The sequence below is a fragment of the Enterococcus sp. AZ050 genome (assembly GCF_051715085.1).
Lineage (GTDB): Bacteria > Bacillota > Bacilli > Lactobacillales > Enterococcaceae > Enterococcus > Enterococcus faecalis.
The window spans coordinates 1,865,343-1,923,013 of record NZ_JBIOTC010000001.1 but is presented as its reverse complement, the minus strand read 5'-3'; the positions used below and the strand labels follow the sequence as shown (position 1 = coordinate 1,923,013).

At 37.9% G+C, this 57,671-nt stretch carries 51 protein-coding genes and 1 pseudogene (2 of these 52 cut by a window edge); 10 read left to right on the top strand and 42 right to left on the bottom strand.

The window, feature by feature from the left end; translation table 11 throughout:
* Positions 1 to 307 carry the 3' portion of a PLP-dependent aminotransferase family protein gene (locus IGJ04_RS09245; RefSeq protein WP_438840142.1) on the top strand. The gene continues 1,106 nt to the left of window position 1, outside the view, so the window shows 307 of its 1,413 coding nt (coding positions 1,107-1,413); the start codon falls outside the window, past its left edge; it ends in the stop codon at positions 305 to 307.
* Positions 304 to 747, top strand: a complete 444-nt coding sequence (locus IGJ04_RS09240) for a MepB family protein (protein WP_033921982.1) — start codon at positions 304 to 306, stop codon at positions 745 to 747. Before IGJ04_RS09245 ends, IGJ04_RS09240 begins: the two co-directional genes overlap by 4 nt.
* A 49-nt stretch (positions 748 to 796) precedes the next feature.
* On the opposite strand, the gene IGJ04_RS09235 is transcribed toward IGJ04_RS09240, so the two are convergent.
* The 3 genes from IGJ04_RS09235 to IGJ04_RS09225 all read right to left on the bottom strand — a co-directional run bounded on the left by IGJ04_RS09235 (position 797) and on the right by IGJ04_RS09225 (position 6,227).
* On the bottom strand, positions 797 to 2,065 hold the full coding sequence (locus IGJ04_RS09235; RefSeq protein WP_010713631.1) for a RidA family protein: 1,269 nt from the start codon (positions 2,063 to 2,065) through the stop codon (positions 797 to 799).
* Positions 2,066 to 2,492: 427 nt separating this feature from the next.
* The gene (locus tag IGJ04_RS09230) at positions 2,493 to 5,000 is read right to left on the bottom strand and encodes an EndoS/ChiA family endoglycosidase (protein ID WP_438840141.1); all 2,508 of its coding nucleotides are present in this window, start codon (positions 4,998 to 5,000) and stop codon (positions 2,493 to 2,495) included.
* A 210-nt stretch (positions 5,001 to 5,210) separates the two neighbouring features.
* Positions 5,211 to 6,227, bottom strand: coding sequence for an NADP-dependent oxidoreductase (locus IGJ04_RS09225; protein WP_010827081.1), 1,017 nt, complete (start codon positions 6,225 to 6,227; stop codon positions 5,211 to 5,213).
* Between the two features lie 180 nt (positions 6,228 to 6,407).
* Here IGJ04_RS09225 and IGJ04_RS09220 point away from each other — a divergent pair, with 180 nt between their 5' ends.
* Both IGJ04_RS09220 and IGJ04_RS09215 read left to right on the top strand, forming a co-directional pair.
* Entirely contained in the window at positions 6,408 to 6,743 is a 336-nt protein-coding gene (locus IGJ04_RS09220; protein ID WP_002356136.1) for an ArsR/SmtB family transcription factor, read from the top strand.
* Positions 6,740 to 7,420 (top strand): type 1 glutamine amidotransferase domain-containing protein, encoded by a 681-nt coding sequence (locus tag IGJ04_RS09215; protein ID WP_002359260.1) that lies wholly within the window; start codon positions 6,740 to 6,742, stop codon positions 7,418 to 7,420. The genes IGJ04_RS09220 and IGJ04_RS09215 overlap by 4 nt, the downstream gene beginning before the upstream one ends.
* 90 nt (positions 7,421 to 7,510) lie before the next feature.
* Here the strand turns inward: IGJ04_RS09215 and IGJ04_RS09210 are convergent, their stop codons facing one another.
* From IGJ04_RS09210 to IGJ04_RS09185, 6 genes are all read right to left on the bottom strand, one after another.
* The gene (locus IGJ04_RS09210; RefSeq protein ID WP_002383451.1) at positions 7,511 to 8,962 is read right to left on the bottom strand and encodes a YfcC family protein; all 1,452 of its coding nucleotides are present in this window, start codon (positions 8,960 to 8,962) and stop codon (positions 7,511 to 7,513) included.
* Between the two features lie 47 nt (positions 8,963 to 9,009).
* Positions 9,010 to 9,702, bottom strand: a complete 693-nt coding sequence (locus tag IGJ04_RS09205) for a Crp/Fnr family transcriptional regulator (protein ID WP_002363490.1) — start codon at positions 9,700 to 9,702, stop codon at positions 9,010 to 9,012.
* A 24-nt stretch (positions 9,703 to 9,726) separates the two neighbouring features.
* On the bottom strand, positions 9,727 to 10,659 hold the full coding sequence (gene arcC / locus IGJ04_RS09200; RefSeq protein ID WP_438840140.1) for a carbamate kinase: 933 nt from the start codon (positions 10,657 to 10,659) through the stop codon (positions 9,727 to 9,729).
* A gap of 105 nt (positions 10,660 to 10,764) precedes the next feature.
* A complete protein-coding gene (gene argF, locus IGJ04_RS09195) occupies positions 10,765 to 11,787 on the bottom strand; it encodes an ornithine carbamoyltransferase (protein WP_160747730.1) in 1,023 nt (340 codons plus the stop codon).
* 25 nt (positions 11,788 to 11,812) lie between these two features.
* Positions 11,813 to 13,039: an arginine deiminase gene (arcA, locus tag IGJ04_RS09190; protein ID WP_002356129.1), complete on the bottom strand. Its 1,227-nt coding sequence runs from the start codon at positions 13,037 to 13,039 to the stop codon at positions 11,813 to 11,815.
* A 296-nt stretch (positions 13,040 to 13,335) separates the two neighbouring features.
* Entirely contained in the window at positions 13,336 to 13,848 is a 513-nt protein-coding gene (locus IGJ04_RS09185) for an arginine repressor (RefSeq protein WP_016630584.1), read from the bottom strand.
* A gap of 219 nt (positions 13,849 to 14,067) precedes the next feature.
* Between IGJ04_RS09185 and IGJ04_RS09180 the strand changes: the two genes are divergently transcribed.
* Positions 14,068 to 14,547: an arginine repressor gene (locus tag IGJ04_RS09180; protein ID WP_002356125.1), complete on the top strand. Its 480-nt coding sequence runs from the start codon at positions 14,068 to 14,070 to the stop codon at positions 14,545 to 14,547.
* A gap of 156 nt (positions 14,548 to 14,703) precedes the next feature.
* Here the strand turns inward: IGJ04_RS09180 and IGJ04_RS09175 are convergent, their stop codons facing one another.
* The 3 genes from IGJ04_RS09175 to IGJ04_RS09165 form a co-directional block, all read right to left on the bottom strand.
* Positions 14,704 to 15,780 (bottom strand): hypothetical protein, encoded by a 1,077-nt coding sequence (locus IGJ04_RS09175; RefSeq protein WP_010707956.1) that lies wholly within the window; start codon positions 15,778 to 15,780, stop codon positions 14,704 to 14,706.
* Position 15,781: 1 nt separating this feature from the next.
* A complete protein-coding gene (locus IGJ04_RS09170) occupies positions 15,782 to 16,291 on the bottom strand; it encodes an RNA polymerase sigma factor (RefSeq protein WP_010707955.1) in 510 nt (169 codons plus the stop codon).
* 137 nt (positions 16,292 to 16,428) lie between these two features.
* Complete coding sequence (locus IGJ04_RS09165) at positions 16,429 to 17,070, bottom strand: hypothetical protein (RefSeq protein ID WP_010707954.1); 642 nt, start codon at positions 17,068 to 17,070, stop codon at positions 16,429 to 16,431.
* Between the two features lie 225 nt (positions 17,071 to 17,295).
* Between IGJ04_RS09165 and IGJ04_RS09160 the strand changes: the two genes are divergently transcribed.
* Positions 17,296 to 18,210: an alpha/beta hydrolase gene (locus IGJ04_RS09160; protein ID WP_010707953.1), complete on the top strand. Its 915-nt coding sequence runs from the start codon at positions 17,296 to 17,298 to the stop codon at positions 18,208 to 18,210.
* A gap of 36 nt (positions 18,211 to 18,246) precedes the next feature.
* Here IGJ04_RS09160 and serS read toward each other — a convergent pair whose 3' ends face one another.
* Genes serS through IGJ04_RS09140 form a run of 4 tightly spaced genes read right to left on the bottom strand, consistent with a single transcriptional unit; the run spans position 18,247 to position 22,241 of the window.
* Complete coding sequence (gene serS / locus IGJ04_RS09155; RefSeq protein ID WP_438840139.1) at positions 18,247 to 19,518, bottom strand: serine--tRNA ligase; 1,272 nt, start codon at positions 19,516 to 19,518, stop codon at positions 18,247 to 18,249.
* Between the two features lie 26 nt (positions 19,519 to 19,544).
* Complete coding sequence (sdaAA, locus tag IGJ04_RS09150; RefSeq protein WP_002356122.1) at positions 19,545 to 20,438, bottom strand: L-serine ammonia-lyase, iron-sulfur-dependent, subunit alpha; 894 nt, start codon at positions 20,436 to 20,438, stop codon at positions 19,545 to 19,547.
* A gap of 14 nt (positions 20,439 to 20,452) precedes the next feature.
* Positions 20,453 to 21,148 (bottom strand): L-serine ammonia-lyase, iron-sulfur-dependent subunit beta, encoded by a 696-nt coding sequence (sdaAB, locus tag IGJ04_RS09145; RefSeq protein ID WP_002392236.1) that lies wholly within the window; start codon positions 21,146 to 21,148, stop codon positions 20,453 to 20,455.
* Positions 21,135 to 22,241, bottom strand: coding sequence for a PTS sugar transporter subunit IIC (locus tag IGJ04_RS09140; protein WP_438840138.1), 1,107 nt, complete (start codon positions 22,239 to 22,241; stop codon positions 21,135 to 21,137). Before IGJ04_RS09140 ends, sdaAB begins: the two co-directional genes overlap by 14 nt.
* A gap of 316 nt (positions 22,242 to 22,557) precedes the next feature.
* Here IGJ04_RS09140 and IGJ04_RS09135 point away from each other — a divergent pair, with 316 nt between their 5' ends.
* Positions 22,558 to 23,178, top strand: coding sequence for a helix-turn-helix transcriptional regulator (locus tag IGJ04_RS09135; protein ID WP_002383467.1), 621 nt, complete (start codon positions 22,558 to 22,560; stop codon positions 23,176 to 23,178).
* A 58-nt stretch (positions 23,179 to 23,236) separates the two neighbouring features.
* Here the strand turns inward: IGJ04_RS09135 and IGJ04_RS09130 are convergent, their stop codons facing one another.
* The 7 genes and pseudogenes from IGJ04_RS09130 to fss1 form a co-directional block, all read right to left on the bottom strand.
* Complete coding sequence (locus IGJ04_RS09130) at positions 23,237 to 24,022, bottom strand: hypothetical protein (protein ID WP_173962076.1); 786 nt, start codon at positions 24,020 to 24,022, stop codon at positions 23,237 to 23,239.
* 153 nt (positions 24,023 to 24,175) lie between these two features.
* Positions 24,176 to 24,937, bottom strand: a complete 762-nt coding sequence (locus tag IGJ04_RS09125; protein WP_002389593.1) for a formate/nitrite transporter family protein — start codon at positions 24,935 to 24,937, stop codon at positions 24,176 to 24,178.
* A gap of 176 nt (positions 24,938 to 25,113) precedes the next feature.
* Positions 25,114 to 28,005 (bottom strand): glycosyl hydrolase family 28-related protein, encoded by a 2,892-nt coding sequence (locus IGJ04_RS09120; RefSeq protein ID WP_438840137.1) that lies wholly within the window; start codon positions 28,003 to 28,005, stop codon positions 25,114 to 25,116.
* Positions 28,002 to 28,241, bottom strand: coding sequence for a hypothetical protein (locus IGJ04_RS09115; protein WP_002356115.1), 240 nt, complete (start codon positions 28,239 to 28,241; stop codon positions 28,002 to 28,004). The genes IGJ04_RS09120 and IGJ04_RS09115 overlap by 4 nt, the downstream gene beginning before the upstream one ends.
* A gap of 343 nt (positions 28,242 to 28,584) precedes the next feature.
* Positions 28,585 to 30,090 (bottom strand): helix-turn-helix domain-containing protein, encoded by a 1,506-nt coding sequence (locus tag IGJ04_RS09110; RefSeq protein WP_010707948.1) that lies wholly within the window; start codon positions 30,088 to 30,090, stop codon positions 28,585 to 28,587.
* A gap of 81 nt (positions 30,091 to 30,171) precedes the next feature.
* Positions 30,172 to 31,086 (bottom strand): diacylglycerol/lipid kinase family protein, encoded by a 915-nt coding sequence (locus IGJ04_RS09105; RefSeq protein WP_010707947.1) that lies wholly within the window; start codon positions 31,084 to 31,086, stop codon positions 30,172 to 30,174.
* 273 nt (positions 31,087 to 31,359) lie between these two features.
* A pseudogene (fss1, locus tag IGJ04_RS09100) lies at positions 31,360 to 37,459 on the bottom strand (fibrinogen-binding MSCRAMM adhesin Fss1).
* A 709-nt stretch (positions 37,460 to 38,168) separates the two neighbouring features.
* On the opposite strand from fss1, the gene IGJ04_RS09095 reads away from it, so the two are divergent.
* A complete protein-coding gene (locus tag IGJ04_RS09095; protein ID WP_010775476.1) occupies positions 38,169 to 39,656 on the top strand; it encodes a helix-turn-helix domain-containing protein in 1,488 nt (495 codons plus the stop codon).
* Positions 39,650 to 41,134 carry a helix-turn-helix domain-containing protein gene (locus tag IGJ04_RS09090; protein ID WP_002373754.1) on the top strand — a complete coding sequence of 495 codons (1,485 nt, stop codon included), beginning with the start codon at positions 39,650 to 39,652 and terminating at the stop codon, positions 41,132 to 41,134. Before IGJ04_RS09095 ends, IGJ04_RS09090 begins: the two co-directional genes overlap by 7 nt.
* Positions 41,135 to 41,489: 355 nt before the next feature.
* Here the strand turns inward: IGJ04_RS09090 and IGJ04_RS09085 are convergent, their stop codons facing one another.
* The 13 genes from IGJ04_RS09085 to IGJ04_RS09025 form a co-directional block, all read right to left on the bottom strand.
* Positions 41,490 to 41,669 (bottom strand): hypothetical protein, encoded by a 180-nt coding sequence (locus IGJ04_RS09085; protein ID WP_002381345.1) that lies wholly within the window; start codon positions 41,667 to 41,669, stop codon positions 41,490 to 41,492.
* Positions 41,670 to 41,689: 20 nt separating this feature from the next.
* Positions 41,690 to 42,925, bottom strand: a complete 1,236-nt coding sequence (locus IGJ04_RS09080) for an MFS transporter (protein ID WP_002356101.1) — start codon at positions 42,923 to 42,925, stop codon at positions 41,690 to 41,692.
* 296 nt (positions 42,926 to 43,221) lie between these two features.
* Positions 43,222 to 43,488 (bottom strand): hypothetical protein, encoded by a 267-nt coding sequence (locus IGJ04_RS09075; protein ID WP_025189271.1) that lies wholly within the window; start codon positions 43,486 to 43,488, stop codon positions 43,222 to 43,224.
* A 9-nt stretch (positions 43,489 to 43,497) separates the two neighbouring features.
* Positions 43,498 to 43,803 (bottom strand): hypothetical protein, encoded by a 306-nt coding sequence (locus IGJ04_RS09070; RefSeq protein WP_002356099.1) that lies wholly within the window; start codon positions 43,801 to 43,803, stop codon positions 43,498 to 43,500.
* Entirely contained in the window at positions 43,800 to 45,191 is a 1,392-nt protein-coding gene (locus IGJ04_RS09065; protein ID WP_438840136.1) for a triacylglycerol lipase, read from the bottom strand. Before IGJ04_RS09065 ends, IGJ04_RS09070 begins: the two co-directional genes overlap by 4 nt.
* Positions 45,191 to 45,706 carry a hypothetical protein gene (locus IGJ04_RS09060; RefSeq protein WP_438840135.1) on the bottom strand — a complete coding sequence of 172 codons (516 nt, stop codon included), beginning with the start codon at positions 45,704 to 45,706 and terminating at the stop codon, positions 45,191 to 45,193. Before IGJ04_RS09060 ends, IGJ04_RS09065 begins: the two co-directional genes overlap by 1 nt.
* Positions 45,707 to 45,745: 39 nt before the next feature.
* Positions 45,746 to 46,261: a hypothetical protein gene (locus IGJ04_RS09055; RefSeq protein ID WP_438840134.1), complete on the bottom strand. Its 516-nt coding sequence runs from the start codon at positions 46,259 to 46,261 to the stop codon at positions 45,746 to 45,748.
* Positions 46,262 to 46,425: 164 nt separating this feature from the next.
* Entirely contained in the window at positions 46,426 to 46,668 is a 243-nt protein-coding gene (locus IGJ04_RS09050; protein ID WP_002356092.1) for a GlsB/YeaQ/YmgE family stress response membrane protein, read from the bottom strand.
* A gap of 23 nt (positions 46,669 to 46,691) precedes the next feature.
* Positions 46,692 to 47,252, bottom strand: a complete 561-nt coding sequence (locus IGJ04_RS09045; protein WP_002356090.1) for an Asp23/Gls24 family envelope stress response protein — start codon at positions 47,250 to 47,252, stop codon at positions 46,692 to 46,694.
* A 58-nt stretch (positions 47,253 to 47,310) separates the two neighbouring features.
* A complete protein-coding gene (locus tag IGJ04_RS09040; RefSeq protein ID WP_002383483.1) occupies positions 47,311 to 47,823 on the bottom strand; it encodes an Asp23/Gls24 family envelope stress response protein in 513 nt (170 codons plus the stop codon).
* A 12-nt stretch (positions 47,824 to 47,835) separates the two neighbouring features.
* Positions 47,836 to 48,027 carry a DUF2273 domain-containing protein gene (locus IGJ04_RS09035; RefSeq protein WP_002356087.1) on the bottom strand — a complete coding sequence of 64 codons (192 nt, stop codon included), beginning with the start codon at positions 48,025 to 48,027 and terminating at the stop codon, positions 47,836 to 47,838.
* Positions 48,028 to 48,039: 12 nt separating this feature from the next.
* Positions 48,040 to 48,612, bottom strand: coding sequence for an alkaline shock response membrane anchor protein AmaP (gene amaP / locus IGJ04_RS09030; protein ID WP_438840133.1), 573 nt, complete (start codon positions 48,610 to 48,612; stop codon positions 48,040 to 48,042).
* 12 nt (positions 48,613 to 48,624) lie between these two features.
* A complete protein-coding gene (locus tag IGJ04_RS09025; protein ID WP_010775474.1) occupies positions 48,625 to 49,518 on the bottom strand; it encodes an SDR family oxidoreductase in 894 nt (297 codons plus the stop codon).
* Positions 49,519 to 49,791: 273 nt separating this feature from the next.
* Between IGJ04_RS09025 and IGJ04_RS09020 the strand changes: the two genes are divergently transcribed.
* Complete coding sequence (locus IGJ04_RS09020) at positions 49,792 to 50,445, top strand: Crp/Fnr family transcriptional regulator (protein ID WP_438840132.1); 654 nt, start codon at positions 49,792 to 49,794, stop codon at positions 50,443 to 50,445.
* Between the two features lie 40 nt (positions 50,446 to 50,485).
* On the opposite strand, the gene IGJ04_RS09015 is transcribed toward IGJ04_RS09020, so the two are convergent.
* The 6 genes from IGJ04_RS09015 to IGJ04_RS08990 all read right to left on the bottom strand — a co-directional run.
* On the bottom strand, positions 50,486 to 51,403 hold the full coding sequence (locus IGJ04_RS09015) for a helix-turn-helix domain-containing protein (protein WP_002403937.1): 918 nt from the start codon (positions 51,401 to 51,403) through the stop codon (positions 50,486 to 50,488).
* A gap of 547 nt (positions 51,404 to 51,950) precedes the next feature.
* Entirely contained in the window at positions 51,951 to 54,290 is a 2,340-nt protein-coding gene (gene ygjK, locus IGJ04_RS09010) for an alpha-glucosidase (RefSeq protein WP_438840131.1), read from the bottom strand.
* Between the two features lie 178 nt (positions 54,291 to 54,468).
* Positions 54,469 to 55,167, bottom strand: coding sequence for an N-acetylmannosamine-6-phosphate 2-epimerase (locus IGJ04_RS09005; RefSeq protein ID WP_002370615.1), 699 nt, complete (start codon positions 55,165 to 55,167; stop codon positions 54,469 to 54,471).
* 141 nt (positions 55,168 to 55,308) lie between these two features.
* Positions 55,309 to 56,325, bottom strand: a complete 1,017-nt coding sequence (gene ruvB, locus IGJ04_RS09000) for a Holliday junction branch migration DNA helicase RuvB (protein WP_002383488.1) — start codon at positions 56,323 to 56,325, stop codon at positions 55,309 to 55,311.
* Positions 56,326 to 56,337: 12 nt separating this feature from the next.
* Positions 56,338 to 56,952 (bottom strand): Holliday junction branch migration protein RuvA, encoded by a 615-nt coding sequence (gene ruvA, locus IGJ04_RS08995; protein WP_002359241.1) that lies wholly within the window; start codon positions 56,950 to 56,952, stop codon positions 56,338 to 56,340.
* A gap of 246 nt (positions 56,953 to 57,198) precedes the next feature.
* Positions 57,199 to 57,671, bottom strand: partial view of an Abi family protein gene (locus IGJ04_RS08990; RefSeq protein ID WP_002407578.1) — the end only. 502 nt of this gene lie beyond the right edge of the window; only the last 473 of its 975 coding nucleotides appear in the window; the start codon falls outside the window, past its right edge; its stop codon occupies positions 57,199 to 57,201.

Here is a 57,671-nt window from a genome sequence, read left to right as displayed (position 1 = left end):
GGCTTTAACAAAACAAGCCAATGACTTATTTGATACCATTTTTGGGTTAGCTAGACCTAGCAATCCTTTGCCGTACTACCGAACTATTCCCCTTTCTACCGAAAAAACGGCGCCGCAAATTGAACAAGAATTTCTCCAAAATTGGGTACGTCTTTTTCACTCGAGCCGCTTTACTGTGCAAAATCAGCCAGATGCTTTTTTACGAATTTCCTTGGCCTCCAATCAGCTTGAGGTATTGGCGAAAGGATTAACCATTATCCAAGAACTCTTACCGACGTTAAACGAAAAGAAAGGACATTCCCTATGAATTCATTGCCAATACTTGAAAAAGCAGTGGGCGCGATCACCCTGCTTTCCGAAGAAAAACAAAATGCCGAATATGAAGGCTTTTTATGCCAAGTTAATGAATCGCAACAACTTATCCGCAGTCGCTTAGCCAAAAAAACGCCGAAAAAAGAAGGCTATTTTGCAGCCTTCTGGGAAAAAAATCAACAAAATCAGAACGAAGCCTTTGATGCTACGGAAGCCCCTGAAATGTTAGCAATTGTCATTTCTGATCAAGAAAAGCAAGGTCTCTTTCTTCTGCCGAAAGAATGTTTAATCCAACAAAAAATTCTCAAAACGCACCAACAAAAAGGCAAAATGGCGTCCCGTTTTTATCCTTCTTGGTGCCAAAATCTTAATCAAACCGCCAAAAAAACACAAAAATGGCAACTAGCTTACTTTACTGATTTATCTAAATACTAAAAACGTCAGCTGGCTTCTGAAGCCAGCTGACGTTTGTTTATTTTACTGTTTAGCCAATTGGTGGCGTACCTTCTGCGTTCCCAGCAATCGCTTCGATTTGAATCTGGGCACCTTTTGGTAAATCCGTCACACCAATCACTCTTCTGGCAGGCGTGCCTTCAGGGAAGTACGTTTGGTAGACGTCATCCACTGCCGCCAGCTCTTCAATCTCTTTCACAAAAATGTTCACTTTCACCAGATCAGCTAAGCTGTGATCCACACTTTCAATAATCGCTTTAATATTTTCTAAACATTGCGTCGTTTGTTCCTTGATTCCGCCAGCGACTAACGCATTTGTTTTAGGGTCCAATGGTAGCTGAGCTGATAGATGGTTGTAATGAGAAAAAGCAACAGTTTGTGTCGAAAATGGACACTTCGGTGCGTGCTCTGTATTATTTGCTTCAATAATTAATCCATGTCGATCTTCAATCGCTTGTGGTGGCGTACCATCCCCATGAGAAACCACCGCTTCTACTTGCACCGCCGCGCCCATTGGTAAATCAGCAACAGCAATCACTGTTCGTGCTGGCATGTAATTGACCGTGCGCGCAATTCCTGAATCTGGGAAAAAAGCAGCATATACTTGATTGACAGCTTCCAGCTTAGATAAATCTTTTAAATAAATGTTGATCTTCACAATATCATCAAAAGGCACATCAATACTGGTTAAAATGGCTTTTATGTTTTTCAAACATTGTTTTGTTTGCGTTTTAACACAGCCAGCCACAACTCTGCCCGTTTGAGGATCTATAGGCAATTGTGCAGACAGATTGTTATAGTGAGAAAACGCGACCGTTTGACTGGCTAGAGCATCAATTGGTGCCTGAACAGTCTGATTTGTTAATTTAATTAAATCCCCAGCTTGAGGCGCATTAGGGATAGTTCCTTCCCCATTTGAAACAAGTGCCTCCATTTGAACGGAAGCGCCTAACGGCAAATCTGTGACGGCGACCACTGTTTTAGCTGGATAATAATGGGTAAAAAAGGCCGCATAGACCTCCTCAACTGCGGCAGCATCCCGCATATCTTTGACAAAAATGGTCATTCTGACAATGTCACTCATCACATGGTTGATACTTTCAACAACCGCTTGGATATTTTTCAAACATTGTGTCGCTTGGGCCCGAATGCCACCTTCTACCAATTGTCCAGAGGTTGGCTCAATAGGTAACTGTGCCGACAAATGATTATAGTGGGAAAATGCGACTGTTTGGGCTGCGAGAGGATGCTTTGGTGCACGCTCTGTATTTCTTGCTAAGACGATATTTTCATTACTCATAACTCTACTCCCTTTTTTAGCATTCCAACAAAATGATTCCGCTTACATTTTCAAGCATTAAACTTCCAACAAGATCCTTTTTATTTTCCTGCTTTTCTATTAATGGTGATAGCTTTCCACCACCACTTCTTTCAGTCTACAATAAGAACAGGAACATTTCAATAAGGCATTCCTAAATTGATTGTTGGCCCTCAAACAAATCTTCTTCCGTTAAAGAAGGCTGAGGTCGGGAAAGAACCGTTTAGCTCCGAGAAATAAGAAGAAATTTCCGAAAATTGCTCTTTAATTTTTGGAGAATTTCGGCTTATTTCCGAAGGAGTTGGTTCTGTTCCCGCCGTTTATCAGGTTTTGATCCTGGGACAAAAATCCAAAGTGATTTTTGTCCCAGGATCAGTCTTTATAGATAACTCGTTAGCTATAACTAGTTTTATTTAACCACCATATACTCACGATAATTTTCCGAGAACGTATCCATTAGCGTATAAATTCGTTCAAAATCATAGTCACGACGAGGGTCATCATACCAAACACATTGAATACTTCCAATAATTGGAAGATTTGGGCTACCTGCTGGCACATCTGTAAATGCTTTTTTCGACATATTTGCTAAAGCATCATCATATTGATAAATGCCAGAATCAACATTGCCAGCTACCCAATACCACGCATCATTGGTATTAAAAATTTTGTGTCCTTTTTGAACAAAGTACTCAGGTTTGGCTACGTCATATCCGCTCCAACCGGCTGTCCAATAAGAAATAATAATCTCTGGGTCAAATGTACCGAAAGAATCGTCGCTGTTGTAATAAATGCCATCATTGAAGCTCATTGGCTGCATGCCCGCATCTTTAATTATTTTAGCTAAATCATTCGCATAAGCGACAAAATCCTTGTAGCACCCAGAAGATTGCAGTTTCGCCCAACCGCCTGTATCGACATCATTTGCATACTCATCGCCACCAAAATTGAAAATTTCACTATGCGCGGAAAAATAAGCCACGTACTTACTGATAATCGCCTTTGTGAAATTCACTGCCTTTTGGTTCCCTAAATCTACTGTTCGTTTTGAGCCATCAAAAGCGGGATTTTTAATCGCTAGTTTTTCCATGGCCACTAACAACGCATCCATATGTCCTGGACTGTTAATCACGGGAATGATGTTGATGTTGCGCGCTTTCGCAAAAGCCAACAACCGATCCATTTCTTTTTGTGTTAACGCGTTGCCATTAGGATCATTGTAATACGCGTTGTTGCCTCGTTGGATTGCTTTTGAAACCCGGTTGTGGTTGTATTTTTTACCATTCACATTGACCGACATATCATCCAAGATAAACCGTAAGCCATCATTTCCTAAAATTAATTGGACATCTGTGTACCCATTTTGACTGGCTTTGGCCACTAATTCTTCCAGTTGCTCCACGGAAAAATATTTTCTTCCCGCATCAATGGAAAAGACACTTTTTAAAGGTTGTGTTTGTTTCTCTTTTAAATTATCCAAAGCTGTTTGGACCTCCGTTTGCCAAGTAGTCACTTGTGCGGCTGTATACGTTTTTCCCGCAAGTTCTGTTGCGACTGTCTCTTTTGTTGTTTGTAGTGCTTGAATCGTTTCTGGTGTATAGCTTTCTGCCTTTTCAATGGCTGTAACTGCTTGATCCAACGCACGATATAAAGTGGTTAAGTCAATGGCTAACAGGCCTTTTTCTAATTCAGCATCATAGGTATTTGAAATCCCTTGGCCATAATCACCACCTAAAATAGCTTTATTCACATCATAAAGCGTCGTTGCTTGTGTCACTGCTTCTGCGGCTTTATTTTGTGCTTCAAGGTCTGTGTTGGCGTAGCTAATTCGTTTTAAATAGTGTTGCGCAGCCGCTTTCATCTCTGCAAGAGAAACGCCTTTACTCTCTGCAATGGCCGTTTTTGTCCAAAGCAAATTAGAAGGTTTTATCTGATTTAAATCGTCTTCATTATAGGTGCGACCATCGCGATCTAAGGCATAGAGGAACATGCCCCCTAAATTATTTTCATAAGAATAACGAGCTACTTTATACATGTTACTTTCCATATACGGCTCTTTTGTGTCATACCAGCGGTTGCGATCTTGCTCTTCTGGGAAAGTTAATCCTGGAACAAATCGTTCCCCATTGAGAACCGGACTCAAATTATTTAATGCTCGTTGCGTGCGTTGGTCATCGCTACCATACTGTTGATACGCGAGAAAATCGAAACAGTCACTGACATCTTGTAAAGGTGGTAAATATTCTGCATTGGTATCATACAAAAATGGACGATCCGTTCCCGACTTCGGTCCAATGTATTTTGATAATGCACGAATGACACCATTAGATAGAACAATATCTTTTTCACTTGGACGAGTTTCCATGTCAATATCTAACCCATCAATTCCTAAATCATCGACAAATTTGGTTAACAACTCTTTCGCATAAGCATCAAATTCTGCTTCTGTAGGCGTTGTTCCTGCGTAAGGAACTTTTAATAGCTCGCTGTAATCAATCCCTCGAACTAAACGAACACCTCGTGCATGCAGTGCTGGCGCATACTCATTTTTTAACGTATCATAAAATGGCTGTGCAAGTGCTTCTTGTCCTTTTGGCACATAACTAAAGACATTCACAATGTCAATACCATAAGGAATATCGTGCATCGTTAGCCAATTTTCATCTGGCAATGTTGTATTAACTCCTTGCATCGTTTTGTCACGCCAAGCCCGATAATAAACCATAAAATGTTTCTCTTGGGTCGGCTCATTGGCTTGGCTGATCATTGGTTGATGAAACAGACTAAATAAGATAAACGCCAAGCCAACCAATAACGAAAGACCCAGCCAACTGACAATTGTTTCTCTGTTTTCTCCTTTTCTTGTCGATAAATTGTTCCCCACTTTGAACACCATTCCTTTCTGCACTCCGTTCATTTTTGTGTATCCACCTAAAAAGAAAGCGCATACATAACCATCAATAGAATAACAAAAAATAACGAATTTGCAAAATAGAAACTGGAAAAATGAGGATTTTCTATAAAAATCTTTTCCCGCCTAAAATCACTTTCGTTAGGCGGCGTTTAAATGGTAAACTTTGAGACTTGCAAGAAAAATGGGCCTATTTTTCTTGCAAGTTTCCTTTACTTAGTCGTGATCAACATCGGCGATTTTCACAACAATTTTCCCTTGTGCTCGTCCTGTCAGTGAATAATCCACCGCTTCTTGAATTTGGCTAAAAGGAACGACTCGGTCAATAATCGGCTGCAATTTTCCCTGTTCAATGAACTCAGTGAGTAAAGCTAATTGCTCGCCATCTGGACGCATAAACAAAAAATGATAACTAACATCTGTGTCTTGCTCCAAGCGATGAATCTTGCGGGTAGCTATTTTAAAGGCCCATTGTTTCCAAAGCGGCAAGCCATATTCTTTAGCAAAACGTTCGTTGGGAATGCCTGACAATGTGACGACTTTTCCCTGAGGTTTAACCACTGAGAAAGCTTTTTCTAAGATTGTGCCCCCCATTGTATCAAATACATAATCGTAGTCGGATAAAACTTCTTCAAAATTTTGTGTCCGATAGTCAATCACTTCATCTGCTCCCAACGCTTGAACCCATTCTTTATTTTTACTACTCGTGGTGGTGGCAACGTAAGCGCCCGCTAGTTTTGCTAATTGAATTGCAATGGTTCCAATCCCTCCTGAACCTGCTTGAATCAGGACTTTCTGGCCTGGCTGCACATTCATAATATCATGTAGCGCTTGATAACTTGTCAAACCGACTAACGGAATGGCCGCAGCTTCTTCAAACGTTAAATTTTTCGGCTTCATAGCTACAGCCGCTTGATCCACTGCAATATATTCAGCAAAAGTTCCCACGCGATTTTTGGGTACTCGTCCGTAAACTGCATCGCCCAGCCTAAAATTTTGAACATTTTTTCCAACAGAGACAACAATCCCAGCAAAATCACTGCCTAAAATCAGTGGCATTTGATAATTTAAAAGCATCTTTACTTTACCATCTTTTGTTTTTAAATCAATCGGGTTGATACTGGCAGCGATAATTTTGACCAAAACATCATTGTCATGAATGGTGGGTAAGGGCACCTCCTCGATTGCTAATTCTTTTTGTCCGTATTTATGAATTAAAGCGGCTTTCATCATTGAATCTTTCCTCTCTTTACTATCCTTTTTATCGGTTTAAAAGTTTAAACCTTTAATCAATTAGTATCTTAACGAAGAATGGAATCCACGTCAAGTTTCAGCCCTCAGCGTATTTTATTGACAAAAAACACGAAAAATGGTTTAATCGTTTAAAAATACGAACCAAAGAGGCGGAAAAATATGAAAGAATTAGAAGAAATTCAAACAGAATTTACTGCGCTTAGTGATTTTTTAATCGCATTGGGTGATGAAAAACGCCAAGCAATTATTATTGCACTGTTAGAAGACCAAGCCTGTGTTGGCCGTCGTGTCACTGAGTTAACAGAGGCGACACAGCTCTCACGCCCCGCTGTTTCTCACCACTTAAAAATTTTGAAACAAGCCAAATTAATTGATTGTCGCAGTGAAGGAACTAAAAATTATTACTCACTTTCTCACGATACCACCAAAATTGAGCAACTCCAACAACTATTGACCCACATTACGTCGATTATGCCAGGGAGGAAGCAAGCATGAAAAAAATTCTCGTGGTCCTCACAAACGTTTCCCGTTATCACGGCACCGAAGAACCGACTGGCCTCTGGCTAGGTGAAGCCACGGAGTTCGTGGAAGAAGTAACCAAAGCAGGATTTTCAGTTGACTATGTTAGTCCCCAAGGAGGCTATGTCCCTTTGGATCCCCGGAGTATGAAATATGTAGATTCATCCATTATGGCGGTTTATGAAAGTGCAGATTTTCAAGAACGAGCGCTAGCGCATTCCCTCTCTCTTGAAGAAATTGAGCCAGATGAATACGCAGCAATTTACTTTACAGGAGGTCATGGCGTTATGTGGGACTTTCCTGATAACCCTCAGTTGCAAGCAATCACTCGTAGCCTTTACGAACAGGGCAAATACCTAACTTCTGTTTGTCACGGAATTGCTGGCCTTTTAAATGTCAAAGATGCGTCAGGAAATTATTTGATTGCAGATAAAACCATTACTGGCTTCACTACTGCAGAAGAAATTTTAGCCATGAAAAAAGCAGTTGTTCCTTTCTTAAACGAAACAATTGCCAAAGAACATGGTGCTACTTTTGCGAAAAAGCGTCCTTATAAAGAATTTGCGTATCAAGATGGCCGTATAATCACTGGGCAAAATCCTTTTTCTGTCCGCGCTGTCGCAAGATTGTTAATTCAACAACTATCAAAATGAAACAACAGCGACTACTTTTAGGTAGTCGCTGTTGTTTCATTGCTTCTTCTTTTTTCCGAAAGCCGAAGCCCTAACATAAAAAATTTTTGATTAGCTAAAGAGTAACATCGCGCCAATTAAGATAATTAGGTTAATTAAGCCTAAGACAATCATTGGTTTGGCCATGAATTTTGTCCAAGTGGCATATTGAACTTTGGAAATTTCCAAACCACCCATTACAACACCAGATGTTGGCGTGATCAAATTAATCAAGCCACAACCTGAAGCAAAAATCATAACCATCACTTCTGGACTTAAACCAATGTTTTTAGCTAACGCACCCATTACAGGAATAGAAACGTACGCTAAACCAGAAGTTGAAGGAATTAGGAAAGATAAACCTAAGTATAAAACAAAGGCACCGATGACAAATAAAACTGGGGAGAGTCCTTGTAATAAGCCTGCCGCTTTATCAAGGATAAATGAATCTAAATACGTTTTAGACATCAAAACAGATGCCCCGCGAGCAACTACAATGATTAAAACAACGGATAACATATCTTTGGCACCGTCGATAAATGCTTCAATGGTTTCTTTTTCAGTAAAGCGACCAATCAAGGCAGCAATGATCCCTAAAAGGAAGAACCACATCGCTAAGTCGCCAAAGTACCAGTCACCGAAACTGTTACCTGTTAAAACAGACGTCCAGCCTTTGAAAATCGTCACTCCAAAGTCGTTCCATGGAATTAAGGAAACAATCATAACGACAAAACAGAAAGCGAATACCATTAAGATTTTTTTATGACGATTCGTAAATGGCATTTCTTTCGACGCTGCTTGTCCATACGTTTTTTCCATATCCTCTTGTTCTTGTAAAGATAAAATTGTTGAACCTTTGTCAGCCTTCACTTTTTTTGCATAACGCATCACAATGAAAATAGAATAGCTGGTAGAGGCCGCCCACAAAATAGCACCGACAATTAAAATAATTCCTGTATTCGGCTGAATGCCAATACCTCGTAACGCATCCATCGCTACCCCTGTGGAGAAAGGGTTAACCGTTGAACCGATAACACCTGATCCTGCACCCAATAGCACAGTCCCCACTGCGACAAACGTATCAAAACCAGCGGCGACCATGGTGGCACTCAATAAACCATAAAAAGGAATTGTTTCTTCTGCCATTCCATAAGTCGACCCACCAATAGAAAATAAAATCATTAAAATCGGAATGATTTTCAATTCGTTCCCTTTTAACTTTTTAACGACTGATTGAATCCCTGCTTCAAGAGCCCCAGTTTGCGTCACAATATTTAAAAAGCCACCGAGTACTAAAATAAAAATATTAATTTCAATGGCATCTTTAAACCCATTGAATGGAGCCATGATAATATCCGATAATTTGGCCCCTACCACGTGGTCAACCATTTTGCCATCAATTTCTCTTGGGGTAAATGGCTGGCCATTTAGCAAGACCGTTACGATACCTAAAACAATTAAAATAATAAATAAAATACTAAAAGACGAAAGCTGTTTTTTGTTTTTCTTCTTTTTTTCTGCCATATCCTTTTATACAGGAACCTACTTTCCTGTATCTCCCTTCTCTATGATTAATTACTCAATCGATCAATAAAGAATGGTGTATCTAGAAAAGTTAAGAATTTATGACTGTAGCTAATACGGTTCATTTGGACTAATTTTTTCATAACACTGCTTGCTGTTTCCCGCGTAGTTCCACTCATCCGTGCAATGTCATTAATGGTAATTGGACAAGCAATTGCAACGCGTTCTCTGTTGTCAATTCGTTCTCCTAAATCATTTAATAACATCGCCAGTGATGTCACAATCCGTTCACATGCATCATTGGTTGTTCCTTTTTGGATTTTTATCATGCTTTCTTTTAAAAGGACCGATTGTTCTTGAATCCAATGAATCAATTGCTGGGGATTATTTTGGAGAAAACGCTCAAACAGTTTAACTGGCACAAACACAACCTCAATATCCGTATAGGCAATCGCGGAGTCGTAATGAACCTCATCTTGAAACAGTCCGATTCTCGGAAAAAGAGCCTGCTTTTTCATAAAATGCAGATAGGAAAAATTACCACTGCGATCATTTTTTTCAATTTTAATGACACCTGAAACCAATAAAATTAAATGATTTCTCGGATCACCTGGATAAAAAAGGACTTGGCCTTTTTTATAGGAGCGAACGAAACTCTCGTTGCGCAATTCTGTTAGTTCTGATTCAGAAAAGTATTGAAAATCTTGATTATTTTTAGTGATTATTTTCTCTATCATCATCTTAATTCTCCTAAATACTATACTTTATTTTGTCACAACCGTTCCTACGATTTCATCGCCGCTCATACTTCCTAAGTTTTCCAAAGAAGTGATAATTGCTTGTTTATTGGGTTGGCTTTCTACAAACTGAATGGCGGCTTCAATTTTCGGTAACATACTACCTGGTGCAAAATGACCCGCTTGTTTGTATTCTTCCAACTCTGCTACAGTGACATTGGTTAATTGTTTTTCATCTGGTTTGCCATAATTAATGCACACATAATCCACGCCAGTTAAAATAACTAGTGCATCCGCATCCACTAATTCTGCTAGTTTTTCAGAAGCAAAATCTTTATCGATTACTGCTTCGACACCTTTTAATTCTTGTCCTACGACAGGGATGCCGCCACCACCACATGAAATGGTAATTATATCATTTTTTATTAAGGTATTAATAGTCTCAGCCTCGTGGATGTCAATTGGCTTAGGACTTGGAACGACTTTGCGCCAGCCACGTCCTGCATCTTCTTTAAAAATAGCACCTGCTTGCATTGCTTCTTTGGCTTCAGCTTCTGTTAAAAATGGACCGATCGGTTTTGTTGGATTTTTGAATGCCTCATCTGCTGGATCTACGACCACCTGTGTTAAAACAGTAGCCACTTGTTTCTTGATTCCTGCTTTGTTTAATTCTTGATTAAGCGCATTGGACAACCAGTAGCCGATACTTCCTTGTGTCATAGCAACACACGTATCTAGCGGCATCGCTGGATTTTTTTCAGAATCAGCTGCTTGTTGTTGCAATAATAGATTACCAACTTGTGGACCATTGCCATGTGAAACAATCAACCGATGCCCTTTTTTAATTAAATGAACTAAATAGGCAGATGTTTGAACTAATGCTTGCTGTTGTGCGTGTGCGCTAGCATCATTTGAAAGGATGGCATTTCCGCCTAGTGCAACGACCATTTTTTTCCCCATTACAAATCCTTCTTTCCTATCATAATAAAGAATAGGCCGCCCTTCAAAAGAAACTCTTAAAGGGCGAAACAACTATTCTTTTTTCAATGTTTTTTCAGTTGCTTCCTACACACGAGGAATGAATAAGTTGCCTAAAGTAGCTGCCATGATTGCTTTAATAGAATGCATTCTGTTTTCTGCTTCTTCAAATTGACGACCATATTTACTGCGGAAGACTTCATCCGTGATTTCCATTTCAGTAATGCCGAATTTTTCAGCAACCATTTCTCCGTATTGTGTTTTCGTATCATGAAAGGCTGGCAAACAGTGTAATACGATTAAATCACCATCCATGTTTTCGGTTTTTTCTAACATAGCCATATTAATTTGATAAGGTTTCAACAGATTGACACGTTCTTCAAATTTATCTTCTTCACCCATGGACACCCAAACGTCTGTATATAACACGTTGGCTCCTTTAACACCTTTAGCAACGTCGTCTGTAATCATTAATTCTGCACCAGATTCTTTCGCAAATTCTTTTGCATAATTAACGACTTCATCAGAAGGGAACAATTCTTTTGGTGCACAAATGCGAACATTTACGCCTAAAATAGCACCTGTCACTAACAAGCTGTTTGCCATGTTGTTACGGCCATCGCCGACATATACTAAAGTGATTCCTTCTAAACGACCAAAGTTTTCTTTCACTGTCATAAAGTCCGCAATCATTTGTGTTGGGTGCCATTGATCCGTTAAACCATTCCAAACAGGAACACCAGAATATTTCGCTAAATCTTCCACTACTTCTTGACTAAAGCCACGGAACTCAATCCCGTCAAACATACTACCTAAAACAATCGCTGTATCTTCAACAGATTCTTTTTTACCTAATTGAATATCGTTGGCGCCTAAATACTCAGGATGTGCCCCTAAATCAATCGCTGCTGTAGTAAATGCAGAGCGTGTCCGTGTCGAAGTTTTTTCAAATAAAAGAGCGATATTTTTTCCTTCTAAATAGTGATGTGGAATCCCTTTTTTCTTCAATTCTTTTAAGTGAATACTGAAGTCTACCAAATACTCTAATTCTGCTCTTGTAAAATCTTTTTCTGCTAATAAACTACGTCCTTGAAATACTGAATTCATGATGATTCCTCCTATTTTTGGGTGTTTTTTAAAGATCTTCACGGTAAAGTGGCATACTCATACAACGAGGGCCACCACGGCCACGTACTAGTTCACTTCCTGGAATGTAATTCAATTTCACGCCTGCTTCTTCTAGCGCTTTATTCGTAATCGTATTCCGATCGTAAACAACAACTTCCCCAGGGGCAATTGCTAATGTATTTGAACCGTCGTTCCATTGTTCACGGGCTGCTGCTGTTAAATTTCCAGCGCCGCAACGGATTAGTTGAACATTGTCTAAATGCAAGTATTTGCATAAAATGTTATCTAATGTATCTTTTTCTTTTGTAATTTGGATGTCTCCATCTGCTTTTTCAGTGATCGAGTAAACAACCAAGCCGCCTTCGATTTCTGGATGAATCGTAAATTTATCATAGTCAATCATGGTAAAAACGGTATCTAAATGCATGAATTTACGGTGTTCACCGATATCAAAAGCCAAGATATTTTTGAATCCTAATTTTTGTTCAAAAATATTTCTCGCAATTTTTTCAATTGACGCGGCATCCGTTCTTTGAGAAATCCCAATGGCCACTACTTCTTTTGAAAGAATTAATTCATCGCCACCTTCAATTCTGGTTGATTCTGAACGATCATAGACTCTAGGAACCTCTTTTCCAGCAAAACGAGGATGATAATCAAAAATGTATTGCCCAAAAATGGTTTCCCGTTGTCGAGTTACTGAATACATATGATTTAAAGAAATCCCGTGCCCCATTGTCGCAAAGTTATCACGCGTGAAGTATAAGTTAGGCATTGGATCAATAATGAATGGATAATCCGCTTCAACCATATCTGTTAAAAATTCTTGCTCATATTTAGGTAATTCTTGTTTTTGAATGCCTGCAATCGCTTTTTGAATCAGTTCTTCGTTGTCGTCAATTTCTAACATTAACTCTCTAACTTTTTCTTTTGCTGATTCACTGCGAATATTGGCTTCTTCTAAGAATTGGTCAATAAATTGTCGGCGGACCTCTTCATTAATCAACGCTTCAGCAGCTAAGTCCTCTAAATAGACCACTTCGATATCTTTTGATCGTAACAACTCTGCAAATGCATCATGTTCTGCTTGTGCTTTTTCTAAAAACGGAATATCATCAAACAACAGTCTCTCCAGATAATCTGGCATTAAATTTTCTAATTCCTTACCTGGACGATGTAACATCACTGTTTTCAATTTCCCGATTTCAGAAAATACATTAATTGGATGACTCATGTGAAATAACCTCCTCAACTTAATTACAAACACAGAATAACAGACCTGATTAACCTAGGACGTGAGCCATTTGCCAAACAAAATACCAAATATACAACGGTATTCTTTCTTATGCATATTTCTAGCCTAAAAGAATGCGCTTTCATAGATATTCTAAAAAAATAATGCATAATTAAATAAAAAAAAATGCATTTATTCAAAAAAAAATATTTCTCCATGCACTTCATAAAGTTATAATCTTATAGAGGTAAAAGGAAGGGAGCCAGAAGTCAAAACGACTTCTGGCTCCCTTCCTTTTATGCGTTACTTTTTGACAAAGGTGTTGGCTGAATAAATTGTTGAAAATACTGCTCTAGTTCTTGTGCTTTTTCCTCGGATGATGAAACAATAATAACAGTGTCGAAGCCAGCGACAGAACATTTCTTTTCACACAAAGACACTTCATCAAGTACAGCTGAAAACAATGTTGCGTTGTCTGGTAATGTATGAACTACTAGTAAAAAGGCGACACGTTCAACTTTGGTCACTACCTCACGAATTGCTTGTATCAACTGTTCTTTTTTTCGTTCTTCTAAAGAAGTGAATTGTTCAAAAATCATTAACCGTATCTCGCCAGACTCATCCAAGGCTTTGACGACTTTTAATTCCCATAAATCCCGTGAAATCGTTGCTTGTGCGACATTTATCTCGCGCTTTTTTAATTCTCTTAACAACTCATTTTGACTATGAATTACAGTTGTTTGAATGATTTCTTTAATCAAACTTTGGCGTGTTTGCTTATTCACAAATAACACCCTTCCTCCAGACATTTACAAAGCAATACTAGCAGAATCTCTCTAATTAGAATAGAAAAAGGGTCGTTTAGCTAAAAGGTTCTCATTGACTTTGTCGGATATTTCGCATTTAAAAAAGTGAGACTTGCACAATTTAGTAAAACGTTGTACAGTGATTTTAGGGAATTACTGGCACCGTTTTAAATAACAGCAATGATGTTTTTTTTGCATGATTAACTGAACTGGAGGAAAGTAATGAACCGATTAAAACGCCAAACGATGATTAAGCGATTGGTCACAGAAAATGAAATCCATACACAAAGTGAATTACTAGCATTATTGGAAAAAGAAAATATTCACACCACACAAGCAACTATTTCTCGTGACATTCGTGAGCTGAATTTAAACAAAGTAGACAATGGTCAAGGAGAAGCCTATTATCGTATCTTGAATAATTCTGCCCTTCGTCCAAAATATAAAACAGATGAAGAACGTCTTGTTGACATTATTATTGAAACTGGTGTTTCTTTAACACAAATAGAGTTCACAAATCTTTTAACCGTCTTACCTGGCAACGGGCAAGCCATTGGGGTTTTAATTGATCGCATACGTATCCACAACCCTCATATCTTGGGCTGCATCGCTGGGGATGATACTATCTTAATTCTTTCAAAAAATAAAGAAGATGCCCTTGAAGTTAACAACTATTTCCAGCAGTATTTGTACCACCCATAATTCATCACTTAGTAAAATCGACTATTTTTTGACATCATTGCTATTTTTATTAAAGATAAATAAAAAACTAAAACAAAAGTATTTAGCCACTTATCTTAATTTTTAAAAAGTGAGGCCGTAGTCATTCTGACTATGTCCTCACTTTCTTTACTACGCTTAGGTATTACGTAATTCAAATGACCCGATTTCAGATAAAGGTTCTCCATAGGCGTTAATTTCATTCAACTGAATTTTGTAAATGGCTCCTGATTTATCCAAAGCACTCAAACTAAACCTAAAATTAATTTCTCCAGTCAATGGGTCATATGATTCTAATTCAATCAATTGCTCTTGTTTTACACTATCTTTATAAACGGTCACAGCTGGTCGACTGTTTGCCCTTAATGGTGCTGTGAATGTTACATCGGTTTGCAAAGCATCACTGATTGCTTGAACATCCTTAACATTTGTCACTTTACTAATAGTCGGAGATGCTGTTTCCGTTAGCGGCTTAGAGGTAAGGTTAAACGACCAATCCCCTTCATATTCCAATGCATTATCTACAGTAAAAGAAGCTTCAAGACCTTCCGCTGGTGCATTGGCCATCGCCGTATTAAATTCATCTTTATCTTGCCAATCAAATCGTTTAATTTTCAAAGTTAATTCTGCATCCTCAGGGATAACATCTTTTGTAAATACTGAGATAACTGAACCATAAAACATTTCTCCCTCAACTCGAAAAGTAGATTCTGTGAACACCCCACCATAAATATCTTCATCACTACCATTTGCATACAAACTAAGTTCAATAAACTGATGATTATCCTTGGCTTGAATATTTTTTTCCAATAATTTTTTCAATTTATCATCAGTAATTTTAAATTGATAATCAAAAGCCAGCTTTGTTTTTGTCGTGACAAATTTAGTTAGTGTAATTTCTAAATCATTGGATGTACTAACTAAATGTAAATCAGCGGCTAACTGATTTTCTTCTGCTACATTAACACCAGGATCTTCATTAATCCCGAATGCTTGTTTAATAGCTAAATTCATTTGTGGATTAAAACTTAAAAATAACGTAAGTGATGCTATCGCTGTCAGCACTATAAACCATCCTTTTTGTAGACTTGAAACGATTCGTTCTTGTTTAATTTCATGCTTTAAAATCTTTGCTCTATTGCTCTTCAAAGCTTGTTCTACTTCTTCTGGAATCTCCTGCTCTTCACAGATAGTAGTTAAATTCTTCTGGTCCATATTATTCTCCTTCCAATAGAATTTTTAGACGCTGACGACCACGTGCTAATCTTGTTTTTACCGTATTTTCCGACATATCTAGCTGTTGGGCTATTTCACGAATGTTGAACCCCGAATAATAGTGTAAAATCAATGGGATTTTATATCTATCAGGCAATTCTGTGAATACTTCTTTCAACTCAATTGTATCAATAGTCTGTTTTTCAGTGACCCAATAACTTTCCTCTAACTGAATTGTTTCAATTCGTTTTTTTAAGATATCCTTTGCGCAATTAATCATGATTCTAAACAACCAACTATTAAATGTCTCTTCCTTGCGCAACTTTCTAATTTGTTTCCACGCACGTATTTCCGTTTCTTGTAAACAATCAATAACATCTTGGTTATTTTTCAGTAATTTATATGCAGAATTATACGTTACAACCTGATACATCTCACATAACTGAATAAATGCTTGGGCATCGCCTTTTTTCGCTTTCTTAACTAAGCGAACATGAGCTGACTCTCTCATTTAATCTTCAACCCCTCCTTTACTTATTAGACATCTATTTTTGGAAAAAGGTTTCATACTTTGAATGACTTTTTGATAAAACTTTAATTAGAGAAAAAAAGACAGTCTAGACCGTCTTTTTTTCTAATTAAGATTATTTAGTAAATAAAGTAACGGCTGCCATTAATTGGATTCCAAGTAGCAAAATAACCAATTAAAGGACTACCGCGAAAACTTGATGAATAATAAACAAAATTATTACTAATAGGCACAAATCTGTTATACATTCCATCAAAAAATGTAAATGTATCACGATAAGCTCTTACACCAAAATAAGGATTTCTTCGTACGTTATGAAACGAAAATCTTTGTCCACTAAATCTCCAACCACTTCCAGAAAATGGAGAAGACTGATACGGTGTAGGAAAGTTATCTAAATAAATCGGTCTCTTATTGTGGGGAGGAGACATTCCTCGGACAAGATTAGATACTTTGGGAACTTCTAGTGCTTCCATCGTTTCTGGATTAGTAGACTTAGTTTCATTAAAAGCCTTTATTTGAACCTCTTCAAGTACTTCTTGATTAACAGATTCTTCAGTTGCTTCTTCAATGAACTCAATGTATTCTAAAGACCGTTCTTGCCCCATCACTTCATTTGATATAGGATTATAGATACTACCTTCACCTGCTTCTACATGCTCTTTCATACTCTCAAAAGTCGCAGCACTTACAGTCTCTTCCCTAACTAACCAACCAACAAAAGTCCCAAATAGTAAAAATACAATTGCTCTTTTTTTCATTTAAATCCTCCTTTTAAAAAAACGCTTTCTTTTAGACCTAATTATACACCGTGTTTTTTATCTTGTACACACTAAAAATTAATATTTTTATAATATAACAATTTATTTTATAATAAAAAAACACGCAAGGTTGTGAATCTTGTAAAAATCAACTATAATCAAAATTAATAACTGAAAAAATAAATTTTGTTAAATGTTTAAATAAATTGAAAGAAAGGGTTTCTTATGACTGAACAATTCATACTCACTTCAAACGATCAACAAACTCAGCTCAATGTACGTCATTGGCCCTGTCCTTCACCCAAAGCCGTAGTTCAATTGATTCACGGCATGGCAGAGCATATCCAACGTTATGATGAATTTGCTCTTTTTTTAAATCAATTAGGGTTTGCCGTAATTGGGCATGATCATCTAGGTCATGGCGAATCTGTACAACCAAGCGCACCGATCTATGGTTTTTTTGGAGAACAAGGGCCTGAAAATGTCGTTACAGATATTCATCAAGTGAAACAATGGGCTGTGAATCGCTATCCACAATTGCCCTATTTTATGATGGGTCACAGCATGGGGTCTTTCGCCTTGCGCAACTATCTGCAAGACTATCCTGTGACTATGCAAGGAGTCATTTTCATGGGCACTGGAACAAGTCCGTTACCTTTAACCGCAGCATTGCCTTTTATTAAAAAAATGGCCGAGAAACAGCCGAAAAAACCAGCTCCGTTCATTGATAAGCTGGCATTTGGTTCTTTTAGCAAAAAATTTCCTGAAGCAAGTTCCTTTAATTGGCTTTCTAAAAATCAAGCCAATGTGGCTGACTATGAAAATGACCCATTAATGGGCTTCGTATTTACCAATAATGGTTTTGCTACCCTTTTTTCGCTTGTTAAACGAGCCAATCAAAGGAATTGGTACCAAGCGATCCCAAAAGAATTGCCTATTTTAATCATTAGTGGCGCTGAAGACCCAGTTGGTGATTTCAGCAAGGGGCCAGCGAAAATTCAAAAGCAATTAAAGCATGCAGGTTTTCAGCACGTGACGTTACGACTATTTCCCACATTGCGTCATGAAATTTTATTAGAAACGGAAAAAGCAACAGTTTTTCAAGAAATTGGGCATTGGTTAACGGATTTAACGAATTAAAAAAGAAGGTTGATGTTGTGACATCAACCTTCTTTTTTAATCTATTTTCGTTAAACCACCCATATAAGGACGTAGAACTTCTGTAATCGTTACGGTGCCATCTTCATTTTGATAATTTTCCAAAATGGCAGCCACTGTTCGACCAACAGCAAGTCCTGACCCATTAAGAGTATGGGCATATTGAACTTGACCCGTTTTATCACGATAACGAATCAACGCCCGACGTGCTTGGAAGTCTTCACAGTTTGAACAAGAACTAATTTCTCGATACGTTTTCTGTGCCGGAATCCAAACTTCTAAATCATAGGTTTTCGCTGCCGAGAAGCCCATGTCACCTGTCGAAAGAGTAATCACTCGATAAGGGAGACCCAATTTTTCTAAAATGTCTCCAGCATTGTTGGTCATTTTTTCTAATTCTTCATAGGAGTGTTCTGCATCACTAAATTTAACCATTTCTACTTTATGGAACTGGTGTAAACGAATTAATCCTCGGGTATCACGGCCTGCGCTACCCGCTTCCGAGCGAAAAGAAGGACTTAAAGCAGTAAAATAAATCGGTAACTCTTGCGCCTCTAAAATTTCATTATTATAGTAGTTAGTTAACGGGACTTCCGCTGTGGGGATCAGCGTCAAATCACTTTCTGCAACTTGGAAGACATCTTCTTTGAACTTAGGAAACTGACCGGTGCCAAACATTGCTTTGCTATTGACCAAATAAGGAGGAATCACTTCGGTATAACCATGTTCATTAACATGTTGATCTAACATAAAATTATAGACCGCTCGTTCTAAACGAGCCCCTAAGCCTTTGTAATAAAGAAAACGGCTACCAGATACTTTCGCGCCTCTTTCAAAATCTAAAATTCCTAAGGCTTCACCGATTTCCCAATGTGGTTTCGGTTCAAATGAAAAAGTTTTCGGCGTACTCCACCGCCGAACTTCTACGTTGGCGGCTTCGTCTGCGCCAACAGGCACACTCTCATGAGGTAAGTTAGGCAGACGTTCTGCAATTGCTGTGCATTGTTCTTGCAAATGAACAACTTCTTGGTCTAAAACTTTAATTTGCTCGCTAACTTCTTGCATATTTAGCAACTGTTGTGAAGCATCTTTTTGTGCACGCTTTAATTGTGCAATTTCTCCTGATACCTGATTACGGTGTTTTTTCAATTCTTCAACTTTAACAAGTAACGCTCTCCGTTCTTCATCTAAAGCCAAAAAGCGTAATAAAACTTCCTCGTCCACACCACGTGTTTTTAACTTTTTCTGTACCACTTCTACATTTTGGCGAATTTTTTTCATATCCAGCATCTTATTTCCCTCTTCATGATTAAATTTTAAACAATGGTGAATTTTACTTTTTCAAAAATTTCATTCTTCATTCGTTGGCCAGTCGCTGTGCCAGCTAAGCCACCTAAACCCGTTTCTCTCAATTCTCGTGGTAATTGACGGCCGACTTTATTCATGGCTTCCACCACTTCATCTGCTGGTATTTTATTTACAATTCCAGCTAAAGCCATATCTGCAGCGATTAACGCATTGCCTGCACCTACTGTATTTCGTTTGACACAAGGAATTTCGACTAACCCAGCCACTGGGTCACAAACTAAACCTAATAAATTCCCTAAAGCCATAGCAAAAGCTTCAGAAGATTGGCGTGGTGTTCCGCCAGCCGCTTCAACAGCTGCAGCGGCGGCCATCGCTGAAGCACTGCCTACTTCGGCTTGACATCCACCAACAGCACCAGCAATCATCGCATTGTTGGCTGTGACCATTCCAAATAAAGAACTGGTAAATAAGAAACGAATTTGTTGATCACGCGTTAAATTCAAGGTATTTTTAATCGCTGTTAAAACCCCTGGTAAGGTGCCACTTGCACCAGCGGTTGGCGTTGCGCAAACAACGCCCATTGCTGCATTGACTTCATTAGTACCTAGTGCGGCTTGAACTGCAGACATCATTAAATCACCTGATAACGTTTTGCCAGCTGCGCGGTATTTTTTTAAACGTGCCGCATCACCGCCCGTTAACCCAGTAGGAGAAAAAACGCCTGCTCCTTCTTGCGAGCGTTTGACAGCAGCATCCATAACATCCAAATTTTGACCCATCTGTGTCCAAATTTCTTCATAGCTTTTTTGGCTACGCTCCATTTCTTGCTCAATCATCAAATCAGAGATTTTTTTTCCTGTTTTTTCAGCTTTATCGATAAATTCTTCAATCGAAAGGTACATATGTCAAACTCCTATCATAATAAGATTATTTTCGATGTGTCATCTAGTGAAAACAGTTGTTCTTTCACCGAGGAAATTGGTGCCGAATCTAAGTCAAAGATGAATAAAATTTGATCCCCTTCCACATAACGAGACACCGCATTCACTTGAATATTATTTTTTTGTAACGTATCTTTAAAAGCTTGCATCGCCTGCTCTTCTTGATTAATGACTAACAAAATAGGTAAAGGACCATGTAGTTGGACATTGAAACCGTCTAATTCAATGTATTTCACCTCGATAGTGCCGCCACCTACAGAAATTCCTGTTAAATGGATTTCGTGCGTTGCATCACTGAGTGTCACACATGCTGTATTAGCATGCTTCACTGGACTTTCTTCACTCATTTCTAAAAATTGAATCTCAATTCCTTGTTCTTCCGCAAGTTCAATGGATTGTGTTACGTTGGCATCATCTGCTGCTAGTCCAAGAATTCCGCCAATAATTGCAAAATCAGTCCCATGTCCTTTATGCGTGTCTGCAAAAGATTCATAATATTTAATCACAATTTTTTCTGGCGTTCCGCCGAATAACTTTCTTGCCGCTAAGCCAATTGCTAAGGCCCCAGCTGTATGCGAACTAGAAGGACCAATCATAATAGGACCGATAATGTCAAAACAACTTTTGTAGTTCATTACTTTGTTCACTTTTTTAGGTTTATTGATGGCCATAGCTGTGTTCATACGTAACTCCTCCTTTGGTTTTTACTGCTTCTTTTTCTTTTTCACTGGTTACTTCCGTCGTTCCTTCAAATTCTGGTGTATTATCCACCGCTTCAATTCTGTAACGTTTAAAGACCAGCGCACCTAAAAATCCAAACATCAGACTGACCACTGTGATAATCGCTACTGCTAGTAAAGTCGTTTGAATGGCATTGTTACCTAATGTCACAAGTAAACCAGCCCACGGCGTTGCCATTCCTGTCACAGGTACTTTTAAGCCAAAGAAAGTCACTACAATACCACTAACCATTCCTGAAAATAAATTCGTTGCATAAATAGGTATTGGATTTGAGCTGATGATATCGACTTGTGTTAATGGCTCAATTGTCACAGCTAATGGGGTTGAAGCTGTACCTAGTTTTAACTTTTTAAATAGCGCCGCATTGACAATGGAACTGCCGTAACAAGTCAACGCACCGACAGCCATTGGTACACCAGTCAAACCAATCAAGGCAGTTAAAACCATTGAACTTAACGGTGTCATACCAACAATCGGGATAATAGCACCTAAAATTGCGCCCATCACATATGGATTGCCATCTACTGCACTTAAAATCGTGCCCCCAATAACTTCTAGGACACCTAATACAACGGGTTGAATAAAACCAGCAACTAACGAGGCTGCGACTGGAATGACTAAAATAACGACTAATAAGTCAATCCCTTCTGGAATACGTTTTTGCATCTGCTCAACAACAAAAGATAAAAGATACGCGGTAATAAAGGCTGGTAACAAGCTGACTTTAATCAATGACAGACCTAAAATAATTGAAAAAACTGGACTAATCCCGAAAGCCAGAGGCACAAGAGCTCCAGCTGCTAAACCACCTAGACTACCCATAGTTTCACCAATTTGCGACACATAATCTAAATGAAAAACGCCGCCTACTGCATACCGCAAAAATGCCTCTGGTAGAAAGGTGGCACAAGCTGCACCAGACAAAGCACTTAAAGATTTTTTCCCTCGCGGTGCTTTAAAAGAGAATAGGGACATGCCACATAAAACTAAGACTAACATCAAGATTCCTGATAACGTTTTCATTTTTTTGCCTCCAACTATATTTTTTTATAACGGATGGTACTCCTGAATAAAATTTTTATTGCTCAACAAGTGAAAGAATGAGCGAGCATTCCGATGAACTAAAGTACAATGAGTAATAAAAATTTCATTCCACATTCAGAGTATACGACTAAACAAAAGTTTAGTCAATGTATTTTTTTAACGTAAAGAATCTTATTGCTTTTCCATTAAAAAAGTATTACACTAAAATTAATTTCAGTGTAGGGGAGGATATCACTTGGAGTCATATTTACGTTTAAGTGAAGTAGATAAACAAATCTTACATTCACATGCCTTAATGCTTGATGGATTAGGGAACTTCTTTGGTAGTACCCATGAAGTCATTCTTCATAGTTTAGAAAATTTGGAAAGTTCAGCTATCAAAGTCATCAATGGCCATTTCAGTAACCGCAAGGAAGGTGCCCCCATTACTGATATGGCGTTAAAAATGTTAAGTCAAGTAGAGTCGGAACATGATTACGCTGTGAAACCCTACTACAATAAAAATCAAAAAGGGGTTATTTTAAAATCTTCCACCATTCCAGTTATCGGTGAAAATGATCGTATTATTGGATTGATCTGTATCAATATGCATTTAGAAATGCCATTAATTGATTACTTGCAAGACTTATTACCTTCAGGACAACAAAATGATATGTCCCAAGAGCTTAAAAATTCTGAACATTTTTCTGACAATATTGACGAATTAATCACTACTTCACTGACAAAAGTAAAACAAGCAGTAGAAAGCGATCCAAATGTATCACATTTGAATCAAAATAAAGAAATTGTTATTCGTTTATATGATCAAGGAATTTTTAATCTCAAAGATTCTGTCATAAAGATTGCCGATCGATTAGGTATTTCAAAAAATACCATCTATTTACATATCCGCAATCATAAAAAAGAAGAAGCTTAAACCATCAAAGCCACCAACGCTAACTAGCGTTGGTGGCTTTAATCACTTCTCTTCTATTTTAATTTGGTAAATCAAACAAGTAAGGTGTCCCTATTTCTCCATTTAACGTAACATCTAAGCGATTTTTTGTGCCAGGAACTAAATTACTGGCTGTGAAATTCCCTTGGGCATCCGCAGTAAAACTTGCTAAAATCACCCGCGCATCATCTGCACGTGACACTAAAATAGTTGCATTCGGTGCTGTTTTACCAGAAATTGTCCCTTGTTTCGGATCAATCGTAATATTGCTAAAAGAAAGCGCTGCTTCTTGTCCTGAACTTGGAATATCAATTTGGACAGGTGCACTATTCCGTTGATCAACGGTTGCGATTAATTGAGTAGTCGCTCCCGCTCTGGGACTAATTACTGTAAAATTGCCATTGGCATCCGCATAAAAAACACCTGCTTGTGCAGAAGCATCACCGACTACCGTTGCTGTAATGGTTGCATTAGGTAATGTAGTACCATTAATTTCATTTCTTTCAGGATTGAAAACAACATTGGTAATTGTAATGTTTGTATCAGGTGCTTGGTTTTGAGGGACTTCATTCGTTTCATCAGTTCCTGCAGAAGGCTGCGTGGCATTTTCTGACGGATTTTCCCCTGTCACATTAGAATTTTGACCCGTGACAGACGAATGACTACTTTTCATTTCTTGTTGGCTAGAGGATTTCTGCGTGGCTTTCTTTGTTTCTTGCTTTGGCTTAGAATCATTTGTGCTTGCTGTTTTTTTGTTTCCACATCCTACTAAACTTAAAGACAATACACTGAACGTTAACATACTGAACAAAGCAATTTTTTTCATTTTTCGTTACCTCCAGAAATCTTTTTGTAACATTAATGTAACATTGTTTTAAAAATCTAGCAATAATTTTTCAACCGTTTTCCTTTTTGTTTTAAAAAAAAACCTGCACAAAGGCATTTAGCCTTTGTATAGGTTTTTATCTGCTAATTGGATTTAATGTTTGCGATAGCTTAAATAGTAAAAGCCAGAAACAAAAATGGCACCACCAATGATATTACCTAAATAAACAAAAATAAAATTACGGAAAAAGTCTCCCCACTGAACGCCGCCTTCAAAAATTGCGGCTGGAATGATGAATGCATTCGCCACACTATGCTGAAAGCCAATTGCAACAAAAATCATTACTGGAAACCAGATGCCTAATAGTTTCCCCGCTGCATCTTTCGCACCATAACAAAGCCATAAGGCCAGACCTACGAACCAGTTACAGCCAATACCTGAAATAATTGCTTGAAGCCAAGTTGCTGCAACTTTATGTTCTGCAAGAGAAAGAACCTGATTTAAATAGGCGCCGCTACTGGTTAAACCTAAATAATGGCCAAAAAAATAGGCAACAAATAGGGCGCCAACCATATTTGCCAATGTAATTGTGACCCAGTTCACGAGCAATTCTCTGAAAGAGACCTTTTTAGCAAACCAAGCCGTACTCACCGCCATCATATTTCCTGTGATTAACTCACCACCAGCCATTAAAATAACAATTAGACCAATTGGGAAAACCGCAGCTCCCACTAAAGCTTGAACACTGGCTAAATCTGCTGGAATAGAGGCGGAAACACGCACATAAGCCAAATAGCCGAGGGAAATCATGGCACCGCCGATAAATCCTAAAATGAGTTTTGCTACCAAAGGCTTTTGAATTTTTTTCTGACCATTTTCAATACTGATACTTAAAATTTCATCTGGTGTATACAAACATTTCACTTCCTTTGTTTTTTGTCCTCCTTTACTTTACCCTTATATCACAGAAATTCAAGTACTTTTGTGTATTTTTTCACTAAAAACTGTAGTTCTTTTAATTTTATATAAAAACATCCTGAAACAAGTCCCATTTCTTATTTCAGGATGTTTACTTATCCGTTTTTAAAGAGTTATCTTTTCACTTTAAAACAATAGGTTGCTATGGCTAACGATAAAAAGATCAGGCCTAGGAAGCTCCCAACTGCTGAAGATTGTTCCCCTGTTTTGGGGAATTTTTTCTTGGCAATTTTGGTCGTATTATCCGCTTTTTTGACTGTTCCTGACGATTCTTGATTCGACTCTTCCGCGTAAATGACAGAATTCTGGCCTTTGTTTTGGCTGCTTTCGTTTACAGTGCTTGGGGTGCTACTCTCACTTGTACCGTTGGGTGCGCTGGTCGTACTTGAAGCACTACTTTCACTGGTACTACTTGTTTTACTGGTTGTACTTGGTGTGTTGCTTTCATTTGTATTGCTTGTTTCACTTGTCGTACTTGAGGTGCTGCTTTCACTTGTATTACTGGTTTCGCTGGTTGTGCTTGGCGTGCTGCTTTCACTCGTACTACTGCTCTCACTTGGCGTGCTGCTTTCGCTGGTACTACTGCTTTCACTTGTCGTGCTTGAGGTGCTGCTTTCGCTGGTATTACTGGTTTCGCTGGTTGTGCTTGGCGTGCTGCTTTCGCTGGTACTACTGCTTTCATTTGTCGTGCTTGGCGTGCTGCTTTCGCTGGTATTACTGGTTTCACTGGTTGTGCTTGAGGTGCTGCTTTCGCTTGTGTTACTAGTTGTCTCTGTTGATTTTTCAACTAACAGAAGTAACGCCGTTTTTATGGTTTGTGTTAATTGATTAATACGCTTTTGTGCATCTGCAGGCGTTTTAAAGTCACCAAGTGTTGGCTCCAATAATTCTTCATCTGACCAAGCAAGCAATTTTTTTAACTGTTTAGGACTTTCTTCGCCAGTTGTTGTATCTATTAAGGCTTCTTGCATGGCTTGCCAAGAGTCTGTGGTATATACAGATTCGTCTAATTTATGGACGATTGCCAGTTCAGTTTCTGCTTCTGCACGCTCTAGCGTGATATCGGCTTTTTTGACTAATACTTTCATTGCAGATTGCAAATTACTTGTTAACTGATCCACTTGCTCTTGGGTTTTGTCCTGACTCTCCTGACCTTCTGCTAACAATTGTGTCGCCTGCTGATAATAGGAAGGAACAATCGTTTTAGGCCCAATGGCAGTGAATAACTGCCAAGAGTAGACCGTATATTGGTTTGCTTCACCAATCGAAGAATAAACGGTTTGTAGTTGGGACAAATCAAGCTTTTTTGCCGGGGCCTCTACCGTCACCGGTACGTTCACTGTTACCAATGAACCTGTTTCATAAGTTAATTGAACAGTCACTTTTTGTTGGCCGATTTCATTTAAGACCTCTGGATTGACGATTTTAGCGGCTGGGACTGCTTCATCCGCGTCATTTGTATTAGCAACCAGTTGCTGCGGATCGATTGATTGTCCTTGCACAATCGTTGTAGCCACAGGGGTTGCTAAAGTATTTCTAACCGGAATTGGCGTATTTTTATATTGCTCGTAAAGTGTTGGTGAAACCAACGATTCCCATGTTGCTGGCATTAAGCGATAGTCCTCCTCTGTCCAATTTTCTACCAATAATTGGCCGTTTTTAAGGCCATCATCTCGAGTATTGTCTTTCACAAAACTCGTTTCTGGTCGGAAACCACCGCCACTAGCGATTAACAATTCCCGACGTCGATTTTGCGGAATATTATGGTAGTTAACAAACTGATTGTTGATAAATACGCCATTGAACACATTGTTATTTCCCGTATGACGATTGTACTCCATTCCAATTGCATATTGATTGTCCCAATACTTCCAATCAAAAATGTTGTTAGCCACTAACCAGTTAGAGAGTTCTGAAATAGCCCCCTCTGCTTGCGTTTCTGCCAAACCGATCTCTGGTGTTCCATACATAATGAGACCTGTATTTCGCAAATAATTATTCATAATCGTAATATTACGGCCTGATTTAAACTTAAATCCGCCAGCTGGACCATTTTGTAGTCCACGTAAATGATTCCCCACCACCGTGATGTTTTGGGCGCCACGGAAATAAATTGCATGATCTCCCACTAGACCATTCAAGTTTTCATTATCATAGGGTGAATAGAAAAAATTATGTTGGACAGTTACATCCTTCAGCATATTAAAAGAATTAACCCCGGTGGATAGATAATTTTGTTCATTAGGTACTGAAATAGCACCGGCTTCAATGGCTGTTTGCAAACGTGTAATAGTCGCTGCTAAGTCTGAACGACTGGTACTTTTAATCGCATCTAATTCTGTCACTTTTAACCCAAATAAATTGTCCACGATGTCTACATCTGACATATACTGGAAGCGACTTGGCGTTGAATAGCCACCAATATAAATCGCTCGGTTAAAATCAATTCCTGGCTGCATATGTGCTGTGTCTCGCATAAAAATATTACCTGAAATTTTAACGCCAATATCTGCATTTAAATTGACTACGAATCCTTTTAAGGGATTATAAAAAATATTGTTTGCTAGCGTTAATTGATTCGTCAATTTCAAGGTCACATTGATGCCGTCAAAAGCAATATTCTGAAGTCGTACATTGGTTTTCGTTCCGTATGTGGTGTCTGTCAGCTGAATCGGTGTACCTGTAACGTTATGTAAAATAGTGGCTCCTGTTGTATCGCCAATTAATTGATAATTTGAAGAAATCACAATATCTTTTGACAGAGCATAACTTCCCTGTGGTAAAAATAATGCCCGTCCTTCCCTTGCTGTCTGACTCAGCAACGTCTGTAACTTCTCTGTTTGATCCTCTGTGCTATTAGGCACCATCGCTTGCGCACCAAAAATCGTTGTATCTGTTGCGTTAACTGGTTCAACCGCTTCGGTCACCATTGGTAGACCCACCACTGTCAATAAACCAAATAGAAGAATGAGCATTGTTTTCTTCATGTGTTTCCCACTTTTCATTCCGTTACTTCCAACGGCTTATTTTGTAAAAGTTGATACAGCGTAATAACACGACTGTCTTCGTATGCATAAATTTTTTTAAATTTTGGATTCATATGTAAGATACTTGTTACCTTTAACAAGTTTTGATTTGTGACTTCTAATTCTAAAGCCTCAACCAATTCCTTTAAGCGAACACCGGCACTATTTTCTTCACAACTTAAAATTTCTTCAATTTGTTCCATCCGTTTTTTCATTCTATCCCGCCTTCCTTCCCTTGCTCTTTCTATTATATAGAAAAATTCTTGTGAGAACCCTCAATATTTTTTAACTGACTGTTAAAAAAAGTAGTAGTTCCTTTGCTATCAATAGCTAACCATCTATTATTTACGATAAAAAAAGCAAAAAAAGTACCTTTTTGACATAATTTTCAGAAGAATTGACGCAGTATTTATTAAAAAACAACGAGAAAACGTCAATAAGTAGGTAATCAACACCTACTTATTGACGTTTTCTTCTTGTCTTTTTTTACTTTTTAGAAAAATTTTTTTACAATTTATCGGACATATGCATCAAAAAAGCCCATTTTTTGATTTTTTATTAAAGTGACGTGGTTCTTTTCTCGTTAATTTTTACTATTTTTTGGTTCAAACGATTATATTGCTCAAACGTTAACTCACTTGAAAGTAAAAAGATCTCTGGATGGCCCGTTTCTACATCTGCCAAAGAAGTCACTAATAGTAAATCAATATTTTGCCATTCTTCTTTGCTTGCTTCACTGTATCGTAAAACTTCCAATGCATAAAACCGACGAAAATTATTTTCAATCGAAAGTTTCACCCGTTCTTCTTCCAGTACTGGCAAGCCTGATTTTAACCCTAAAACAATTTTTTGTTCACGATGAATTAAATCATTAGAAAGCGCCAAAACACTAGAATAACGCAAAGCCAAAAATTCTTTATTTGTAAATAATTCATTGCCTGTTTGTTCGTAAAGTTGATTTAAGCCTTGGCTTAATTCTTCTAAAAGAACCGGATATTTTTCTTTGACTTTATTCCAAAAGACATTATACATTTTCACATTTTGGACATAGTAAAGTTCGGCAAATAAATGTGTAGCAAACAAATAATAAAAAATTTGCGGACGAATTTTTTCCAATTGCGGCGTCATTTGTATTTCTTCTAATAAGAAATGTTGGACTAAATGAGTCAACATATAAACAGGCGCTTCAGACTCATCAAAATGCGCTAAAATTGCTTGTGCAGTGGCTTCATCTTGATAAAATTGGTCATTGGCTAACAAGAAAAAGTACACAAAAGTTAAATCGTTTTTGTTAAGGAAAAGGGTTGTAGCTGTCATCTCTTCTATAAAGGCTTGGTAATGTTTATTACCTTCTAAATAAGTTTCTTGCTCGGCTGAAGGTCGATATTCGGCGCCTTGCGCACTACGGACTTTTGAGATAGCGACCATATATTTAACTCGGCGTATCACCGTTTCCGCAACTTCTACGTTGAAAAAAGCCATCATTTTTTGGACAGTTTGTGCGACTTCCGTTTCTTGTATATAGTCAAAAGGCCACGTATCACGGATTAAGTCCATAAAAATAGTGTAAGCAAAATGGCGCAAATACGCTTCATTGCCTTCAATTTTCCATGTGCTTTTATTAATCACTAACCCCAATGGTGCTAAAATTTCTGTAAACCCTTTGAGCAAGCGCCGAATCGTGGCATCACTGGTATGATATTTTGCTGTCGCTGGCACAATCCCATTAAATCGACCCCAGAATAAATCTTCCATTACTTGATAAGTTAAACTATCCCGAAAAATTGCTGTATAAAGTTTCTGGAACGCTTGGCTAGACGCCAAGTTCAAGCGATAGCCATGCCCCTTTTCAAAAGCCAAAGAAGCATCATTATCCACAGCATAATACGTAATGTCATCTTTTAGGAGTTCTACGTATTTTTTGACTGATTTTTTGTTTAATTGTAATTCTTCTGCTAACTCATTGATGTCAATCCAGCCTTCATTAATTGGCAAGTTTCTTAAAATAATAATTTTAGAAACGACATCTGTATCGAATATATCAACATATTCATCCCATTTCACTGTTCACTCAACTGCCTCTCTTCTGTTCTATTGTACACAAAATGAGAAATCTATTCCACGAAAAAATAACAGTTGTTTCTTTTATTCTTTCGTAGATGTGGACGTTTCAGGAACAAACACGTTGAGTCCCCCAGCTTCCACCGTTACTTTAATCGGTAAATCATCGGTAGGATCGCCATCTGTTCGTGTTTGGACTTTCTTGTCTTTTTCGCCCCTAATTTTAAATTGACTCCCAGAGAAATACACGACACCAGGAATTTCATTTAATTGTCCTCTGATAATTTTAGGTAAATAATAGACAAACTTGTAAAAAACTAACTTAGGCAAAATGATAATGTGCACTTCGCCGTCATCTGGCGTGGCATTGGCATCGAAATTGGTAAAGCCGCCAGCAGAATTCGTCATGGTCATCGTTAATAATTGGGCTTTGCCATGCCAACGTCTTTCATCGCCATCAATTTTTAGTTTGTACTTTTTCTTTTTCATTAATAAGCGGAAAAATTGCTTTGTAAAGGCTAAAGGACCATATTTTTGTTTCTCCTGTTGGGTCACATTTGCTGCTGTGTCCGCTAATAGTCCAATCGTTAAGGTCGAAATCATCACATCTTGATTTACCATTCCAAAGTCAACTGGCGTGGTCTGTCCTGCCAAAATGGTCTCAAAGGCGTCTTCTTCTTTCAAAGGAATACTTAACACACGCGCAAAATTATTGACTGTTCCACCTGGAATAATCCCTATTTGATAGTCACGAATGGTGTCTTTAAAATTTTGAACGGCATGATGAATGGTCCCGTCACCACCAATGACGACCAAGACACCCACTTGATTTTCTTTGGCATTTTTCCGCATTTCTTCAGGATCAATGTCTGGATTGGAAGGTTGCAAAATAACCGCTTCCCCTTTCGCTTCTGCAGCTTTTTTAAAGCGTTCTGCAATCTCTTTACTTTCACTACTTCCTGAAGTTTCGTTGTATAAAACCATCATCTTTTTCATCATTCTATCCTCATATCTCTAACTAAATTTCTTGCACATGTAAAGTGTACAATATTTTAGCCAAAATACCTAAAGATAGCATCGAAAAACAAAGGCTGAGGCACAAGCGATTTGCTCCAAGAACTCAGTAAGTTCTGTTCAAAGGCTAAACTGCGATGAAGGCTTACCTGAGAATGTCAATAAGAAGGAGCTACTTTTGTTCAGTTGATTAGCTTAAGATGAAAAAACAGGCCATCCGTCGAAAGGACGGATGGCCTGTTTTTTTATAGCTTTTGCTTATTTCTTGCTCTTTTTATAGAAGAGCCAACTTGCCAAACTGACCAACAGGAGGCCGATAAAGACAAAGAAGTAATTGACTTGTGTGTTGGTTTTCGGTAAACCAAGCCAACCTGTCTCTCTAGCTGCTTGTTTCGTTGTTGGCTGATTTGGTTTTGTTTTTTTGGATACAGGTTGTTTCTCGTTAACAAACGTGCCCGCATCCACGAGTTCAGGTTTGTCTTTCGCTGTTGCCGCAATAGTGAATGCGACTGCTTGCTTAGACAGTTGGTAACCATCCGGTGCTTTTGTTTCCACAAAGGTATATTTTCCTGGTTGTAAGTGGTTCACTTGAACTAACCCTTGGTTGTCAGAACGTAATGAACGAGCGACAGTTTGCCCTGTCTCTGCATCTGTCACTTTAAATTCAGCACCTGCTAAGGCATTCTTTTGCTGATCAATTTTCACCAGCTTGGCAGCACCTTGGTAATTAATAAAAGGTGCTTTAAGTACCACAGTGGCTGGTTTGCCCTGGTTGTCTTTGGCAATCGTAAAGCTTGCGCTTGGCGTTTCATTAAGAAGATAGCCAGTTGGCGCTTGTGTCTCCACAAAACGATACGTTCCCGGTGCTAAATTTTTCGCAATGACTTTGCCTTGCTTGTCAGACATCAGATTAGTTTGTCCAGCCACGGTTTGCCCTGTTTCATCAATGACCTTAAACACCGCACCTGCCAATGCTTCACCTGTTTCGTTTTCTTTGGTTAATTGAGCAGTTCCTTGATAATTGATAAGATCGCCTAAAGCAATTGGCTGCTCTTTTCCTAATTGGGCGGTTACATCAAATGGATGTGGCGTTGTGTCTAACAGATAGCCTGTTGGTGCTTTCGTTTCCACTAAAACGTAATGCCCTTCATTTAGCCCTTTAGCGTAAATTTCGCCAGTCTTATCCGTTGTTATTTCAGAAACTTTTTCTCCTGCACGATTCAAGAATGTTATCGGTGAACCTTGGGGCTGATTCTGCTCATCGGCATTGTAAATTGCAAAAACTGCACCCGCTAAGGTTTGACCTTGCTCATTGACTTTACGTCCCGTTACTTCCGCTTGATAATTCACAAATTCTAACTCATCTAGTGGTTGTTTATCATTTGAATTCTTCTTCACTACAAAATAAATGGGTTGTTTATTGACGATATAGCCATCCGTTGCATCCAGTTCATCTAATTCATAGCTACCAGCGCCTAAATCCTCCATAGCCAATGAGCCATCTTTTTCAGCAGTTACTTCTCTTTCAAAGATTTTTTTCCCCGTTTTCGATTCGATACAATTTAAAAATTGTTCCTGGAAGTGGGTTCGCATTGGCATCAATTTTCTTAAAGACGGCGCGTCCTTTGAAATTGGCGAAGGCCCCTAATTGGAAGATCTCCGGATCGCCTTTGAAATCACCACGAATTTCTACTTTTACTAATTCAGGATAAATAATATAATCTGCGCCATCTGGTAATTTTGGTGCTTTGATTTCTTTGTAATAATAGGTACCTGGCGCCAAGTCTCTAAAGATAATTTTGCCATCTTTGCCACTCGTTGCTGTAATCCCTAATGATTGTTTATTGTGATCATATAATTCAAAAACAGCACCTGCTAATGGTTGGTCTGCGCTATTCGTTTTCACGATTTGGAAAGCCCCTTTGTAATTCACAAAGTTGTCACTAGCAACAACGACCGCTGGTTTACCAGCATTTTTCTCAGCAATTTCAAATGGGACTGGCGTGGTATTTAATAAATAGCCTGTTGGTGCTTTGGTTTCTACAAAGCGATATTTACCTGGGGCTAAGTGCTCTGCAATAATTTCCCCTTGATTATTTGTCGTCAAGCCTGTTTGAATCGTTTGTCCCTTCGCATCAAGCACTTTAAATGTCGCACCACTTAATAAGTGTCCATTCACATCTTTTTTGATTAATTTAGCTGCTCCTTGATAGTTAACAAAGTTAGCCGTTGCTATAACTGTTGCTGGTTTGCCCCGATCGCTTGCTGCAATCGTGAAAGCACTTGGTTCAGTGTTTAAAAGGTACCCTGCTGGCGCTTTAGTTTCCACAAATTGATATTTTCCTGGGGCTAAATCCGTCACTGTGACTTTTCCGTTTGCATCCGAAACTACGTGTTCTCGAACCGCTTGTCCTGTGGCATCAAGGACCGAAAATTCAGCATCTGCCAATGGATTCCCTGCTTGATCTTTTTTAATTAGCTCAGCAGAACCTTGGTAATTCAGCATTTTAACGTGAACGTCACGAATTTGCCCACTCATACTTTGTGTCACAATGAATCGTTTTGGCCTAGTATCTAAAAGATAGCCTGTCGGTGCTTCGATTTCTGTAAACTGATAAAGACCTGGTTTTAAACTATCCACCTCTAACTGGCCATTCGCGTTGGTTCGATCCGGCGCAAGGGGAACTTCTTCCCAATGAGTAAACGGCGTGGTTACGGCATGCTCTAATTTAAAGCGAGCATTGACTAACTTTTTACCCTTCTCATCCATTTTTTCTAAAAATACTTTATTGACATCGTTTTTAATAATGGTTGGTTGTGCTCCTTCGGCTGAAGTTTCTTCATCAATAGTAATGACTCGGCCTTTAGCTAATTCGTCCGAAACTGTATAGCCTTCTGGTGCTTTTGTCTCCACCAAAATGTATTGCCCTTGCGGCAACCCACCAAATGTGATAACCCCAGTGGCGTCTACTGTACCTTCACGTAGGACTTGTGTTTTAGCTTGGTCCCAAATTTGGAAATGGGCGCCTGCTAAAATAGTCGTCCCATCCATGGCTGTTTTCTTCAGCTGAATTTTGCCTTTGGTCCCTGTAGCATGCCCGCCACTGTGATCAATGTCAACGACCACATCGCCATTGTCATCCCCATGAACGACTTCTGAACCATTTCCAGTAATTGACACTTGGTTGGATACCGTGTCTGTACTCCCCGCTGCTGAAGAAGTCACTAAACTACGATATTCCATATAATAAGGTGCTTCAATATGGGCCATTTTAACGACAATTTTTTGTTGTCCTGTTTCATTATCGGTGGTAACTTCCAGTGTGTAATCTTTTCCTTCTTCTAAAATAACAGATTTATCTGGCGTAATCGTTCCGTCTTCTGTTACGTTGGTACCGTAAATCACCCATGATTCGGGATCTAGCACTTGGTTTGGTGAGGGTGTATCAGTAATAACCACATCGTCTAAAACCGATTGGGCGCCATTGATCATTACATGCCAGTACACATGATCTGGATCATCTTTGTGGTATTCGCCACCTTTTTTCACTGATTCGCCACCATGTTGAATAGAAACTTTTCCTGTCACATCACGTGAAGAACCTTGGTTTGTATAAGATGCGGTATTGTCATAACTAGCCGAACCTTCGATAACTTTTTCATCAACAGACGTCTTAAATTCAATCACATACGTACGACTATCATTAGGAAAATCAACACGCCAAGTATTTTGGTTTTTCTCGCTTGGTTCTTCCATTGTGATATCCGTCAACGGTTGCGTTGGTTTCACTTTTTCAACCGAACCATCTGGCTTCGTATTGCCTTCATAGACCTTCAAACTCCCAGCCAAATAGGTTTGATTGGCTAAAATTGGATCCGTTAAAAAGGCGTCGACTAAACGATTATTACTTAAATTAACCGCAAGCGTCCAAGTGATTTCTTTGGTGACGGCATTGTAAACACCGCTTTTTTGCGCATTTAAATCAAAAGCAGGTAAAGGTTTAAACGGTTTACTATCTTCTGAATGATGATTGTTTCCCGCTTCATCCGTCCAATCAATGGCAGCGGTATTTCGATAATGGTCCAACGCAGGATTGTTAGCATCTAACTCGGTAACATCGAAAAAGGTAGTATAGGTTATGTGGAAGGCATCACTTGTTTTGGCATACGCCCCTATAAAACTTACCTTAAAGCCTGTTTCACCATCTGCATTGCGAGTTATTTCTACCATGAAATCCTTACCTAACGTCAACTGAGCACCAGTGGTTGTATCTTTAACAACCAACGAATTGGGTACCATAGTTAAGCCAGGAACTGGTTCGTACGTATCCGTAATCACGGCATTTTCCATCAAATAATTATTTTGATTCACAGCTAACGTCCAACCAATCGTTGAATTTTGATAATCAACTGCGCCAGTGTTTTTAATAATATTTTGTTGACTGGCTGTGCCATCACCTTCTGAATGCTGACCAGTGCCGACATCCACACGATTATTCACGGCAACATCGCCTTCGACAATTCCATCAACTTTGGTTTTATAATCAATCTTGACTGCGCCATTCACATCATGTAAAAAGTCAATTGCAAAGGAACCGTCTCCGTTGATTACCACTTTGTAATCTTTTCCTTCCACAAGTTCTGCTCCAACGACTTCATTTCCTTTGTCATCAAACGTCACTGAATATAAATGTAAAGAATCTGGTTCAAAAGTTAAATTATCCCCCATTGTGTCTGTAATGACTGCTTGGTCTTTTGGAATAGTTTGTTCACCATAGTTGTAGTTAATTTCCCAAGTGAATTCTTGATTGGCTTCGTCGTAATCTATATTGCGCTTGTCTAGCATTTTGCCATAGGTTGCCGTCACAGTTGCTTCAGCATCTAACCCATTTGGATTATTATCACTTGTTAACGTCGCGTGATTTTTAAAAGGCACGTCGCCGCCGCCATCTGGAATAACCGCCTCGTCAATCGTCGTTTGGTACTCAAGACGATACGCTTTATTCGTGTCACCTTTAATCATCACATTGCCATTTGCATCATACGTATATTCATCTGGGCTAAGTTCGCGCCCCACTTCTTTAATTGTTCCATCAAGATTCATCACTAACTCATAGACTTTCACGGACTTAAAGGTATTCCCTGTTGGCCATGTTTCCGTCACAGTTGGATTTGTTTGATCTTTCATCGCTTGATTGATATCTACCGTCCAAGTAATCGCACTAGGATTGGGCGTTCGATCAAAATGGCCTTGTTTATCAATTTGTTGTTCGGTATCTGGGACAATTGGAATCACTACAGGCGGCAAATCTTCTTGTGTAGGAATATCAATCACCCAATCTCCTGGACCCCGCCCATCTGAATCATTCAAATGAGTATCTAAAGAAAAGTCCCCGTGAATGTCACTTTCAGACGTGATTCGCTCATTAAAGGTAAAACGAACCGTACCATCTTCACTAATTGTGTAGGTTCCATAGACATTGCCTTCTGCATCAACTAAATCACCTGAACCTGGTTTATTAGGTTTCAAATTGCCAGGTAATTGAAACTCGAAGTAATCGCCTGCTTTCATTTGTTCTCGTACATCTTCTGGAATCGACCAGTTAAAGTTCCAATGAATGGTCACATCTTCTTTATACGGCGGTGTTGCTGGTGTGCCATCAGGATTTAAATAAATCGGATCTTCAAAATTATCGATAATCGTTGTTTCATCACCTGTAAAATAGTCACTGATATCTGTTGGTCCTGCTACGCGCGGTTTGACAGTCGTAGACTCGGTTGTTTTACTTTCTATCGCTTTTGTCGTGCTGGCGACAGTTTCTTCGGACGAACGAGGAACAGAGGAGTTTATAGATGCTTCTTCTGTTGAACCTTCATTCGCTGATGCGGCTGGCGAACTCGTGATTGCCGTTGATTCTGTCGGATCAGTACCAGTATTTAACGTCAACGCTCGTTGCTGTTGTCCATAAGAAAACGTCACATCTTCTGTAGCTGTAGGGTTCAACGTTAAGACTAACGTATCTGCTAACGCTTGCTGATTCAATTCAATTTGAATCTGTTTCTTCTGGTCATCCACTTGAATCTTGCGCGTATTATTGGGCGCTGCCCAATGTGCAGCTTTGATTGACACATTGGCACTATAATGCACTACAACCTCTTGTGTTACTGGTTGTGCTTTTCCTTGAAGCGCTAAGGTCATTTCTTGCTGGCTGGTTTGCTTCGCTTCTCCTAACGTTAACTGACCATCGCTGTTAACATCTTCCGCCAAAGCCATGAGTGGTGTGCCATAATTTAGAACAAGTAACAAACACATCAACCCGTAGAGCCAACGGTTTACCATTGGACCATTCTTTCTCATTTCTTTCATCCTTCCTCTACTAACGACACATAGAAGAGAACGTTCACTTCGTACCAATTTTTTATTTTAAACCAAATAAGTGAGTGCTCTTCTGTTGTCTTTCTTCCTTGCTAAAACAGACAGCCAACACACCTTTTCTTTTTATCTCCTCAAAACGCACTCTTACTTCGAATGCGGATTCATTTTCTGCTTTTTCCTATAGACTCTTCTATAAGAATAAGAAGAGTATAACGAGATTTTTCAGCAAAAATTATCAACAACTTCTCCTCCAAATAGAAAAAGTTGATGAAATCCCAGAAACCCTTTTCATCTTTATGAAAACACTCCTTTAATCCTTTTTTATTTGTACTAGTCCTTCTTCCACTATACCGTTTTTTTAATTTTTTTTCATAAGAACTAACCAGACAAAAAAGCCTATTTGTATAAGCTATTTAAGCTAAAAAATCAATAGACTCAAATTATCATTTTTGTTATTTAAATGTTTTATATAAACCATTTGTTTTTCTTAATAATTTTTTGCTCTATCATTTTTTATCCGCATTTTCTTCTATTTAACACATTTAGTTCTTCTTGATTTTTAAGAATAGATACAGTAGCATAAGAACAACTAGTTCTTTCACTGGCAATTGTCAATGTCGCTTAGAAAAGAATGCTCTATCTGTATTATCTGAAAAATCAAACAAGCGTAACCAATAGAAAGGTGGTTATTATGCATAACTTATTAACCAAACAGGAAATTCAGTTGCTTTCCCTAATTGAATACTTGTATGACAGTAAAGAAAAAGTCCCCATGCAAGTACTCCGGCGAAAATATGAATTTTCCCATTACAATATCAATAATTTATTGAATCAATTAACTTTATTAATTTCTCGAGTCAATACACATGAAAATGTACATATTCGCATTATTAATAATCAACAGTCCATAGAATTAGTCGCCGATGAAAATATCCCGATTGAGTTAATGAAAGAAGCCGTAGTTCGCGGGTCATTAACTTATATGTTAGCCTTAGATTTACTTTTAAAACGCTATACTTCAGCCAAAGATTTTTGTGAAGAGCATTTCATTAACTTTTCTATTTTCAAACAAGTCAGTGACCGTTTAAACAATTATCTAGCTAGATTTAATTGTTATTTAAATTTAAAAAGGCGAGAAAAAATTTGTGGCAAAGAGAAAGATTTTCGTAGTTTCTTTTACTCCTTATTTTTCATTTCAGGAACTTCTCTCGTTCCTTTTTTATCTAAAACCAATCAAGCGCAATTGCAGAATTTTATTGAAATCATCAAAAACCGTTATCCTTACTTTACATATACCGATTTACGCAAATTAAAATTAATTATGTCCATAGGTTTACTCCGTTACCAATCTGATTTTACAATCAGCGATTATCCTGAAATTGCTACGATCAATTTAGCCTTTCCTTATTCAGAATTTCAATTATTAGTGAATGATTGTTTTATTAATGAACAAAAAGAACCCGACACATGGCGGGCTGAAATTCGTTTCTACTATGATTTTTTCAGCACATTAACGATGTATTCACTTGAACAAATAGAAACGGTCAACTTTGCCAACTTAGCGATTATGGGCATGGATGAAAGTCCCCATGTCACCTGGATTTTTGAAAAATGTACGCAATTACAGTTGGATTTAAGCGCAATAGAAGTAGTCTTTTTGTTGGTTAATTTATCCAATGCCAGTGAACGACTGATTCATTTCCCTGTGGAAGAGGAATTGAGCTATGAGGTTGCTAATGTCTCTTTGTATGAAAAACAATACCCAAACGTTTCACGAACAACCAACTATTTCTTAAAACGTTTGCCTTTTGACAAACAACATCCACTAGATGCGTTATTTAAAGAAACCATTTTTTTAATTATTCGGAGCGTTTTATTAAATAAACAAATTCCTGTTAAAATTTTACTTCATTCATCTATTAATCAGATACAAGAAAATTGGTTAGCGAAGGAAATCAATAATTATTGCGATGTTCCTTTGAAATTTGTTAATCATATTCAAGAAGTGCCTGACTTAGTCATTACTGACAAAAATAATCCGCTTTTTCACGCCAGTAAAACCTTTTATTGGCATCCCGTTCCTTATTTAGACGAATACCATAACTTAAAACAAGTCGTCCGCAAAATTTATTTTGCCAAATTACGTGGGGAAAACAGTTTGGAGGGAATCGGATGTTAACAGGATTACTTGATGTACCTTATCGTAAAAGTTTTGCTCTTTTAGAAGAATTACTCGAACGTCGTGAAGCAGAAGAGCAAACATTGGCGATTTCTACTTTAGCCACTCAATTAAAAATGCAACAAAATACCATTCTACAATCTGTAGCTTTGCTCCAAACAGAAATTGAAAAAAACGGCTGGGAGAACTTATTTTCTTTATCAGCAAATGCCAAAGAGATCACATTTTGGTTTGCACCCTATTTCCAACTGTCGTTTTTGATGCCCTACTTTGTCAAAAAAAGTTTCGCGTATCAAGTACTGACCTATGCCTTTAATCATAATGCAATTGATAGCAAACATTTTGAAAAAGTCCTAGAAATTTCTTCGTCAACCTTTACACGAAAAATTGGTCAATTAAACCAATGGCTCCAAAAATATCAGATTGAAATCAATTTAAAACGTACCAATGTGTTGGTGGGCAAAGAAAAAGATATCCGGATTTTCTTTATGATGCTTTTTTGGAACAATTATTCTGAAGGAGACTGGCCGTTGCACACGATCACTAAAAAAGAAGTCCATAGTCTCTTTCGACGTTTAAAACATTCTGTTTCCTTCAATACAACACAAGATTTTACAAAAGACTTGATTTTTTCTGCGGTGATTTTAGCGCGTTGGAAAGAGGGCTTTTTTATCAAAGAAACTTTCGTAGAGGAAGAAGCGATTGTTAATCCCTTTGTTAATCTGAGTGAATTTGAATTGTTTTTTAAAGAAGAAGCCTTACACCAAGTTCCAACAAAATTTATACAAAAAGAAGGGCTTTTTGCCTTTTTCTTATTAACGATTAGTGTCAGCTACGCCACACAAGATGTCTTGGAAATTCCAGCAGCACGGATGCATATGGTCCAGCTATTAGGCTCACCCATTAAAGAGATCATTTATCAACTGACGTCTTTTTATCAAATTAAATTGACATTTCACGAGTATCTTTATCTATATACTTCTATCCAAAATTTAAGTGTCTTTTTTAAGACCTTTGTCACGATTGCCAATCCATTTGTGCAAGAAAGCTTTTTAAAAGAAGCACTTCAAAAAAATCCGAGTCTCTACAAAGATGTGAAGCGACTTACAATTGAAATGCTTCCAACATTGATGGGCAATGAAAAATTGTTAGTTGACTGCTTGTTCATTCTTTTCTGTACACTGAAAACGAAATCTTTACCACCGATTCGTGTCTTAGTACGGACCAACCAAAGTAACTTAATTTTAGATACCCTTTATGAAAAGCTAAGTAAAGCCGTGGATAAAAAATTAATTTTTGTCGCTTCACCAGAAAAGCCTTTCGATGTAATTATTACAAATATCTTTTCAGAAATTAGTGTCAAATCAACGATTCCTACTTATTATGTTGATTTTTCCGCTAGCATTGGTGAACTAGCGCAGAGCTTAGAAAACTTAAATACACAAATTGTCACCAAACAAAGTCCACGCCACTTTTAAAAGTTTTCACGTGAAACATTTTAAGTGATAAAAATAAGCAAGAGGAGGTCGGGACAAAAGTGTTTAGCTCCGAGAAATAAGAAGGAATTTCCGAAAATTGTTCTTTAATTTTTGGAGAATTTCGGCTTATTTCCGAAGAAGTTGCTTCTGTTCCCGCCGTTTATCAGTTTTTGAGCATGGAGCAAAAATCCAAAGTGATTTTTGTCCCACGCTCTTCTTGCTTATTTTCTTTAAATTACAAAAAACGCCAAAAGGTAGCAGAAAAACTGCTACCTTTTGGCGTTTTTTCGAAAATTTTCAATGTTCCACTCTAGTGATACCGAAACGTGGAACGTTCATTTACTAACTACTCATTTTACATGACGTTGTTATTTTCTGTCACCAATTCTAGCTCTTGCAAGTAATGATCCAAAGTCGCGTGATGTTGATCGACATCGGCTAACTCTGTTTCAATTTTAGCTAAACGCGTGTTCATGCGTTGAATTTCCGTTAGTGTTTGTTGTAAAACGTTTAAAATCCGTTCATCGTTAGGCATTGAAATCACTCCTTGTCCATTTATAGTTCTGAGCCGTGTTCAATCTCTTCAATCGTTTCAAGAGACAAATCTTTGGCATCATTTTTAGCTTTGTGGAAGACCATATATAAAATAGTACAAACGATTGGGATACAGCCTGCTAAGAAGTACATTTGTTGGAATGACATAAAGTTACGTAATTCACCTAAAACGTACGGACCAACCCCTAATCCAAGGTCTAAACCAATGAAATAAGTCGATAAAGCAATCCCGATACGGTGAGGACTTGGGCTTTCTTGAAGACAAACCGCTTGGCCATTTGACATGAAAGTCCCATAACCTAAGCCAATTAACCCACCTGAAACTAATAACATCCAACCCGACGTAGTCATACTTAATAAGAACAGGCCTAGTGTTAAGAAAATGTAGCTCGGATACATGACGTAGCGTTCCCCTTTGACATCGAAAATCCGACCTGTCGATGGACGTGTTAAGGTAATCACGACCGCATAGACGATAAAGAAGAAAGTGCTGACGTCAACTAAATCGATTACTTTGACATAAGAAGATAAGAAAGACAAGACACTTGAATAAGCAAGACCCATTAAAAAGGCGATAAATGTAATAAATAAAACTTTCTTTTCAACAAAACTATCAAAATTCCATTTAGATAAAGCTTCACGATGTTCAGGTGTTAACTCAATATTTTTCACTGGGAAAATGAAGCAAGCAATGGTTGTTAACAAAATTAAAATAATTGAAAAGTTAATAATGACATGGAAGTTGGAAACATTTAACAATAACATCCCAATAAATGGCCCAATGCCGGCTGCTAAACTAGTACTCAACCCATAATAATTGATCCCTTCCCCTTTTTTGTTTTTAGGGATATAGGCGGTAACAATTGCGTTGGTCGCTGTCGAAACGGTTCCGTAACCAAACCCATTTAAAAAACGGACCAGATAAAGAATGCCCATACTTGGCATATACATATACGCAACAGTCGTTAAAAGATAAAACAAAGCCCCATAACGTAAGACTTGTTTGCGCCCAATCAGTTCAAGGAGTTTTCCCATGAAAAGTCGTGCAAGCAATGTCCCGATGATGTAAATTCCTGAGGCCAAACCCGCTTGACCTAAAGTAGCGTGTAAGCTATCTTGCGCAATCACCGCAATAATAACCATTAATAAATAATAAACAAGATAGACAATGAAATTAATCACTGTAATACTGATAAAGCCTTTATTCAAAAGCTTTGTTGGTGTTTGTTCTGTCATAATTCTTTGAATTCCTCTCTCTTTTGTTCTGTTTATTTTGTGTTGCTATTTTTCAATAAAAGACCGCTATCCCCTCACTTTGATGACTTATCAAAAAATTTTCTGAAATTCATTTGCAGTTATTACTATACGAGATATCCGTTACAAAAAAATGTAAATTTGTGAATGATAAACGTTATCTACAAATAACTTCAACAAATGTTGTTGATTTTTGTTGAAGAAAGAGTCCTCAACTATTCTCAAAATATCGAATGGTTGAGGACTCTTTCTTTTAATTAAAAATAAGTTCACATCTATTACAAACTGTCTATAGTTTGACTCTGTATGTCTAAGACATCGGTTACTTTTTGGCCAAATTGTCCTTGGATCGACTTTTCTAAGCCAGTATTTGCATTTTCTATTGAGCGTTTGGCTTGTGCTAAAGCATTTTTTTCCCTTCGCTTGCTTTTCTGTACTTTTTTACTCTGTTGTTGTAACAGCGATAAACCGAGAGACTGCGCTGTTACTTTTTGCAGATTCTTTTGGTATTCTTTCCATAATTTCTCCAATAACTCCATGAACATCCTCCTTCGTTAACTTTCCCGCTGTGCATTTAATTTTCTATACTTTATTTCTAACTCTTCCCTCTGACGGTAAAGTTTTCTCTTAGCATGACTTACTTCTTCTGAAAAGTCATATTCTAATCGGCCAAGCGCTTGTCTCGCTTGTTGTAGTGGTTGCTGATTTTCGGCAATCATTCGAATAGCAGACTGAATGTTATAATAGGTTTCTTCAGCGAGTTGTTGGCTTTTTCTCTGATAAGAAGCTAAGAGCATTTCTTGCTCATCTAACTCCCGCAATTGTCTGCGGCATCTTTCTAGCTCATCGGCTGTCGTCATGTTAAGGCTCCTTTCAGTTGGTTCGCTAATTCTTGATCTCTCTGAACCAATTCATTTATTTTAGCGGTAATTTGTTGGGTTAATTGAACAAATGAAGTTCTAATACGATTGATTTTGCTGAATTTTTGCTGGAAATATTCCAGATCTTGGTCAACCATCGTTTGTTTCGTACATTGGACTTGATCCATCGCCTCTCTCATTTTTGCATACGAAAGTTCTGGTGTATGTCGTTGAATGAGTTGCAATCCGTTTTCCCAATCTTCTTGTAATTCTTGCATCACTTTTTTGTAAATATGTAGGCACTCTTCCATCGCTACATCAAATTGTGATGCGGCGACTTTAACAACCGCTAAGGCTTGACTATCTTCTAAATAAATCCGTTCATTACTAGATAATCCGCCACCGCTCGCCGTTAAAGAAACACGTAATTCATTCAACTGATTAAATTGTTTCAGTTGTTCTTGAAGCCATTTGTTTTCTTTTTTTAAACGGTTGATTTCTGCCAATGTCTCAGGATTCGTGCCGTCGTAAGTCTCCAGCCCACGGATTCTATTTTTATTTTCTAAAATCTGCTGCGCCAGGATGGTTTGCTCGATTGCAACGCCACCATGCCCATCTGAATAGACAGCAATATCGCCAAATTTATCAATATAATTACCGGCATCATCAGTTTTAAACATATCCAAATCATGGCCGAACGTCTTTTTAACCCAACCGACAATTACGCCACTATAATTATCAACTCCAAAACTATAAAAAGGAATTTTCCCTTGTCCACCTGTTACAAAACTGCTGGTGACCGCATCTGAAGTATCATAGAAATTAATAATTTGACCTTTGTAGTTTTTAATTTGTTCGTCTGTCAATCCTGAACCAGCCGCACCATACGTGATGGCATTGTAGCCTTTCAAAACCGCAACATAAATTGCTTCGGCACCACCAAGAGAATGACCTGTCGTGTTAATTGTATAGCCAGCTTCAGGAGAATATTGGCGCTCAATCTGACTGGCATATGTTAAAGCAGCTTGGAACGCTCCAGCTTGGTGTTTGTCATTAAAGCCAATTTCTCGAAAATTGGTTTTCCAATCTTGCCATGATTTGGTACCAGCGTAGACAATGGTGAGATTTTGGTTGATTACGGATTGGGGATAGCCTTTGATGTCTTTCAAATCATCTTCGTCCCAAGATTTATATTCATCTTTAATTTCCGCTACCGTCATAGCTTGCATGCTGTTGCTTCTTGGTTCATGTTCGTATCCGAAGGTATCTTTATCGGTGTCAATGGTGTCGATTACAATGTGATTTGTTCCTTTTATTTTCTCATTGATTTGAACATTTTCCTTCTCTACTTCGTATACTTTGTTCGAAATTTTCCGGTAATTATCCATTACTTTATCCCTCCTTCATCATACACAATTGAGTCCTCTGGCATTTTCTTCTTTGTGGGCTTATCTTTTTTTTCAATGTAATAGGGACCTTTGCCTGTACCGTTTGTTATGCTATAAATGAACTTTTCAGTTTCTACTGATATCGTGTCTAAATCCACTTCTTCTTCATACACGTCGTTGATGGTAAAATAAACTTTTAATGTATTCATTGGTCCTACTATAAAACTAGTAAATTCTACTTTGTTGATATTAGAGTATTCTCTAATACTTTTCATTTTTTGTAGATATTCTTTTTCTGTTATTGAACCATTTCCTCGATTATATTTTTTCTTTATTTCTTCCGATTTTTCTTTATTTTTTGTATAAATCCGATAGTTATTATACAAATAGTTTGCTAAATCTGTTTGGATTTCGTGTAATTTTGCTTTTTCTTGTTCGTCCATATACCATTTTCCTCCAATTCCTATGATTAAAATAATGAGTAGTCCGATTAACCATTGCTTCCTATGTTTCACTGATTCACCTCCTTGTTCTTTATGTACGATAGTTATCCATTACTTTATCCCTTCTTCATAATACATAATTTTATTCTTTGGCACTGTTACAGAAGTTGGCTGTTCTTTTCTTTCCAAAACATAATTATTTATCGTGTTGCCTGTGTTAAAACTATAGCGAAATTTTCCTGTTTCTGCTGAGATAGTACCTAATATTGTATAATCTGGATAAACATCATTGATAATAAATTCGACATCCAAACTATTCATTGGCCCTACTGCAAAACTGGTAAATTCTACTTTTTTAATATCGGAGTATTTGGCAATTTCATCTAATTTATTTGAATACTCTCGATAACTCAATTCTCCATTTCCCTTATTATATTTCTTCTCTAATTGTGCTCTTTCTTGCTCATCAAATGTATAAATTCGATAGTTATTATACAAATAGTTCGCTAAATCTGTTTGGATTTCGTGTAGTTTTGCTTTTTCTTGTTCGTCCATGTACCATTTTCCTCCAATTCCTATGATTAAAATAATGAGTAATCCGATTAACCATTGCTTCCTATGTTTCACTGATTCACCTCCTTTTTGCCACGCAACGACTTTTTAATTAAATTTTAACAAAACCACCTATCAAAGGAAAGCTATATTTAATCCAATTTTAATAAACTGGATAATATTAAAGAATATAAAAAAAGAGTTTGGACAATCGCCCAAACTCTTCTGAAAAATCTTCTCTATTTTCGTCCTAAAATCCATGAAACGATGGCAACTAAAATCACTGCCCCGATAATCGATGGCACAATAGCCATCCCAGCTAAGCTTGGTCCCCATGTGCCTAAAATGGCTTGACCAATTGTTGAACCAACTAACCCTGCAATGATATTGGCAATAATGCCCATCGATGATCCTTTTTTAGTAATTGCTCCAGCGATTGCCCCAATGACACCACCGACAATTAATGCCCAAATAAAGCCCATGATTGTTTCCTCCCTTTAACTGTTTATTCTACACGTGGTTCCATATTTTCTTTGACTTGTTCTGTTCCTTTATTCACAGCTTTTTTTGCTTTTTCTGTTTGTTCAGAAGCAAATTCACCGGTACTTTTGGCAGCGCCTGTGACTTTATCTTGAACAGTTTCGCTATCTTCTTCGTATTCTTCTTTTGATTTGATATCGACTACGTTAACATTCACTTCAATCACATCTAAGTGGGTCATTTTTTTCACTTCACGGCTGATTAATTCTTTCATTTTTTCGTAAATGTCTTGAATATCTTTGCCGTATTCTACCACGATATCCATATCAACAGCGACTTGTTTTTTACCAACTTCGGTATCAATACCCGCTGTGACGTTATCTGTGTTTACTAATTTTTCAGCAATATTTGAGAAAAAGCCGCCATCGACTGTTAATAGACCATCGACATTTTCTAAGGCTAAACCGATAATTTTTTGAACGACTTTATCTTCAAATGTTAATTCACCTTTGATTGCATGATCTTCTGGTGTGTGTGGTCCGTTTCCTGCTGGTTTTGGTACATTATTGAATTTTTCGTTACTCATGGTTCATTCCTCCTAGTTTCTTCTATTATTGCTTTATTTTTAATAAAATAATAACCAATTATTGAACACGAGGTGCCGTGTTTTCTTTGACTTTTGTCTTACCTTTAGTTACCGCATGTTTGGCTTTGTTGGTTTGTTTTGACATAAAACTACCTGTCGCTTCAGCGGCGTTGCCAAGTTTATCTTGGACCGTTTCACTTTCTTCTTGGTACTCTGCTTGTGTTTTGATATCTACTACATTGACATTGACTTCGATTACTTCCAAGTGAGTCATTTGTTGGACTTCGCGAGTAATAACCTCTTTCATTTGATCATAAATGGTCTCGATATCTTTCCCGTATTCGGCTACAATGTCCATATCCACTGCGACTTGTTTTTTGCCGACCTCGGTGTGAATGCCTGTTGTAACATCTTCACTATTAATCATTTTATCTCGTAAATTCGAGAAAAAACCACCGTCCACAGTTAACAAACCGTCGACTTCTTCCAAAGCAATGCCAATAATTTTTTGGATTACTTTATCCTCAAACGTCAACTCACCTTTAACAATCGATACATTTGCATTTTCCATAGCCAAAACCTCCTATTTATGATGAAAATAATTTTTGACAATGCCTGTCTGTTCCAAATACAAACCTAGCCAAATACCTAGTCCTGTCAGGAGTACTACTAACAATGTTTTAAAGAAGCCGATTGACAGAAACAAGATTGCAAAAACCAAGCCGACTAGGCCACCAATTAACGGAACGGCATATTGTTTTATCCATTCAACCATTGTACATCCCTCCTACTCCACACGTGCTTGTGTCTGCTGTTGTTGTGGTCGTTTCATTGATTGAATATCTTCAAAATGAACATCAATCGTAATCTTGTGACCAGTTCCCACCAAACGAGCAAGCCGTTCTTCCATTGTTTTTGACCAAGCTTCTGTTTGTCCAATTAAATCTGCCGTTCGTTTCAGTGTGCCTTTGACATTGACCTTAATGCGCCGTTTTGTCGCCTTTACACGAATGGTTGGTGCTTCCAGAAAGTCACTGTCTTGCAAGCTAGAGCGTACAAATCCTTCGATAGCTTTACGGTGTAACACTAACTTTCCTTGCTCTTCTTTTAATTCAAACGTGCCTTTTCTTCTTGGGAATAAAAGAATGAATAAAAATAGAAAGAGCATAATTCCTAGTAAAACCAGCGCTACCCAAAAGATTGCTTGACGTGCGTACTCGTTGTCTTGCAAGAACCATTGGACATTATCTGGTGGTTGCCAAGCTGTATCGGCTGACCAAGTGGTGATGGCCACCGCGCCAAATAATGCCATTAAAATCAGTGAACCTAGAAGCAAAAGCATTTTAACAACTTTATTCACGGAACATCCCTCCTAAAGATTAATTGCTTCTCCACCAGTTACGCCATAAACTTGAGCCGTAACATAACTTGCATCATTGGACGCCAAGAAAACATAAACAGGGGCTAATTCAGCAGGCTGACCTGCACGTTCCAGTAAAGAATGTTGCCCAAATTCTGGCAACTCTTCAATTGGTTGTCCATGATCTAACTGTAACGGTGTCCAGATTGGTCCTGGAGCCACGCCATTTACCCGAATGCCTTTTGGTGCCAGTTGTTTTGCTAAACCAACGGTAAAGTTGGCAATTGATGCCTTCGTTGCTGCATAATCCAACAAATGCTCACTGGGATTAAAGGCTTGGACGGAAGTCGTTGTCACAATGCTACTTCCGGCAGGTAAGTGAGGCACTGCTGCTTTGACAATGCCAAACATCGCAATAATATTGACATGGAAAGTGTCTATCACTTGTTCCATTGGCAATTCTTCAATAGCGGCACAGGAAATTTGTTGGGCAGCATTTAAAACAAGGGTATCCAAGCCGCCTAATGCTTCACGAGCTTGTGCAACCAATTCTTCAGGTGCCTGTTTATCTCTTAAATCTGCTGGCAAAAGAATGACTTTTCGGCCAGCTTCTCGTATATAGTGCGCCACTTCTTCGGCGTCTTTTTCTTCACCTGGGAAAAAATGTAAGGCGATATCTGCGCCTTCGCGAGCAAAAGCAATCGCCGCAGCTCGTCCAATCCCAGAATCACCGCCTGTAATTAATACCCGACGATTTTCTAATTTGTGATTTCCGACATAGCTGTCTTCCCCACAATCTGGTTTAGGGACCATTTTGTCCTGTAATGCGGGAGTTTCTTGATCTTGTTGCGGAAATCCATCACTATAAAATAACTTTCTTGGGTCTTTTAAGTTTGGTTCTGTCATTAAATCTCCTCCCTTTCTACTATTACCTTAATACAATTTTTTCTTTTTGAAAAATATTTGAGCACATAAAATAAAAAAAATATTTTTAATACTCATTAAGCGAAATTTTTGGCAAAATTATCTAAAAGCTGATTTTATTTTTCAAAATAGCGTTTAATTGACCTTTTTTATCAACATTTGTTATTGACATATGATGTCCAATTCGCTTAAATAAGAAAGAAGCCCAACAGGCAAAAACAAAAATATTTAGAGATAATTGAGGAGTTACCGCCAATGAGAAATGTTTTACAAGACTACTTAGATGAACATTCCTTTCGAGTCGTTGTAAAAAAGAAGAAAAATTATTTAACTTATGAAGGACTGCAAGATCGTTATGCCTATATTTTAAAAAGTGGCATCATCAAAACTAGCGTTATTTCCAAAGACGGTCGTGAATTTAATTTACGTTATATCAACAATTTGGAAATTGTTTCATTGCTACGTGATGAATATTCAGAATTTATTGATGCACCTTTTAATATTCGCATCGAATCTCCACAAGCAGAACTTTACCAAATCGACCGTGTTCAATTTTGGCGGGATATCAATAATAGTAAAGACTTGCAAATGTATGTCAAAGAATACTATCGGGACCGTTTAATGCATTCCATGAAAAAGATGCAGCAAATGTTGATGAATGGCAAATTTGGGGCCGTTTGTACACAAATCTATGAAATGTACGATTCATTTGGCGTAGAAACAGAGGAAGGTATTTTAATTGATTTCGTGGTGACCAATGAAGAAATTGCGCATTTTTGTGGGATAACTTCTGCTAGTAGCGTTAACCGGATGATGCAGCAACTAAAAGAGTTAGGGGCAATTGAACTACGTAACCGCAAAGTTTTGATTAAAGATTTAGATATGATTAGAGATAACATTATTGTTTAACATCAGCACCCCCGCAAGTTTGACCTTGCGGGGGTGCTTTTTATTTTTCAGTGACAATATTCAATGGAAACTGACCTTTTTCTAAATTAAATGTCCGACCAGCCGTCAGCTGAAGCATTTCTTTTTTCATGCCTTCCGCCAAACGTACATCGCCAAAGCTTTCAATCATATCAATAACGGCGATTACTTCTTTATAATATCTCATTTTGCCAGTGTACAGATAATACGTAAGGTTTTTTAAGTAACGTAAGTTAAAATGAATATAGTAGATTTCAGCAGGAATCGTGGTAACACTCACTAGCGCTAAATATTCCCGAGCTTTCGCATAATTTTTCTTATAAAGTTCCCCAGTAATGATATTTAGGTAAAAACCATAGGCAACATTTAGTGTTTGGGTATCACGTAATTCAGCATCTTTGACAGGAAACATCTGATCAAGAATCTGAAGGACTTCATTTTCAGAAAACAAGGCGGCAGGATTAGTCACCATTTGATAATCGTAGTATGTATAGTAGCTTTTGCTAGAGATAAGCGCGAGAATTACCATTCGATCGGTTTCATCAAATTCTGGAATTTCCTCCCAATCATTACTAAACGTTAATTTAATATCTGTGTAAATAGACATTTCCAACGCATTTTTATGAGGATTGCGCTCTAATTGATAAAAATAATGAATGAGATTCTTTTTTTCACTTGTATTGTTCAACCCCAGTTGACAACACTCAATTTGATGTTTGACTTCTGAAGAAGCCATGATTCTCGTATCAGATACCATAAAAAAAAATTCATTAAAGGTAATCCCCAGTGACTGCAACGCCGTCATTAAATCCTCGTAACTTAGCTTGGCTTCACCAATTTCGATTCTTCGATAGGTTTGTTTCCCCTTTTTTGGCAAAACATCTTTCTGAGCAATTTTTTTCTTTTTTCTAAAATATTTTAGAGCACCTAGCACATCCATAATATCCCCCTTTTATAATGAAAATAATATTAAATATTATTTTTTTTATTAACTTAAAGATCCAACAACACCTGTACAAATTAAACAAAATCAGAAAAAACATTAATAAACATTTCAAAATATTCATTTTTATTATTTCCGTAATTATAATATTGTAATATTTTGATAACCATAAAAACTTATATACTTAACTTCCCTTGAAAAAACCAAAAGAAATGTTCTATAATAGAAGTCAATATAGCTAACAGAGAAGGAGGTTTTGCATATGTTTGGTTTTGATATCAGCTTATTCCTTATTACACTATTCCGTTAAACCCACTCTTCACTAACCATTGTACAACCAATTCCATTGAATATCTATTTCATTTTTATTAAATAACATTTTTAATAAAAGTACATATCGTTTATTTTTAGATATTTTCTTTAATTAAATGAAATATATTTATTTAAACAAATAAATTACATTTAATTAAATCAGAGGGAAACAGATTTTAGCAAGTGAAGAAAAAAACAGCTCTTGAGAGATATTTTCTCAAGAGCTGTTTTTCTATTTTATTTCAAAAGCGGTTTGCGTTGTGGGGTTATTACTTAATAAGGTGTTTTTATACAGTAAATAGTACGCTGCCGCTGACCAACTAAAGTTTTTCGTACTTAGGCCTTTCCCTGTCAGTGGATCATAATTTTCATGAATAGGTCCTTCTCCCATCAATCCTTCGGCATGTAAGAAGAGTTTTTGTGTCATTTCTTTTGCTTCTTTTGTATAGTCATAGTTTTGAAGAGCTTCTACACCAAACAAGGCTTGATCAAGCCAAACTGGTCCCCGCCAATATTTCGTTGCAGCAAATTTTTCATTGTCTTTGGATGCCGTTGGGAATGGCATAAAGGTATTGAACATTTCTTGATTTATCATGTTTTTCTTAACTGCCGCCGCCTGTTCTTTGGTCGCTACTTTTGCCCAGAGCGGCAACCAGCCTTCTGTTCCTTTGCCACGATTGACTAACAATTTTGTTTTCGAGCCGTCTTCATTTATTTGTAAGTCATAGAAAAAGCCCGTTTTTTCATCAAACATATTTTCTTGAATATATTTTTTTAGTTTCTTCGCTTCTTTTTGATAGTTCTTATAGTCCTCTTTTTTGCCTAGTTCTTCTGCTATCGAAGCTAAATAGCCCTTTTCAGCGTAGAGATACGCATTCAAATCCACTGATTCTTGATTAATCGAATACCCCACTACTTTTCCTTTATTTTTATTTTCAAAAACTTTAACTCCAACGTCGCCTTTGCCCACACCTTCTTTGTCAAACCGTGTAGCGTTATCCATGCCACTTTCCCACGCGGCTGCTTCAATAACAGCATCATCATCCACTTTAGGTTGGCCATTTTTATCTTTAATGATTTGATCCTTGTCGTCTTTTTGCCAGTGAGCATCACTGACCATGCTTCCATATTCTGCTATCCCATTTTTATTGTGGTCTCTGTTGGTATACCACCAATTATGATAAGCCACAAGTTTGGGATACATTTCTTTTAAAAATTCCTTATCTTTGGTTTCTTGATAAATATGCCAAACTGCCCATGCAGCCAATGGTGGTTTAGAATTTCGTTCATTCCAGTTGCCACCTTCACCACCACGCGCACTGTCTTGATTGTAAAAGACAGCATCAATGATCGCTCCTGCATCTTGTGGACGTACGGTATCATCTTTTTGAATTTGATAATCAAACAAGGCCCGCATATTATTTTTAGCTAACTCAGGATTAAAATCAGCCGTTGCTACATCCGCTTTCCACGAATCCCAAGCCCACATACCAATAAACCATTTATAAGACATGGACGGAACAATCCCGTCATGCTTAAAGGCACCTGCCGCACTTCGCCAATTGGTATTAATCGTTTCAATCGATTTGACTAGCGCATTTTGATATTCAGGAAATTCTGCTGTTTTCTTTTGATCAAACGTTTTATCTAGATATCCTTGCCATCTTTGCTTGTTCTCTTTGAAATAGCGCGCCGCATTTTTGGTATATTCGGGTGCTTGTTGTTGTTCCTTTGCCTCTTCCTCTTTTGTAAAAGTATAGCTTTCTGTCGTATAGGTGTTGTACGTTTGTTTAGGCTTCAATTCAATTGGTTCAGCGGTCGCTGTATAATTCCGATTATCAATTTTTGTTGAAACTTTATCCGCATGATGAATCGTATATTTTGTGTCTTTCGTAGCAAAATAATTCCACGTTTCTCTGACTTCACCAAAATTCACTTGAATGTCATTGTCTTTAGCAGTTAAACGAGTACCAATATCTAAGGTTTCCATTCCCTCTTGAATTTTGTCAAAGACCGCACCTGTCCAGCTTGCTTCAAGTGACAAGGGATCTTCACCAGTGTTTTCAAGTGTCGTTTGGATAAGCGCCGTTCGATTGCTGACAAAAATTAAAGCTAAATGAATCGTTACATCGTCTAATTCATAGGTTTGCTCTAGGCGCCCAGGATAATAAGACAGGTCCATGCGGTTGCTTTGGCTTAAATCATAGGTTTCTCCCGTTTTTTTATTTTTGACCGTTAATTTGTTTAAACTTGCCGCCAAGTTTACTGGATATTCTTCCGCAATAATCAATGGCCCCGCAAAACCACCCAGTAGCTCTTTATTGCTTTTTTCAGGTAAATAGTAGCCATGCCATGCACCTAAATCAGAAAAATTATTAAAATAATTGGTATCGTATACGCCATTCGTCCGTTCGGTTGGTGATGCACTCACATCTAAAACATTCGCAAATTCATCAACTTTTGTTCTTTCAACACTTGCTTGCACTTCCCCGCTTAACGCAAAACAGCTGACTACGGTGATTCCTAACGCTAACCAAGTAGACACCCGTTTCTTTTTTGATAAACCCTTCATAAAACCCCTCCTATAAAAATGATAGCGCTTTATACACTGATTTATTATCAGCAAGGACTATGCCAAACGGAGTGTATCCCTTTTCATTATTGAAAGATTCCACTTTCTCTAGAAAAAAAGCGACCGTATTGAAGTGTATTGATCAAAAAATAACAAGTGTATCGATAGTGTATTTAGTTTATGCTTGATTCTGTTTTATTTTCGTAGCTTCCACAAATTTTTCAGTAATTTTTTGCGGTCGTGTAATAACAGATCCCACCACCACGCTATAAGCACCTAGCTCCAGAACACGTTGGACTTTTGCTGGCGTATCAATCATTCCTTCTGCAATGATTGGTGTAGTAAAATGCTTCTTTGCTTCTCTTAACAGTTCAAAATCATTTTGTTCAATCCGCTGATTTTCACTTTGCGGCGTATAGCCGACTAACGTTGTGCCAATATAATCAAAGCCTAACTCCGCCGCTTCAATCATCTCTTCCAGCGTGGAACAATCTGCCATCCATTCTTGGTTAGGATACTTTTCTTTTATTCTTTTGAAAAATGTGGCTAACGTTTCGCCATTTGGTCGTTTCGAATGGGTTGCATCGAGAGCGATAATTTCTGGCTGAACAGCCATTAATTCATCTACCTCACGCATAGTTGCGGTAATATATACTTCTGCGTCAGGATAATCTCGTTTAATAATCCCAATGATTGGTAAATCTACCTCTTTCCGGATTGCTCGAATGTCTACCACAGAATTTGCTCGAATGCCTTTAGCCCCTCCTTGTTTAGCGGCCAAAGCCATCTTGGACATGATAAAAGAACTATGCAACGGTTCGTCTGCCAACGCTTGGCAAGAAACAATTAATGCCCCTTTGATTTCTTTATTCAACATTGATCCCTCCAATTTAAAAGCGATTACAAACACAGTATACCTACAACAGCTGAAATATGCCACTCTCCCAAATAAGAACAAACGTTTCACGTGAAACAAAAGAAAGCAAGCGGTTAAGGCTTGCTTTCTTTTGACTTATTTTTAATTTTTATGACCCTCTAAATAATCATACCCAAAATGTGCATACGCAAATGGCGTTGCAATTCGTCCTCGTGGTGTTCGTTTAATGAAACCTTTTTGAATAAGATAGGGTTCATACATATCTTCCACCGTTTCGGTTTCTTCACCGATATTTACAGACAAGGTACTTAAACCAACTGGACCGCCGCCGTATAAATCAATCATTGTTTTCAACAATTTTTGATCGACATAATCCAAGCCTTGATGGTCCACTTGCAGCAAGGTTAACGCTTTGTCTGCAATCGCTCGGTCGATTTTGCCATCTGATTGGACTTGGGCAAAATCACGGACACGTTTTAACAAACGATTAGCAATTCGGGGGGTTCCTCTTGAGCGGCGCGCAATTTCAAAGGCACCTTCCTCAAAAATCTCCGTTTGAAAAATATCCGCGGAACGGAGAACGATTTCTTTTAAATCCTGCTCTTGATAATACTCCATGTGAGAAATAATCCCAAAACGATCTCGTAATGGCGCTGAAAGCATCCCTGCCCGTGTGGTAGCGCCCACTAAAGTAAAAGGCGGTAACGGAAAATGAACGGGATGTGCCGTGGTTCCTTGACCGACCATGATATCAATGTAAAAATCTTCCATTGCGGAATACAGCATTTCTTCCACCACTCGCGGCAAACGATGAATTTCATCGATAAATAACACATCACCAGGCTCTAATTCGTTCAAAATAGCGACTAAATCTCCCGCCCGTTCGATGGCTGGTCCACTTGTGGTACGAATGTTCACATTCATTTCATTGGCGATGACCATCGCCATTGTCGTTTTCCCTAAACCTGGCGGACCATAAAGAAGAGTATGATCCAACGCTTCATTCCGATTTTTCGCCGCTTCAATATAAATCGTTAGTTCTTGTTTTACTTTGTCTTGACCAATATATTGTGCTAAAAATTGTGGACGTAACGATTTTTCAATTGAAGCTTCTGCTTCTTGACTTGCAGCTGAAAGCAACCGTTCTTCTTCTGTCATCGTTATTCCTCCTTAGCGTTTCATCATGAATTTTAACGCATTGCTTAAATAAACATCTGTCGTTGTCTCACCTAACGCTTCCAATTGCTTAGTGATACGCTTAATCTCTCGGTCACTGTAGCCTAGGGCACTTAATGCTTCTAACGCTTCTGCCAATGCTTGATTGCTTGTTGTCACCGCTTCGGTTGCGGTCATGGCCGCAACCGCTGCTTCGGAAGACTCTAATTCGCCTAATTTTCCTTTTAAATCTAAAATCATTTGTTGGGCTGTTTTCTTGCCAACACCTGGGAACTTCGTTAAATATGTAACATCTTCCCCTTCAATTGCATTGATTAAACCACCATGATCAGCCACAGAAGCCATGATAGCTAAGCCACTTTTAGGGCCAATTCCAGAGACACTGATTAATTTTAAGAACAATTGTTTTTCTTCTAAACTGCCAAAACCAAATAAAAGTTGTGCATCTTCCCGCACGACTTGGTGAAGATATAGTTTAATATCCGTATCCATTTTTCCTGAATAGCGATACGGGTTATCGACTGAAATCTGATAGCCAATGCCATTTGTTTCAACGACAATATAGTATGGGCTAACAAACGTTACTTTTCCAATAATATATTCGTACATGTTGTCACCTTTCCAATTGCTGATTGCGTACATATGTTCCATTTTACTTGATTCATTTATTTTAAGCGATATCTCCATCGTTTGCAAATATTCCTATGAGCAATCTATACTAATAGCCTGAAAACACTCTTTATAAAACAGCTTTCTATTGATGAAGCAAACAATAATTAATAACTAACAGAAGACAGATTAACACGCTCTCCCTAGTAGAGACAATAATTTTATGTACAACTCAGTCTAATAATTCTATCTAGAAAGCTGTAAAAATTTAGGATTGATATTACTTTCAGACAAAACTAAATCATAATCTTCTGGGTAAACTTTTAAGTGCTGATCTAACGCAACAGATACCCCTGCTTGTAACCTTGCTAAAGCTACTTTATTATCCATCCATGTCAATGCATGAAATAGGGTACCTAAACAGGATATTCCTTTGCCTTTTCTATACTCTGCCTGAGTAATATTTGCTCGGGGATGAAAATTTTCACTATATCTAATAACTGCTTTAGCCGACCGATAGTTATACATTCGTCCACCATGTGCAGCTCTATTCCTATAACTATGACATAAAAAGATAATGTCAGTAAACATATTGGTAATCCCTTCATCCACGATTTCTTTAGGTATTCCTAGAATCATCGCTATAACTTCTTTTTTATTTTCACTTTTTTGTAATTTATAAAAATTAGCCAGGTTTCCAAATGTTGTTCCTTTTAACA

Coding starts and splice junctions, on each gene's coding strand:
- IGJ04_RS09215 (WP_002359260.1), top strand. CDS start 6,740: ATGAAAAAAATTCTCGTGGTCCTCACAAACGTTTCCCGTTATCACGGC.
- IGJ04_RS09005 (WP_002370615.1), bottom strand. CDS start 55,167: ATGTTGAATAAAGAAATCAAAGGGGCATTAATTGTTTCTTGCCAAGCG.
- IGJ04_RS09185 (WP_016630584.1), bottom strand. CDS start 13,848: ATGTCTGGAGGAAGGGTGTTATTTGTGAATAAGCAAACACGCCAAAGT.
- arcA (WP_002356129.1), bottom strand. CDS start 13,039: ATGAGTCATCCAATTAATGTATTTTCTGAAATCGGGAAATTGAAAACA.
- ruvA (WP_002359241.1), bottom strand. CDS start 56,952: ATGTACGAATATATTATTGGAAAAGTAACGTTTGTTAGCCCATACTAT.
- IGJ04_RS09175 (WP_010707956.1), bottom strand. CDS start 15,780: ATGGACCAGAAGAATTTAACTACTATCTGTGAAGAGCAGGAGATTCCA.
- IGJ04_RS09020 (WP_438840132.1), top strand. CDS start 49,792: ATGAGAAATGTTTTACAAGACTACTTAGATGAACATTCCTTTCGAGTC.
- IGJ04_RS09050 (WP_002356092.1), bottom strand. CDS start 46,668: ATGGGCTTTATTTGGGCATTAATTGTCGGTGGTGTCATTGGGGCAATC.
- IGJ04_RS09105 (WP_010707947.1), bottom strand. CDS start 31,086: ATGATGAAAAAGATGATGGTTTTATACAACGAAACTTCAGGAAGTAGT.
- IGJ04_RS09075 (WP_025189271.1), bottom strand. CDS start 43,488: ATGTTCATGGAGTTATTGGAGAAATTATGGAAAGAATACCAAAAGAAT.
- arcC (WP_438840140.1), bottom strand. CDS start 10,659: ATGGGGAAAAAAATGGTCGTTGCACTAGGCGGAAATGCCATCCTTTCA.
- IGJ04_RS09035 (WP_002356087.1), bottom strand. CDS start 48,027: ATGGTTGAATGGATAAAACAATATGCCGTTCCGTTAATTGGTGGCCTA.
- IGJ04_RS09180 (WP_002356125.1), top strand. CDS start 14,068: ATGAACCGATTAAAACGCCAAACGATGATTAAGCGATTGGTCACAGAA.
- IGJ04_RS09040 (WP_002383483.1), bottom strand. CDS start 47,823: ATGGAAAATGCAAATGTATCGATTGTTAAAGGTGAGTTGACGTTTGAG.
- IGJ04_RS09210 (WP_002383451.1), bottom strand. CDS start 8,962: ATGGCAGAAAAAAAGAAGAAAAACAAAAAACAGCTTTCGTCTTTTAGT.
- IGJ04_RS09165 (WP_010707954.1), bottom strand. CDS start 17,070: ATGAAAAAAAGAGCAATTGTATTTTTACTATTTGGGACTTTTGTTGGT.
- IGJ04_RS09135 (WP_002383467.1), top strand. CDS start 22,558: ATGCTTGATGGATTAGGGAACTTCTTTGGTAGTACCCATGAAGTCATT.
- IGJ04_RS09130 (WP_173962076.1), bottom strand. CDS start 24,022: ATGAAAAAAATTGCTTTGTTCAGTATGTTAACGTTCAGTGTATTGTCT.
- IGJ04_RS09090 (WP_002373754.1), top strand. CDS start 39,650: ATGTTAACAGGATTACTTGATGTACCTTATCGTAAAAGTTTTGCTCTT.
- IGJ04_RS09085 (WP_002381345.1), bottom strand. CDS start 41,669: ATGCCTAACGATGAACGGATTTTAAACGTTTTACAACAAACACTAACG.
- IGJ04_RS09070 (WP_002356099.1), bottom strand. CDS start 43,803: ATGACGACAGCCGATGAGCTAGAAAGATGCCGCAGACAATTGCGGGAG.
- sdaAA (WP_002356122.1), bottom strand. CDS start 20,438: ATGTACCTTTCGATTGAAGAATTTATCGATAAAGCTGAAAAAACAGGA.
- IGJ04_RS09015 (WP_002403937.1), bottom strand. CDS start 51,403: ATGGATGTGCTAGGTGCTCTAAAATATTTTAGAAAAAAGAAAAAAATT.
- IGJ04_RS09225 (WP_010827081.1), bottom strand. CDS start 6,227: ATGATGAAAGCCGCTTTAATTCATAAATACGGACAAAAAGAATTAGCA.
- IGJ04_RS09230 (WP_438840141.1), bottom strand. CDS start 5,000: ATGAACGGAGTGCAGAAAGGAATGGTGTTCAAAGTGGGGAACAATTTA.
- IGJ04_RS09160 (WP_010707953.1), top strand. CDS start 17,296: ATGACTGAACAATTCATACTCACTTCAAACGATCAACAAACTCAGCTC.
- IGJ04_RS09120 (WP_438840137.1), bottom strand. CDS start 28,005: ATGAAAAGTGGGAAACACATGAAGAAAACAATGCTCATTCTTCTATTT.
- IGJ04_RS09235 (WP_010713631.1), bottom strand. CDS start 2,065: ATGAGTAATGAAAATATCGTCTTAGCAAGAAATACAGAGCGTGCACCA.
- sdaAB (WP_002392236.1), bottom strand. CDS start 21,148: ATGGCCATCAATAAACCTAAAAAAGTGAACAAAGTAATGAACTACAAA.
- ygjK (WP_438840131.1), bottom strand. CDS start 54,290: ATGAAGGGTTTATCAAAAAAGAAACGGGTGTCTACTTGGTTAGCGTTA.
- IGJ04_RS09045 (WP_002356090.1), bottom strand. CDS start 47,252: ATGAGTAACGAAAAATTCAATAATGTACCAAAACCAGCAGGAAACGGA.
- IGJ04_RS09240 (WP_033921982.1), top strand. CDS start 304: ATGAATTCATTGCCAATACTTGAAAAAGCAGTGGGCGCGATCACCCTG.
- ruvB (WP_002383488.1), bottom strand. CDS start 56,325: ATGACAGAAGAAGAACGGTTGCTTTCAGCTGCAAGTCAAGAAGCAGAA.
- serS (WP_438840139.1), bottom strand. CDS start 19,518: ATGCTGGATATGAAAAAAATTCGCCAAAATGTAGAAGTGGTACAGAAA.
- IGJ04_RS09205 (WP_002363490.1), bottom strand. CDS start 9,702: ATGATGATAGAGAAAATAATCACTAAAAATAATCAAGATTTTCAATAC.
- IGJ04_RS09025 (WP_010775474.1), bottom strand. CDS start 49,518: ATGACAGAACCAAACTTAAAAGACCCAAGAAAGTTATTTTATAGTGAT.
- IGJ04_RS09065 (WP_438840136.1), bottom strand. CDS start 45,191: ATGGATAATTACCGGAAAATTTCGAACAAAGTATACGAAGTAGAGAAG.
- IGJ04_RS09115 (WP_002356115.1), bottom strand. CDS start 28,241: ATGAAAAAACGGATGGAACAAATTGAAGAAATTTTAAGTTGTGAAGAA.
- IGJ04_RS09080 (WP_002356101.1), bottom strand. CDS start 42,925: ATGACAGAACAAACACCAACAAAGCTTTTGAATAAAGGCTTTATCAGT.
- IGJ04_RS09140 (WP_438840138.1), bottom strand. CDS start 22,241: ATGAAAACGTTATCAGGAATCTTGATGTTAGTCTTAGTTTTATGTGGC.
- IGJ04_RS09095 (WP_010775476.1), top strand. CDS start 38,169: ATGCATAACTTATTAACCAAACAGGAAATTCAGTTGCTTTCCCTAATT.
- IGJ04_RS09220 (WP_002356136.1), top strand. CDS start 6,408: ATGAAAGAATTAGAAGAAATTCAAACAGAATTTACTGCGCTTAGTGAT.
- IGJ04_RS09170 (WP_010707955.1), bottom strand. CDS start 16,291: ATGAGAGAGTCAGCTCATGTTCGCTTAGTTAAGAAAGCGAAAAAAGGC.